43 protein-coding genes, 1 tRNA gene and 1 pseudogene (1 of these 45 cut by a window edge) are annotated in these 57,671 nt (G+C 41.2%); 25 read left to right on the plus strand and 20 right to left on the minus strand.

From position 1 onward, the window contains the following. Positions 1 to 34: 34 nt before the first annotated feature. Both B4U84_RS10025 and B4U84_RS10030 read right to left on the minus strand, forming a co-directional pair. Positions 35 to 1,663, minus strand: coding sequence for a DUF4335 domain-containing protein (locus tag B4U84_RS10025; protein ID WP_131117467.1), 1,629 nt, complete (start codon positions 1,661 to 1,663; stop codon positions 35 to 37). Further along, positions 1,660 to 2,292, minus strand: a complete 633-nt coding sequence (locus B4U84_RS10030) for a DUF3038 domain-containing protein (RefSeq protein WP_026082176.1) — start codon at positions 2,290 to 2,292, stop codon at positions 1,660 to 1,662. Before B4U84_RS10030 ends, B4U84_RS10025 begins: the two co-directional genes overlap by 4 nt. A 467-nt stretch (positions 2,293 to 2,759) precedes the next feature. On the opposite strand from B4U84_RS10030, the gene B4U84_RS10035 reads away from it, so the two are divergent. The 3 genes from B4U84_RS10035 to B4U84_RS10045 all read left to right on the plus strand — a co-directional run bounded on the left by B4U84_RS10035 (position 2,760) and on the right by B4U84_RS10045 (position 4,901). Further along, a complete protein-coding gene (locus B4U84_RS10035; protein ID WP_131117470.1) occupies positions 2,760 to 3,278 on the plus strand; it encodes an adenine phosphoribosyltransferase in 519 nt (172 codons plus the stop codon). A 128-nt stretch (positions 3,279 to 3,406) separates the two neighbouring features. Next, positions 3,407 to 4,453 (plus strand): ABC transporter permease, encoded by a 1,047-nt coding sequence (locus B4U84_RS10040; RefSeq protein WP_017313485.1) that lies wholly within the window; start codon positions 3,407 to 3,409, stop codon positions 4,451 to 4,453. A gap of 169 nt (positions 4,454 to 4,622) precedes the next feature. Further along, entirely contained in the window at positions 4,623 to 4,901 is a 279-nt protein-coding gene (locus B4U84_RS10045; protein ID WP_131117473.1) for a hypothetical protein, read from the plus strand. Between the two features lie 61 nt (positions 4,902 to 4,962). On the opposite strand, the gene B4U84_RS10050 is transcribed toward B4U84_RS10045, so the two are convergent. From B4U84_RS10050 to B4U84_RS10060, 3 genes are all read right to left on the minus strand, one after another. After that, positions 4,963 to 7,176: a beta-barrel domain-containing protein gene (locus tag B4U84_RS10050; RefSeq protein WP_131117476.1), complete on the minus strand. Its 2,214-nt coding sequence runs from the start codon at positions 7,174 to 7,176 to the stop codon at positions 4,963 to 4,965. A gap of 153 nt (positions 7,177 to 7,329) precedes the next feature. Beyond that, positions 7,330 to 10,269, minus strand: coding sequence for a peptidase domain-containing ABC transporter (locus tag B4U84_RS10055; RefSeq protein ID WP_131117479.1), 2,940 nt, complete (start codon positions 10,267 to 10,269; stop codon positions 7,330 to 7,332). 359 nt (positions 10,270 to 10,628) lie between these two features. Continuing rightward, entirely contained in the window at positions 10,629 to 11,381 is a 753-nt protein-coding gene (locus B4U84_RS10060; RefSeq protein WP_131117481.1) for a peptidylprolyl isomerase, read from the minus strand. An 848-nt stretch (positions 11,382 to 12,229) separates the two neighbouring features. Between B4U84_RS10060 and B4U84_RS10065 the strand changes: the two genes are divergently transcribed. The 3 genes from B4U84_RS10065 (at position 12,230) to B4U84_RS10075 (ending at position 17,178) form a co-directional block, all read left to right on the plus strand. Continuing rightward, entirely contained in the window at positions 12,230 to 14,140 is a 1,911-nt protein-coding gene (locus B4U84_RS10065; RefSeq protein ID WP_131117483.1) for a right-handed parallel beta-helix repeat-containing protein, read from the plus strand. A 205-nt stretch (positions 14,141 to 14,345) separates the two neighbouring features. Beyond that, a complete protein-coding gene (locus B4U84_RS10070; RefSeq protein ID WP_131117486.1) occupies positions 14,346 to 16,232 on the plus strand; it encodes a type I secretion C-terminal target domain-containing protein in 1,887 nt (628 codons plus the stop codon). A gap of 154 nt (positions 16,233 to 16,386) precedes the next feature. Next, positions 16,387 to 17,178, plus strand: a complete 792-nt coding sequence (locus B4U84_RS10075; RefSeq protein ID WP_131117490.1) for a CAP domain-containing protein — start codon at positions 16,387 to 16,389, stop codon at positions 17,176 to 17,178. A gap of 97 nt (positions 17,179 to 17,275) precedes the next feature. Here B4U84_RS10075 and B4U84_RS10080 read toward each other — a convergent pair whose 3' ends face one another. From B4U84_RS10080 to lpdA, 3 genes are all read right to left on the minus strand, one after another. Further along, on the minus strand, positions 17,276 to 17,527 hold the full coding sequence (locus B4U84_RS10080) for a DUF5340 domain-containing protein (RefSeq protein ID WP_017313476.1): 252 nt from the start codon (positions 17,525 to 17,527) through the stop codon (positions 17,276 to 17,278). 110 nt (positions 17,528 to 17,637) lie between these two features. Further along, positions 17,638 to 18,525: an indole-3-glycerol phosphate synthase TrpC gene (gene trpC / locus B4U84_RS10085; protein WP_131117492.1), complete on the minus strand. Its 888-nt coding sequence runs from the start codon at positions 18,523 to 18,525 to the stop codon at positions 17,638 to 17,640. Between the two features lie 201 nt (positions 18,526 to 18,726). Beyond that, positions 18,727 to 20,154, minus strand: a complete 1,428-nt coding sequence (lpdA, locus tag B4U84_RS10090; protein WP_131117495.1) for a dihydrolipoyl dehydrogenase — start codon at positions 20,152 to 20,154, stop codon at positions 18,727 to 18,729. 470 nt (positions 20,155 to 20,624) lie between these two features. On the opposite strand from lpdA, the gene B4U84_RS10095 reads away from it, so the two are divergent. The 5 genes from B4U84_RS10095 (at position 20,625) to lnt (ending at position 33,054) form a co-directional block, all read left to right on the plus strand. After that, positions 20,625 to 22,283 carry an alpha-amylase family glycosyl hydrolase gene (locus B4U84_RS10095; protein ID WP_044448292.1) on the plus strand — a complete coding sequence of 553 codons (1,659 nt, stop codon included), beginning with the start codon at positions 20,625 to 20,627 and terminating at the stop codon, positions 22,281 to 22,283. A 307-nt stretch (positions 22,284 to 22,590) separates the two neighbouring features. After that, on the plus strand, positions 22,591 to 23,451 hold the full coding sequence (locus B4U84_RS10100) for an HIT family protein (protein WP_131117498.1): 861 nt from the start codon (positions 22,591 to 22,593) through the stop codon (positions 23,449 to 23,451). Positions 23,452 to 24,005: 554 nt separating this feature from the next. Beyond that, positions 24,006 to 28,454: an ATP-binding protein gene (locus tag B4U84_RS10105; RefSeq protein ID WP_131117501.1), complete on the plus strand. Its 4,449-nt coding sequence runs from the start codon at positions 24,006 to 24,008 to the stop codon at positions 28,452 to 28,454. A 312-nt stretch (positions 28,455 to 28,766) separates the two neighbouring features. Continuing rightward, the gene (gyrA, locus tag B4U84_RS10110; RefSeq protein ID WP_131117504.1) at positions 28,767 to 31,364 is read left to right on the plus strand and encodes a DNA topoisomerase (ATP-hydrolyzing) subunit A; all 2,598 of its coding nucleotides are present in this window, start codon (positions 28,767 to 28,769) and stop codon (positions 31,362 to 31,364) included. Next, positions 31,345 to 33,054: an apolipoprotein N-acyltransferase gene (gene lnt, locus B4U84_RS10115; protein WP_131117507.1), complete on the plus strand. Its 1,710-nt coding sequence runs from the start codon at positions 31,345 to 31,347 to the stop codon at positions 33,052 to 33,054. Before gyrA ends, lnt begins: the two co-directional genes overlap by 20 nt. Here the strand turns inward: lnt and B4U84_RS10120 are convergent. The 9 genes from B4U84_RS10120 to B4U84_RS10160 all read right to left on the minus strand — a co-directional run bounded on the left by B4U84_RS10120 (position 33,008) and on the right by B4U84_RS10160 (position 43,021). Beyond that, positions 33,008 to 33,595, minus strand: a complete 588-nt coding sequence (locus B4U84_RS10120; RefSeq protein ID WP_131117510.1) for a hypothetical protein — start codon at positions 33,593 to 33,595, stop codon at positions 33,008 to 33,010. The genes lnt and B4U84_RS10120 overlap by 47 nt on opposite strands. A gap of 126 nt (positions 33,596 to 33,721) precedes the next feature. Next, positions 33,722 to 35,344, minus strand: coding sequence for a TrbI/VirB10 family protein (locus tag B4U84_RS10125; protein WP_131117514.1), 1,623 nt, complete (start codon positions 35,342 to 35,344; stop codon positions 33,722 to 33,724). Between the two features lie 25 nt (positions 35,345 to 35,369). Beyond that, entirely contained in the window at positions 35,370 to 36,047 is a 678-nt protein-coding gene (locus tag B4U84_RS10130; RefSeq protein ID WP_017313465.1) for a hypothetical protein, read from the minus strand. A 65-nt stretch (positions 36,048 to 36,112) separates the two neighbouring features. Beyond that, complete coding sequence (locus B4U84_RS10135; RefSeq protein ID WP_017313464.1) at positions 36,113 to 36,937, minus strand: hypothetical protein; 825 nt, start codon at positions 36,935 to 36,937, stop codon at positions 36,113 to 36,115. Beyond that, positions 36,937 to 38,001, minus strand: a complete 1,065-nt coding sequence (locus tag B4U84_RS10140; protein WP_131117517.1) for a hypothetical protein — start codon at positions 37,999 to 38,001, stop codon at positions 36,937 to 36,939. The genes B4U84_RS10135 and B4U84_RS10140 overlap by 1 nt, the downstream gene beginning before the upstream one ends. 210 nt (positions 38,002 to 38,211) lie before the next feature. Further along, positions 38,212 to 39,018, minus strand: a complete 807-nt coding sequence (locus tag B4U84_RS10145) for a hypothetical protein (protein WP_131117520.1) — start codon at positions 39,016 to 39,018, stop codon at positions 38,212 to 38,214. A gap of 258 nt (positions 39,019 to 39,276) precedes the next feature. After that, a complete protein-coding gene (locus B4U84_RS10150) occupies positions 39,277 to 42,021 on the minus strand; it encodes a putative type IV secretion/conjugal transfer ATPase (protein ID WP_131117523.1) in 2,745 nt (914 codons plus the stop codon). Further along, positions 41,975 to 42,346, minus strand: coding sequence for a hypothetical protein (locus B4U84_RS10155; RefSeq protein WP_131117526.1), 372 nt, complete (start codon positions 42,344 to 42,346; stop codon positions 41,975 to 41,977). The genes B4U84_RS10150 and B4U84_RS10155 overlap by 47 nt, the downstream gene beginning before the upstream one ends. A gap of 48 nt (positions 42,347 to 42,394) precedes the next feature. Next, a complete protein-coding gene (locus tag B4U84_RS10160; protein ID WP_131117529.1) occupies positions 42,395 to 43,021 on the minus strand; it encodes a hypothetical protein in 627 nt (208 codons plus the stop codon). A gap of 771 nt (positions 43,022 to 43,792) precedes the next feature. On the opposite strand from B4U84_RS10160, the gene B4U84_RS10165 reads away from it, so the two are divergent. The 9 genes from B4U84_RS10165 to B4U84_RS10205 all read left to right on the plus strand — a co-directional run bounded on the left by B4U84_RS10165 (position 43,793) and on the right by B4U84_RS10205 (position 52,164). Further along, positions 43,793 to 45,232, plus strand: a complete 1,440-nt coding sequence (locus B4U84_RS10165; protein WP_131117532.1) for an alkaline phosphatase PhoX — start codon at positions 43,793 to 43,795, stop codon at positions 45,230 to 45,232. 437 nt (positions 45,233 to 45,669) lie between these two features. Then, a complete protein-coding gene (locus tag B4U84_RS10170) occupies positions 45,670 to 46,539 on the plus strand; it encodes a carbohydrate ABC transporter permease (protein ID WP_131117535.1) in 870 nt (289 codons plus the stop codon). A gap of 346 nt (positions 46,540 to 46,885) precedes the next feature. Then, positions 46,886 to 47,971, plus strand: coding sequence for an ABC transporter ATP-binding protein (locus B4U84_RS10175; protein WP_131117538.1), 1,086 nt, complete (start codon positions 46,886 to 46,888; stop codon positions 47,969 to 47,971). Between the two features lie 92 nt (positions 47,972 to 48,063). Beyond that, positions 48,064 to 48,414, plus strand: coding sequence for a DUF952 domain-containing protein (locus tag B4U84_RS10180; protein ID WP_131117541.1), 351 nt, complete (start codon positions 48,064 to 48,066; stop codon positions 48,412 to 48,414). A gap of 3 nt (positions 48,415 to 48,417) precedes the next feature. Next, positions 48,418 to 48,630 (plus strand): DUF4089 domain-containing protein, encoded by a 213-nt coding sequence (locus tag B4U84_RS10185; protein ID WP_131117544.1) that lies wholly within the window; start codon positions 48,418 to 48,420, stop codon positions 48,628 to 48,630. Positions 48,631 to 48,732: 102 nt separating this feature from the next. Next, positions 48,733 to 49,227, plus strand: coding sequence for a hypothetical protein (locus B4U84_RS10190; protein ID WP_131117547.1), 495 nt, complete (start codon positions 48,733 to 48,735; stop codon positions 49,225 to 49,227). A gap of 8 nt (positions 49,228 to 49,235) precedes the next feature. Beyond that, complete coding sequence (locus B4U84_RS10195) at positions 49,236 to 49,613, plus strand: hypothetical protein (protein WP_131117550.1); 378 nt, start codon at positions 49,236 to 49,238, stop codon at positions 49,611 to 49,613. Positions 49,614 to 49,686: 73 nt separating this feature from the next. Then, positions 49,687 to 51,075, plus strand: a complete 1,389-nt coding sequence (locus tag B4U84_RS10200) for an AtzE family amidohydrolase (RefSeq protein ID WP_131117554.1) — start codon at positions 49,687 to 49,689, stop codon at positions 51,073 to 51,075. A 366-nt stretch (positions 51,076 to 51,441) separates the two neighbouring features. After that, entirely contained in the window at positions 51,442 to 52,164 is a 723-nt protein-coding gene (locus tag B4U84_RS10205; protein WP_017313451.1) for a hypothetical protein, read from the plus strand. 396 nt (positions 52,165 to 52,560) lie between these two features. Here B4U84_RS10205 and B4U84_RS10210 read toward each other — a convergent pair whose 3' ends face one another. Further along, positions 52,561 to 52,962, minus strand: coding sequence for an IS4/Tn5 family transposase DNA-binding protein (locus tag B4U84_RS10210; protein ID WP_207390949.1), 402 nt, complete (start codon positions 52,960 to 52,962; stop codon positions 52,561 to 52,563). A gap of 586 nt (positions 52,963 to 53,548) precedes the next feature. On the opposite strand from B4U84_RS10210, the gene B4U84_RS10215 reads away from it, so the two are divergent. The 3 genes from B4U84_RS10215 to B4U84_RS10225 all read left to right on the plus strand — a co-directional run bounded on the left by B4U84_RS10215 (position 53,549) and on the right by B4U84_RS10225 (position 55,962). Beyond that, entirely contained in the window at positions 53,549 to 53,797 is a 249-nt protein-coding gene (locus tag B4U84_RS10215; protein ID WP_017313448.1) for a hypothetical protein, read from the plus strand. A gap of 187 nt (positions 53,798 to 53,984) precedes the next feature. Further along, entirely contained in the window at positions 53,985 to 55,268 is a 1,284-nt protein-coding gene (locus tag B4U84_RS10220; RefSeq protein WP_017313446.1) for an LbetaH domain-containing protein, read from the plus strand. Between the two features lie 196 nt (positions 55,269 to 55,464). Then, on the plus strand, positions 55,465 to 55,962 hold the full coding sequence (locus tag B4U84_RS10225) for a hypothetical protein (protein ID WP_231295059.1): 498 nt from the start codon (positions 55,465 to 55,467) through the stop codon (positions 55,960 to 55,962). Positions 55,963 to 56,155: 193 nt separating this feature from the next. Here the strand turns inward: B4U84_RS10225 and B4U84_RS10230 are convergent. After that, positions 56,156 to 56,287, minus strand: a pseudogene (locus B4U84_RS10230) (IS630 family transposase); the annotation flags it as partial. A 279-nt stretch (positions 56,288 to 56,566) separates the two neighbouring features. Between B4U84_RS10230 and B4U84_RS10235 the strand changes: the two are divergent. Beyond that, complete coding sequence (locus tag B4U84_RS10235) at positions 56,567 to 56,944, plus strand: MerC domain-containing protein (RefSeq protein WP_278248324.1); 378 nt, start codon at positions 56,567 to 56,569, stop codon at positions 56,942 to 56,944. Positions 56,945 to 57,002: 58 nt separating this feature from the next. Here B4U84_RS10235 and B4U84_RS10240 read toward each other — a convergent pair. After that, a tRNA-Leu gene (locus tag B4U84_RS10240) sits at positions 57,003 to 57,084 on the minus strand. 267 nt (positions 57,085 to 57,351) lie between these two features. Between B4U84_RS10240 and B4U84_RS10245 the strand changes: the two genes are divergently transcribed. Next, on the plus strand, positions 57,352 to 57,671 hold the 5' portion of the coding sequence (locus tag B4U84_RS10245) for a DUF561 domain-containing protein (RefSeq protein WP_026082172.1). The gene runs 424 nt beyond the window's last position; only the first 320 of its 744 coding nucleotides appear in the window; it begins with the start codon at positions 57,352 to 57,354; the stop codon falls past the right edge of the window.

Here is a 57,671-nt window from a genome sequence, read left to right on the forward strand (position 1 = left end):
CCCGATCCCCAATCCCCGCTCCCCGATCCCCAATTCACTGATACCCTTGCCAAGGTGTAATTTCTAACTTGCCACTCGGCTGAAAGATGACTTGGAAATGAGCCAGGGGTTCTTTGTTAATTGGCACTGATAGATTTGAAGGGTTAGATGACTGGAACATTTGTGGCAGGGGTGTTTCTCGAAAATAATCAAATGCTACTTGGTTGAGTGGTTCATAATCAGTAATAACACCATCTTTGTTGACTGCCACACGATACTTTAAATCGATGCTGTAGCTGGGTTTACCATGCCAATTTTGGCGAATTCCATCATACAGTAGTTGGTTTAACTGTTTGACTTGATTGGCATCAGAAATTTTAGCTCCAATTACATCTGGTTTGGTGGTGTAACCACGCCAAGGACTAACTTGCAGTACGCCATTTCTAGTAAAGACGACTCGATATTGAGCGATTGGTTCGTTGGTAATTGGAGGGCGAACAGCAGGATTGTAAATTAAATTTGGTAGAGGAGTTTGATTTACTGCTTGATTTGCCTCTGGATTGACACTTTTGTAACCAACGATCGCGCCATCTGCTGCTACACCTACACGAAAGACTAAATCCTCCTTCAATCCTTGGCGATTTTTCCAGTTGGGGTGAATTTGGTTATAAACTTGCCGATTTAAGGCACGTAACTGGGACGCATCTGTGATTTCAGGAACACTAGTTAAAAGTGTTTCTAAATCTTGATTAACTACAGATGTTGAATTCGGTGTGGGGTTAGCAACACTTGTAGAAGTGGGTGTAGGGGTAAATTCGGGAGTTGCTGCAATCTGTTCATTAACAGTTGGAGTCGGGCTAAATGCAGGAGTTGCTGCTATTTGTGCATTAACAGTTGGAGTGGGAGTAAATTCGGGAGTTGCTGCTATTTGTGCATTGATACCGGGGGTGGGATTTGTCGCTATTAGTTGATTAACATCTGGTGAAGGAGTAGTAGTCGCTTCTGGATTAGCAGCTGGTGTTGTGGGAGTAACACTTGAGGTGGTTGAGCCAAGTTGTTGCTGTGTAGTTGGTTGTGGTGGAGGAGGAGGTGGTATCATAGCAAAAGCGATCGCCGCAGCTGCCAAACTAGTTACCCCGACACTAGCTGGTACTACCTGCTTAACCAAACCTTCACTACCAGAACCATAACGTCTAGGAACTGGTTGTAATTCTAGCGATAGCTCCGGTAGAGTTTGGGTATCAGCAAAAAATTGATCAACGGCTTCTACCAAATCAAATAACTGTACTGTATTTAAATCTATTTGAACTGGCTGCTTGCCATCATGAACATAATTAGGCTGTAATATTTGGCCATTAGGAATTTCTGAATGTACAATCAATCGATGTCGATTGTACTCAAGCTTCTGCATTTGCACTAATTCAGAATCAAAATTGTGCGCTTGGGGGTGAGAAACACTACTCAAAAATTCTTGAGCATAAGCACTAACAGCTCTCACCAAACTTTCAAAAAATTCCCTACCACCCGATAGTGGTTGACTATAACCTGATAAATAACATTCTGCATTTACCAATATAGATAGCGCTGGGCGCAATTCCTGAAATTGTGCAGCCCTTGTAGCATCACTTAAACCCTCTAGAACTAAGGTGCAATTTGGTAAACTATACTTACGTTGAATATTCATTCCACTTCACCGTCAAAAAGACTAATCCAGAAGCGCTGCATTCCAGCCGTACCTGTACAAAATAGTAATTTACCCAGCAAATCTATAGCCAATTCATCTAATTTTTCATCTGAATTTAATGCCATTACCCCAGAACGGCGTGGATTCATCCGACTTTTAAAATGTGCTCTAAACCGTTCTAGGTAATTAGACAATCGTAAATTTTGTTCGAGTGGAATCTGCTTTTCGTCCAGTTGCTGGTATATCATGAGCAACTGACGAATTACAACTGTCAAGCGCCGTGCTAAGTAGCTAGCAATTACCACTAAGGCTTTAGCTTCCGTAATTGTTAAAGAGCGGCGAATATGCGCTCTTCTGAGGGGATTAGTGCTACGCATTCGCCACAAATTCACCCTGTCTTTAATAATTCCTTTCAATTCCAACTCTTGTGCAAATGACAAAATAGCCTCTGAACTACCAAGTTCTAAAGCTTCAATGGCCAATAAAATCAAGTCTATTTGCACCCTAGTTTTCCGGGGGCAAGAAGAACCCTGTCCTTCAATAGCAGGATCAGGTAGAGTATCCAAAATCATCGGCGGTGACTGGGGAAGAGGGCTGTTATATGGCGTTAAACTAGCGGAGACATTCATTATAAATACCTTGTGCAGCTGCAACAGAGTCGGTAAAACTAATTTAAGATATATAGCCAAATTGGCATGTGTTTGGTTGTGAGTAGGGCATAGTAGCTCGATATATACATTAACTTACCCGTTCTATTTAAAGTTTTCCGCATACACAAAATGCAAGTTTTCCAAGCACAGTTTTTTCTTATAGTTTACTTAGTATCATTTCATTCTTGATAAAGTGTAGTTTTTGGTAATCGCCAATGGCTGGTGTTTGTGAATATTTCCAAGCGTACGACATAATAGTGTACGATTTTTCAGGTATCTGCCCTCACTGCCCGGATGTATTTCTGTCGGCAAAATTGGGGCAACTAGAACCGTAAGAGATAATGGGTAAGGAAAGGTAAATAAATTCCAAGTTCCTTTAACTCTTTACCTTTAACTTTTTCACTAAATTTTCACTCCACCTTCATCTACGCTATCTTTCTTCACTTATGGATCTAAAGTCTCTGATTCGTGATATTCCAGATTTTCCTAAACCCGGAATTATATTTCGGGATATCACCACACTACTGGGCGACCCCCAAGGACTGCGCCACACAATAGACTTGTTTACACAAAGAATTCTAGAAGCCGGACTGAAGGCGGATTACGTTATCGGAATGGAATCACGGGGTTTCATATTTGGCACACCTCTGGCTTATCAATTGGGAGCTGGTTTTATCCCTGTTCGTAAACCGGGCAAATTACCAGCAGCAGTACATTCGATTGAATATGAACTAGAATACGGTACAGATTGCTTGGAAGTACACCAAGATGCTTTGCACCCCCAAAGCCGAGTTTTGATTGTAGACGATTTGATTGCCACAGGTGGAACCGCAGCTGCAACTGCAAAATTAGTAGAAAAAATTGGCTGCGAACTGGTAGGATTTGGGTTTATTATCGAGCTACAAGATTTACAAGGACGTAAAAATCTGCCAAATGTGCCGATTGTCAGCCTTGTTGAATATTAATAAATAGTCAATTGTCATTCGTCAAAAGTCCATTGTCAATTGTTAAAAGTACAGATAATATCAAATTGACCATTGACCATTGACCATTGACCATTGACCATTGACCAATGACAAAGGACAATTGACAAATGACTACCACAAGAATTTCCCCAGAAGCATTTAGGGATGGGCTAGTAAGAATAGTTACTAACGAAACATTTCTTTATGTGATCAAAAGATTATTGCAGGCGCTATTAACTTTGTTTTTGGCGTCGGCTTTGTCGTTTTTTATTATTCAACTTGCTCCTGGGGATTTCTTATCAACGCTACAGCAAAATCCGAAAATCGATCCAGCGAGAATAGAGCAACTCAGGCGACAATTTGGTTTGGATAAGTCATGGCTAGAGCAATTCTTTCTTTGGTTGTGGCGCATTATTACTAGAGGAGATTTTGGCACGAGTTTTGTTTACCAACGTTCTGTAGCATCATTGATTTGGGAGCGAGTTCCAGCAACTTTATTGTTGGCTATTTCTTCTTTAATTGTGACTTGGGCGATCGCTATTCCTTTGGGTATCGTTGCTGCTGTGAAGCAAAATCGCTTTACAGACCGGATTTTACAAGTGGTTAGCTATGCTGGGCAAGGATTTCCCAGTTTCATCACAGCTTTGTTATTGTTAATTTTTGCTCAATTGACTACTCCCATATTTCCCGTGGGTGGAATGACTAGCATTAATCACACCGATTTGACATGGTTTGGTAGAATCCTCGATATCGGCTGGCACATGATTTTACCCACCATCGCCCTGAGTATCACTAGCTTTGCTGGATTACAGCGCATCACTCGTGGTGAATTGCTGGATGTATTACGCCAAGACTACATCCAAACAGCTCGCGCCAAAGGACTACCAGAAAATCGAGTCATTTACGTTCATGCTCTGCGGAACGCCATCAACCCCCTAATTACTTTATTAGGTTTTGAATTGGCGGGTTTGTTAAGTGGTGCATTTATTGCCGAATTTTTCTTTAATTGGCCTGGTTTAGGAAGATTGACTTTGCAAGCAGTGCAGAATCAAGATTTATATTTACTGATGGCAAGTTTAGTAATGGGTGCAGTGCTATTAATAGTTGGTAATTTAATAGCAGATTTATTACTTAAAGCAGCTGATCCTCGGATTCGTTTAGAAAATTTAAATTAATTTTTTGTTATTAGTCATTTGTCCTTTGCCATTTGTAATAAATAGTAACTATTAATCAATGAACAATGACCATTGTACAGACACGTAGACGATCGTAAGAGCGGCTTCAAGGTAAGAGTATCATCGTGTCTACTAATGACCAATAACCAATTACCAATGACGTTTAATTATGTTTTCCGAAATTTATTATTTGGTAAGGTCACAAACTGACGGTCGTTATTTGACAGCCCGTCCCAACCCAGAAGGTGTGAGTTATCTTTTGATGTTTCGCGAACACTCTGATGCTCTGAGCTATCTCAACACCCACGCTGGAGAATTAGCGAATCGTTTTGGTGTAGAATCTATTCCCGGATCGCAGCTCAAAGCTTTGCTCAAACGTTGGGGTTTTGGTGGTGTGGCTGTGGTTTCTGATCCGTTATTACCAAAAATTGAATTTTTACAAATATGAGGGCGAGAAGTTTGTAGTGAGCGCTTGAGCGCTCAAAGAGGACTAAAGTCCTCACTATAAACTAACGAGTATATTTCAAACTTTCTATCTTGCCTAAGAATTTTTCTGTGAAAATACTCATTACAGTCCGTTTACGGACATTAATATTGGCATTTAAAGACATCCCAGATTGGAGAGGTACTTCTTTACCGTTAACGTTGATCGATTGTTTTAATAAGCGAATTTCAGCCGGGAAACGATAGTATGGGGTGTTTTGATCCGGAGGTAAAGCATCAGAACCAACCCGAACTACCTCACCTCGAATATCGCTAAATTCCGTGTAGGGGAAAGAATCAATTCGCACATCAACGGGCATTCCATCTTTCACAAAACCAATATCATTGTTGGTGATAAAAACTTGGGCAACAAGATTTTCTGGTGGCACGATTTTGAGAATAGATTCGCTGGTGTTGTAGACGTAACCAGTACTACGAGGCTTGAGATCAAAAACAATTCCACTAGTTGTAGCTCGGATTTCTTGATATTTTAAAGTCGAAAAAATTTCGCTCATTTGACCGTTAAGTTCTTGGATGCGTTTTTTGTTTTCGACCATCACTTTGGTGAGTTGACTATCAATTTCAGCAATGCGCTTGTCGTTCTCGGCAATTTTGCTGAGTAAATCTTCTTTAGACAAAGCTATTGCATTTTCTAATTTCTTTTGTGATTGTGCGATCGCCAGCCGCAAACGTTGTTCTTCTTGCACAAGGCGGTTCACTTCGGCTCTACTAGCGTCTGCGGTTTGTTGCTTTTCTAGATAAGTTAAGCGAGCAAAGGCTCCTTTTTTCACCAAAGAGTTTAAATTACTGGCTATTTCTAAATTTGTTGCGAGACTACCCCTAGCACTTGTTAATTGGACTTGCACTTGAGTTAACTGCTTGGTTAATTGTTCTACGTCTAACCTTGCTGTTGCAATTCTAGAGTCTCTTTCTGTTTGTCTATTAATAAAACGTTCTCGTACCTCTGGACTCAGATTACGTATTGCTTTATCACCAAGCAATTCTGCACGATAAAGTTCATTTTCTCGTACCAAAGCTACACGGTTTTCTGTGAGTGATGCTAATTCTGGTGATATCTGGAATTCCCTTTTTGTAGAATTCGTTGTCGATGTTCGCATCTGGGTACGATAAAAAATGTTTTCTCGCACTAGGCTAGCTCGAACTTCTTGCAGAGAGTGTAATTTTGCTTGAGCAACTGTCGGGTCAAAACTGACCAAAAGATCGCCTTTTTCGACTCTTTGGCCTTCCTGGACATGAATTTTGTGGATTACTCCCCCCACTGGCGCTTGAATTTCTTTGACTAAACCTTTGGGTTCAAGTTTACCTTGTACGGGAACAGATTCGTCGATTCTCGCTGTACAAGCCCAGACAAACGCAAAACTAGTTACACCAATGATGCTCCAAACAATAGCATGTGACCAAATACGCGATTGTTTTAAAATGACGGGCTGATCAAAGTCATTTATTTCACGAGGTGTCTGGCGAGGTTTCTCACGAGGAATGGTAATTCCTGAACTGAAAATTGCCGAACTTCCTTGTAAAAGCAATTGCCATTGACGCTGAGATTTTGGCAAACGCTTCCAAATAAATACTAATCCCCCGGCTGTGATCAAAAACATGAAACCACCTAGAGGCAAGAAAATAGAGCCTCGACTTGGAGCAGCTTCTAAGTAATTTACATGGTAATTTGTGTTTTGGTTTGTGTTTTGAGTTGTGTTTTGGTTTGTATTTTGAGTTGTGTTTTGGTTTGTATTTTGAGTTGTGTTGTGGCGATCGCTCTGCTCGATAAAATCATCTTTAGAGCTAGTGTTAGTAGTAGTCGTAAACTTGGGTAGGGATGGTTGTAGCGCCTTCCAAGTGGCAGTATCAACAACACCCTCAGCAGCGTTTAATAGTTTCTCTTGCTGAAATTTGATTAGTGCTGCTTGGGTAAGTACACCAAATTTACCATCAATTGCGCCATGATAATATCCTAATTTTTGCAGCTGAGTTTGCAGTTGGAAAACAGCTGTGCCTTGACTACCAACGTTCAAGATCGATTGGTTGATTGACTGATTTGGTGAAAAAGCCACCTCAGTACCTTCAAGTTCACTAACACAATTACTCAAATCAGAGTTTGATTGAGTTGTTGTCTGCTCTTCAAGAATTTGCTCGCAATGATTACTAATTGTTTCAGGAGTATTAGGTGACACTTCCGAACAGTTTGTACAAGCTAGCAGCAACAAAGATGGATCAAGCATGGTTTTTTCTGTGTAAAGGAGGTGTAGAAAGTGGAGAGGTCAGAAGGGAGACAGGGAGGACAAGGGAGACAGGGAGGACAAGGGGGATAGGGAGGACAAGGGAGAATGGGGGACAAACAAAATAACTAATGACAAATGACAAATGACAAATGACTATTCTTCTTGCCCCTGTTGTTGATAGAGACAGTAATATCGTCCTTTCATGGCCATGAGTTCGGCATGAGTTCCTTGTTCAGCGATCGCACCCCGATCCATGATGATGATGATATCGGCGTTTTTGACGGTATTGAGACGGTGGGTGATGAAAAAGACGGTGCGTCCCTCAAAGACTTCCATCAGGTTGCGACAGACTTGTTGTTCTGATTGATAATCTAAAGCGCTGGTGGCTTCATCTAAAATCAGTAGTCGCGGGTTTTGCAAAACAGTACGGGCGATCGCGATTCTTTGGCGTTGTCCACCGGAAAGTGCCGAACCTCTTTCCCCCACAATCGTGTTGTAGCCGTTGGGTAGTGCCATGATGAAATCGTGAGCAGCAGCAGCTTTGGCAGCTGCAATAATTTCTTCGGTAGTTGCTTCTGGGCGAATTAGGGCAATGTTATCTTGAATTGTCCCTTCAAACAACAGGGTATCCTGTAATACCATCCCAATCTGACGACGCAGGGAATTCAACTCTACTTTTTTAATGTCATAACCATCTATCTGGATTTGTCCTGTTAAAGGTTCGTATAGTCTAGGTAACAATTTTGTCATCGTACTTTTACCGGAACCACTTTGTCCGACAATACCGACAAAAGTACCAGGAGCAATATCAAGATTGATATTGAGCAGTTGCAAAGCATCGTCAGGATTGAAACCAAAGGAAACACCTGTGTATTTGACTGAGCCTTCAATTTCTGGTAGTTGGATATTTTGGCGATCGCTTGGTAATACTTCCGGTGGAGTGTCTAAAACATCACCAAGACGTTCAATAGACAATGCTACTTCTTGAAAGTTTTGTGAAAGTTGAATCAGACGTAACAGAGGACTGGTAACATAACCAGCAATGATCCGGAAGGCGATTAATTGACCAAGGGTGAGTTGATTAGAAATAACTAAATGAGCGCCTACCCACAACAACACAAAACTAGAGAATTGATTTAAAAATCCACTGATGGAGTTGGCGGTGCTGGAAGTCTGTACATTCTTGAATCCAGCGCTGATGTAGCGGGTATAGCGATCGCGCCATTGCCAACGGGATTTTAATTCTATATTCTGAGCTTTGACTGTTTGAATGCCGGTGAGTACTTCAACTAAATAAGATTGAGTATCAGCATAGCGTTCGGCTTTTTTCCGTAATTGTCGCTGTACCAAGGGAACCACAAAAGTTGTGAGTAAGCCAAACAATGGTACACAAGCCAAAGCAACCAGTGTCAGCACCCAACTATAAAACAGCATGACAGCGATATAAATCACAGAAAACACCGCATCTAGCACCACAGTCAATGCTGTTCCTGTCAAGAAAGAACGAATATTTTCTAATTCATTAATTCGTCCTGCCAATTCTCCGACGCGGCGACGCTCAAAGTAACTCAAAGGTAATCGCAACAGATGTTCAATAACTTCTGAACCGAGGCGGATATCAATGCGATTGGTAGTATCAGCAAACAGATAGGTACGCAGACTCGTTAAGATTGCCTCAAATACTGCGATCACAAGCAAGAAAATCCCCAAAATATCGAGAGTATCGAGGCTTTTTTGCATCAATACATTATCAATGATGATTTGGGTAATAATTGGGTTGGCTAAACCAAATACTTGCACAAAAAACGAAGCAACCAGAACCTCAATCAATACTAAGCGATATTTGTAGATATAAGGCAAAAACCAACGCAGACTAAATTTTTCTGGACGTTCTTCTTCTGGTTTTTCGATCACCAAGACTTGTCCTGATTGCCCCCAGATGTTACCAAATTCTGCGATCGAATAGTGAGAAATCCCTTTTTCTGGGGCAGCTACAACAATTTCATGTTCTGTGATTTTGTAGAGTAAGGCTAAGTTTTCTTGCCAGTAAATTACTGCTGGCGCACTCAAACGGTTGATCACGTTAACAGGGACTTTGATTAACTGGGCCTGTAAGCCCATCATTTCGACAACAGCCCCTGCTACTTGCAGTGAAATCTGCTTATGAGATTTGAGTTGATTTGTTAAAACTTTACGAATTAAGTCACGGCGAAAAGAACCCCCTAAGATGCGATGTAGCATCTGGAAACATGCCAAGGGAGCATCAATAGTACCTTGCCCTGATACGAATATGGTGTCTGGTGGCGCTATATATTCGACAGCAGGATTAGGTGGGTATTCTGGGGCGGCGGAGATTGCTAGACTGGAAGTATTGTCATTGCGAAGTTTCTCTGTACTAGACTTCCAGGGAACACCAATTAAGCGTATTTCGGTTTCACTGTACCAAATTTTCTGCTGGTTGTGATCTAACTGTAATCGGCTACCAATGCTCATTCCATCGAACATCCCAGCGCTGATGAGCCAAAGGTAGTCATCATTTAATTGCTGCGAATTGAGTTTTCCTGGTGGTGCATTCACAACTGTTGTTTGTTGCCAAACTTGACGCACCAAGTCTTTTAAATCGGTAGTTGCATCTGCTTGTCGTTGGAGTTCTAAACTTAGGAGTTCAAACACTTCTATGATCTGAGGACGCGATCGCACTGTTTGTTTAAACTCTGGTTGTGTAGCCATCAATTCTAGAAATATTGATGCGTCTAGAGTAATAGCTATGACTTCGCTAGAGGCGATCGCTGCTTCGCAACTTACCCCACGTATTAATCCTAGCCAACCCAGGAACTCTCCTGGCTCTACCACTGTCAAACTAATTTGAGACCCTGTACGCTGGTCGTAGCCCAATAGCCGCGCTTGTCCTTGATAAATTACGATTACTTGCGCTGGCATTCTTTCTTTAACTAAAATCCACTGTCCAGTGCGATATTGCAACAGTTGGCATTTCGCTGCAATTGTTTCTAAGGTGGCAAGTGGTAGTTTGGTGAAAGGGGGGGTATCGGCTAAGAATTTTATGATGTCGGTTTGGGTAATAGCTGGCTTCATCTGAATTTCTCCTAGAAACTCCCACAAAACCTTGTGGCTTATCCACCAACTTTTAGACGTCGGTGGGGTTGGGGGAGAAAAAGTTTAATTTTTCTTGTCTCCTTTGCTCACAACCTCACTTACTGTCCCAAATTTCCACAAAGTCGGCTATCTGGGTTGCCCCTAAAACTGAGATAGTGTCATCCAATTTTGGATTTTGGATTACTCTACCTTGAAGCCGCCCAAGGGGCGTCTATGGATTTTGGATTTACCCCACGGACGGGTTCGAGGGCTTGAGGATTTTGGATGCGTGGATTTTCGATTTATTCCCAGGATTTATCCGCTTTCTTGTACCCTGCTCGGAATTATCGGTCAGTAGTTTATGCGGCAGCAGCGTCCACATTATGGTTGGAGGATTGTAGGCGCGTTTGCACTTGTTTTTGTATCCAGTTTTCAAAGAGTTCATCCAATAACTGCTGCTGCATAGGATCATCTAATTGTGCAGGCAGTAATTTTTCTAGGCGAATGATTACAAACCACTCGGCTATGGCCCGTGGTTTCCAAAGTTGACCAGGTTTACTCACAGATAAGATTTGTTGAATGACTGGATGGGGTTGAGACAAGGGAACTGGCCCTAAAATCCCTGCTGTTTGTGCTTCTGGACCTTGGGAATATTTCTCTGCGGCGCTAGCAAAAGGTTGTTCTCCTTCATAAATCCGAAAATACAATTCCTGGGCTAGTCCTTCGTCTTGGGTACGAATTAGAGAATAGACGACTTGATCTAAGTTTCCTTTGCGTTGCATAAAGTAAGACTCTAATTTATTGCCCCACATTGCAAGCTGAAATTTTTTGATCAACACCGGGCGAATAGCCAATTCTTGCATTGCTGCTTCTGTTAGCTGATGCTTTTGCAACCATGCTTGTTTTACCTCTGGTGAGGTAAGTTGGTAACGCTGGTAAAAGCTGTTAATTGCTGCTTGTTTCTCGAATTCTGTGCAATTGAAACAAGCGATCGCCTCATCTATAACTTTGGCGCGTAATACCTGCGGCAACAATTGATAACGATGTAGCAAAGACATTAACTGATCTGCCTGAAGTACTTCGTTACCCACTTGCAAGGTTTGTATCGTCATAATTTCTAGCTTGCGCGATCGGTTTTCTAATGTTTGAAAATCTATTTAAACATCTCACTGTCGTGAGAGGACACAAAAGTCAATCTACAAATAGATAGACCCTGTCTCTCATTGGATATACATCAAGTTCTGAGTTGTATCAGGAATTTTTTTTATAAGACTTTGTCAATTTTTTATCTAGGCGATCACTAAACTTCACCAAAACATTAGATTGTATACTGTTTTGCGATTTTTTTGACAAAGGCTAATTATTTTTTTTACAGTAAAAACTTTTTTGAAAAATTTTTTTTGGTTAACAAAAATACTTAAGCAAGTCATTTTCGTTGCACAAATGAACGAATAGATCAAAAGCAAAGCATAGCAATTTACTAAAAATGGCTAAATTATGTCAAATTTAAATATACTTTTGTATACTTAAAATACTTGTATAAAGTTTAATTTTAGTACTTTGTGACAGTCTTTCAACTGTCACAATAAAAGCCTGAAAAAAGCTACAGTAGCTTTTATTCTGAATGAGTGTGAATGAGTGAACGATTTCGTAGTCATCGCTTTTTGTCGTAGTCGCAACAATCTCGTGAGTTCAACCATCCTGCACCGAAACTGATTTTAGGCGTACATACCTTTTCTGGTTCAAGAATTGCTTCAAAAATTGCATTAGTCACTTGTTGTAAATACACCTGCGTAAATACAAATGACTAATCACAAAACAAATGGATTACCAGATTCTACGTAGTCAAAGCAACAGTAGTTGCTAAATATTCTCATTTCAATTCTGTTGATCTTTTTCGCGTAGGTATCCCAGGGAATCTACCATTTGGCGTTAATTAGGCGTGAATTAAAGGATTATTATGGCAAATACTCAAGACACAAACCTAAGTGGGGTTTATGACTGGTCTAGCCAATCATCATTTTTGGATCACTTCAAGACCGCTAGTGACTTGATACCTCAAAATTCCCAAATAGGGGAAAAACCACAAGGAATTCAACTCAATCTAGATGAAAAAGGCTGGGTCAAATCCATACCCAACTCAGGAGTAAGTGCTTGGCAGGATCAAGGCTTAGGTACGAAAGGTAACTGGTTAGATGCTAGTCAAGGAAACAACCAATTTTCTCAGACAGAAGATGGACAGTTCCTAAGCAACAATAGCAATCAAACCCTCAGTGGTGACAATCAAGACGTTCTAACTGGAATCAAAGACAACGGTGTAAAGGATTTCAGCAATTCTACTGGTCAATCCTTAATACAGCCTAATTCTGATACTCAATCAGAAACTACAACTTCAGATGTTCTAGGTACGAGTATTGACTTTAGCAAATCTACCCAAAAACCGACTGTTCTAGCAGCAACTACAGACTCTCAGAATGTCTACTACGTTGCACCTGATGGCAGTGATGATAATCCAGGCACAATTGATCAACCCTGGAAAACTGTGAACCGTGCGGTGAGTGAAAGTTCTCCTGTCAAAGGAGGTGACACCATTCTGGTTCAACCCGGAACCTACACAGAACTCATCACCCTTGGTAAATCTGGTGATAGTCAGTTAGGTGACATCACGCTTAAAGCGAATGGTGATGTGACTCTGCGTGACCCTGACCCCAATAATGGCTTTTTCCGGGAAGGAGTGATTCAGTCAGCAGGCAAAGGTAATTGGGTAATTGATGGCTTCCGAATTGAGAACACATCCTGGGCGGGAATTTCTTTGCGTGATGCCTACAACATGACCGTGCAGAATAACCACACTTACGAAACAGGTGCCTCTGGTATCATCGTCATGCCTGATACCTACTACAACGGTGGGGAAGCCGAGGTAACTAGTAAAAATATCAAGGTACTCAACAACACTGTTGAACGAGCTAGCTGGATTTGGAAGGGTAACGCTTCCAAGGAAGGCAATATCAACGATGGTTTTGACTTGACAACTGGAACACAGGAATCATTGAGTATCTGGGGTGTTGATGGTTTCGAGGTGGCTAATAACATTGTTAAAGAAGGCAACCGCGAAGGTATTGACGTCAAAACTGGTTCCCGCAATGGTTCTGTCCACCACAATACTGTGACTAATCAAGCCTTAGTTAGTGGTACACCCGATGGTTACACTGGTGGTCCTGGCCTCTATATTGAAGGCAACCGTGCTGATATGTTCAACATTGATGTTTACAACAATGTTGTTGCCAATAACACTGCTGGTGGACTTGTGATTACAGATGAAGTTCCCAATCAAGGGGATGTATCTGGTATCCGTGTCTACAACAACATTGTTTATGGCAATGGTAAGGACGGGGTAAATAGTGGTCAAGGAATTGGTGTCAGCAGTAATGTTAGTGATGTTCAAATCGTTAACAATACGGTTAATGGCAATGTTCAAGGTCTCTTGATAGATGGCTCTGATAACTATGGCGGTTATCGACCTCGTGACATTCTAGTTCGCAACAATATCTTCGCTGATAGTAGTTATCGTAATGGGTTCATTGAAGATATCGATAACGTGACCTTAGATAACAACTTATTCACGAATAAGTTTCCAAACATCTATGAAACCGGCAATGGAGTGAATAACTTGAAAGCTGAGAATAACACTCAGGCTGATTCGATTGGATTTGCTGATTTAAATGCCAAGAATTTCCAACTCACTGCAAATTCGCCAGCAATTGATACTGGTTCCGCAGCAATTGGTGAATACGCAAAGCTGGATTACGACGGTAAACAACGTGGTCAAGGTAAAGGTACTGATATAGGTGCTTATGAATTCCAGTCTTAGGTAATAGAGTCATAGGGGAATGGCACTAAGATAAGCGAAAACCTTGACGCTTGGGTAGGTGTAAGGGAAAGAACTAGGCTGGCAATCTGCTGTACAAGTAAAGTTTCGGTAGTAAGCTTCTCCCCTACACCCTCACACCCCTAAACCCAGTCACTGCACCCACATTCCAGGGAATCTACCATTTGGTGTTCATTAAAGGATAGTCATGGCGAATAATCTAGGCACAAACCTAAGTGGAGTTTCTTACTGGTCTAGCCAATTACCATTCTTGGATCACTTCAAAACGACTAGTAACTGGATGCCTCAAAATTTCAAAACAGGGGAAAAACCACAAGGAATTCAACTGAATCTAGATGAAAATGGCTGGGTAAAATCCTTACCGAAATCAGGAGAGAGTAATTATGACAGCGTTCAAACTCTCGTCAATCTCATCTCCCCCACACCAGGAGTCAAAGAAAATTATCCTAGTGGTAAATACGTTGTTTTGTACGACGGTGAAGGCAAGCTAGAGTATGGAGCAGATGCCAAACTAGATACAGCTGCTTCTAAACCTGGTCGTGATGTTATTGATGTCACACCTTCGAGCAAAGGTATGTCTATATGGCTGACCGAAACAGATCCTAAAGGTACAGGAAATTATCTTCGCAACATTAGTCTTGTACCGGAAGCCGAGGAAAAAAACTACAAGACTCAGGTATTTAATCCTACCTTTGTCAATAAAACTGACAATTTTTCTACCCTCCGGTTTATGGATTGGATGGGTACTAACAACTCTCAACAAGGTGATTGGAAAAATCGACCGACAGTTGATAGTTATAATTACATTTACCCTAATAAGGGTGTGCCTGTAGAAGTTATGGTTGATTTGGCTAATCGAACCGGGGCTAATCCTTGGTTCAATATGCCTCATCAAGCATCGGATGAGTACATTGCCAACTTTGCCAAAGTTGTCAAAGAAAAGCTCAACCCCAACTTAAAAGTTTATGTAGAATATTCCAACGAAGTGTGGAATGGTGCTTTTGGTCAATATCAATGGGCGCAAGAGCAAGGGCAAAAGCTGGGTGGTGACTGGACAGACTGGCACAGTCGCCGAACAGAAGAGATGGGTGATATTTGGGATAAAGCTTTTGGACAAGATAGCAATCGAGTAGTCACAGTACTGGGCGCTCAGAATGGTAACTTACAGTTGACTGATCAACTGATGCAGAAGGTCAAGTCTTATGATCCAAACTCTACAGTAGATGCGATCGCCATCGCTCCTTACCTGGGGATATTTGTGACTCCAGATAAACAAGATTGGACAACCGCAGAAGCAGAAGTAGAAAGCTGGACAAAAGAATCAGATGGAGGTTTGAACAAAACCTTTGACTACTTGAACAAAACAGTACTACCCAAACAGCTAGACAACATTAGCAAACACTCAGAACAGGCTAATAAATATGGTCTTGATTTAGTTGGCTATGAAGGTGGACAGCATCTTACAGGTCTTAACGGATCAGAAAATAATGACGCTATCACGGACTTATTCATCAAGGCTAACCGTGATCAACGCATGGGTCAGTTGTATAAAGAATATCTCCAAGGTTGGGATCAGCTAACTAACGGTAGTGAAATGGTGATTTACAATGACATCACCACACCGACGAAATGGGGTGCTTGGGGTGCGTTAGAACACGTCGATCAATCTACCTCTCCGAAATGGGAAGCCGAGCAAGACTTTATAAAGAGTAAAGCAGAAGTCAAGGGATATAGGCACGATCGCCTTGATAATGGTGATGGTATCGATATCCTGCTTGGTGATGCTGGAGGCGATCGCTTGATCTATGAAGATTTGCAAAATCAAGGTAATACCATTACCGATTTTGACACAAATCAAGATGCGATCGACTGGCGTCAAATTATGTCTGATTCAGCTTACACAAGCCCAAATCAATTTTCTGACTACCTAGAATTCAAACAAGTTGGTGCTGATACAGGCGTTCGCCTAGACATAGATGGAAATCAACAATCCGGCGGTTTCGAGAATTTCAACATGTTGTCAAACGTTGATGCATCAAGCTTAAAACCCAATAACTTTGCTCTCAGTTCGTAGAGATCTCCTTCAAAGCATAGTTTTCTTTGTGTCTTTGTGTCTTAGTGGTTAAATACAGATTCATTTTTCACCACAAAGACACCAAGACACCAAGTCGCATCATAAGTGGGGTCAATTCAAAAATCTATTTTGAAAACGCCGAGGACAGTCATAAATGGCTTCAAACAACACGACATTTGAACAACAGGTTGTTGAACTAACTAACCAAGAACGAGCGAAGAATAATCTTCCTCTTTTGAAAGAGAATGCTGAACTCAACTATGTTGCTGACGAATATGCTAAACAGATGTCAGAACGTCGTGTTTTAAGTCATACAGGAGCAGATGGTTCTCTACCATGGGAGCGAGCTGAGGCTATTGGTTATGAAGCGAAAACGATGGGAGAGAATATAGGCGCAGGCCAAACAACTCCTCAACAGGTGGTTCAAGATTGGATGAATAGTCCTGGACACCGGGAAAATATTCTCAATCCCAAATATACTGAAATTGGCACTGGTTTCCATAATAATTATTGGAGTCAGGAATTTGGTAGTGGTGATCTTAACCCGATTAGCAAGATCCCAAACCCTTCATCTTCTGAACCAACACTTGAAGTAAATACTAATGATAGTCTCATCGGTGATGCAGGAGAAGATAAGTTAGCTGCTGATGTTGTTGGCGATCGCTTGATGAATGGCAATTCACAAAATCAAGAAAATGTCAATACTTATTTTGCTCCCAATCAATATGGAAGCAACTTAGGTCAAATTTTAACTGACCAAGCTAATAGTAGTCCTAATCAATTCTCTGATTATCTCAAACCCCAAGAAATTGGTGCTGATCCGATTGGTCGTTTGGACGCATTGGATCATGTAAAACTTGCTGGGTTTGATCATTTTTCTTTTGTGATGCCAAATTTAGATGCTTCTGATTTAAATATTGGTAATTCTATTTCACCAAATTCTTGATACAAATCCTCTCCTTGTGCTTTTAGTGTCTTGGTAGTAAAATATAGCTTTTTAACACCAAGACGCCAAGACACTAAGACGCCAAGAAATTTTCAAGTCAATCAGGTGAAGATAGTTGCTCGGTATTAAGATGATTAAGTGACCAACGGTGATCAACATCTATAGATGAACACTGACAAATTTCTTCTAAATGTTTTTGTTGAACAGCAGCTTTGCGGAGAGTAATGATTAGCTGATTCACTTGATATCGCAGTTCTGGATTATTGTTTACTGCTAACATTGTTTGTCTTTCTAATAGTTGCAGTATGAGTTCGTAATGGATGGGCGAAGGTAGAGGAATTTGCTCCATGAAGTTTATTTTTGATTTTACCTTTTGATTTCAAATCCAAGACTGTGTTTTCATCAATGAATTTTACATAGATGATAAATGTTGGCTATAATCCTGGTTTTACTGGGTAATTAAGATTTGGTGAAAAGATTAGCGATCGCTATTTTTTGATCTGGTTGTTTGACTAATGATTCACCAATGAGTACGGCAGAAGCTCCTGCTTGTTCTACTACTTTTAGATCATCTGGGGTATGTAATCCTGACTCACTAACAACAAGAATGTTCCGTTCCTGTAAGTCTTTTTCTCTTGCTAATAAAAGTTGACAAGTGGTTTGTAAATCAACAGAAAAATCTTCAAGGTTGCGGTTATTAATTCCTATTAAAGAAATACCATCTAGAGCTAATACACGGTCAAGTTCTGCAAGAGTATGGACTTCAATTAATGCTGCCATGTTGAGGGTATTGGCAATCTTGACAAAGTATTGTAAATCTTGATCGCTGAGGATAGCTGTAATTAGTAAAACTGCATCTGCTCCAAAAATACGGGCTAGATACATTTGATAGGGATAAATAATAAATTCTTTACATAATAGAGGTAAATCGACAGCGGCGCGAATTTTAGCTAGATTATCAAAGCTACCTTGAAAAAACTTTTCATCAGTTAAAACTGAAATGCAACTAGCACCAGCTTGTTGATATTGTAAAGCGATCGCCACTGGATCAAAATCTTCTCTGATCACACCTTTGCTGGGAGAAGCTTTTTTGACTTCAGCAATCAAAGCTGGTTTAGTTCTACCATTTCGCAGTGCTGCTACAAAATCGCGAGTTGGGGGTGCAGTTAAAGCTTGTTTTTGCAACTCCTTTAGGGATTGCTTCTCGCGCATTTGGTCTACTTCTTCTTCTTTTTGCCAAACAATTTTTTCTAAGATGTTCATTGGTTCAGCATCATGAGTAGCAACCTGATATCTTAAATTCGACACTGCAACACTAGGATTTGGTGGACGGCGACGGATTTGCATAGTAGGGAAAGGGGATAAGGGATCGGGGAAAGGGGATCGGGGATTGGGGATCGGGGAAAGGGGATTGGGAAAGGGGAAAGGGGAAAGGGGAAAAGGGACTGGAAACTAGGGATTAAGGATTGAGGACTAGGAACTAGGAACTAGGAACTAGGAACTAAATTATTTCCCGATCCCTGATCCCTGATCCCTGATCCCCGATCCCTAGCTGGCTGCTCGTTTATAAGCTTCGTCTAGGACTTCTGAGAGTGTGGGGTGGGCGTGAACTAGATGGGCGAGGGTGTGGACAGATTGACGGCTGGCGATCGCGGCTGAGGCTTCGTGTATGAGGTCGGAGGCGTGCATTCCAAAAATATGGACTCCTAAAACTTCACCGTTGTCTTTACGATAAATTACTTTTGCCATACCATCGGCTTCACCTTCTGCCAAGGCTTTAGAATTACCTTTGAAGTAACTTTTTGCCACTGCAACTTCAAAACCTTCAGTGGTGGCTTTTTCCTTGGCTTGTACTTCGGTCATCCCGACATAGCTAACTTCTGGGTGAGTGAAAGCGGCTGCGGGGATACTTAGATAGTCTACCTCTTTATGTCTACCGCAGATATTTTCTACTGCTACAATACCCTGAGCTGAAGCAGCGTGAGCTAGCATCATTTTGCCGGTAGCGTCACCAATTGCCCACAAATGTGGAACTATTTCACCTCCACTTAACACAGCCATGGTGTCATTGACGGGAATAAAGTTTCTGCGGTCTAATTCTACACCGATTGATTCTAAACCGAGATTTTGGGTTGCTGGGATACGTCCAGTTGCCACTAAACAAGCATCAACTTCTAGCACATCTACATCTTCTTTGGTTTTGAAGTTGGCTAATTCAATTACCACTGGTGAACCTGGAATGACTCTTTTGGCGTATATTCCCACATAGGTTTCAATATCGCGGGGAGTGATTAGCACTCGTTCGGCAAGTTTGGCAATATCACGATCAAATCCTGGCATTAATTGCTCGAGTGCTTCGATCATGGTGATTTCGCAGCCTAAAGCCGAGTAAACGTCAGAAAATTCCAAGCCAATGTAACCACTACCAATAATTGCTACCCAATCTGGCAATGATTCTAATTTTACTCCTTGGTCACTGGTAAATACTGTTTTACCGTCTACTTCAATCCCAGGAGGAACGAAGGGAATTGAACCAGGAGAAAGAATAATATCTTTGGCAGTGATTGTTTTTTCACCACTGTCTGTAATTACACTTACTTTTTGAGTGCCTGCGATTTTGCCCCAACCTCGAATAATATCAACGCTCAAACGTTTGAGGCTGTTAGTTAAGTCGCCTTGAATTTTCGCGACGAGATTGTTAGCATGATCGGCGATCGCTTGCCGCTCAAATTGTACACCTGCGACTTGAATTCCTAGCGTTTTCAGATGATGGGCGTCTCTTAGTTCCCGTACACGTCCAGAGGCTGCTAGCAATGCCTTAGAAGGAATGCAGCCTCGGTTGACACAGGTTCCTCCCATATCAGCCGCTTCAATGATCGCTGTCTTCAAACCACAGCTAACGGCGTGCAAGGCAGCTCCATGTCCGCCTACTCCAGCGCCGATAATCACTAAATCATAATCAAATCCTTGACTCACGTTAGTTTCCCCGTGTGCATTGCCCTATATATTCTTAAACTGACCAAGCAATCAGTGCAAGTTTATTTCATTTTAGGTCGTTGGGGGGAAAGGGGATCGGGGAAAGGGGATTGGGGAACGGGGACTAGGGAGGGTGTTCTGTCCCATTAGTCCTGATGGATTGCAAGATCCCCGACTTTTCCAAAAAGTCGGGGATCTGACCACCTGTAATCCCTCAAAATTAATGGGACAGAGTACTAGGGGGAAACGCAAAATCACTAAAAAGCCTTACCAATGACAAATGACTATTGTACAGACGCGATTAATCACATCTTACTTAACTTAATTATTCTTTGATTATTTCTTAAATATTTATTCCTGAAGATAGAGTCATGATTATTTATTTATTTCTAGGGAAAGATTGGCTATTTGTTTTGAAAATCAGAGAATAATCATGCAAGGATTCACTAATCTAAATAAACTTAATTATTATGGCGAAGCCAATTGAATTTAATCTATTTGCCCCATATAACAAGGCAGCAGCTTTAATTGCTTCTTTTTCTGATTGGCAAGAAATTCCAATGGAAAAAGGTGAGGATGGTTATTTCCGTACCACAGTTGAATTAGAGGATGGAGATTACCAATATAAATTTCGTGTACAGTCAAAATCATGGTTTGTAGAAGAAGACCAATGGGTTGATGTTACAGATCCTTATGCAATAGATATAGATGAATTAAGTGGTCAAGATAACGGTATTGTACATATCAAAGATGGAGAAAGAATAGTTGATACTTATGTTTGGCAGCACGATGATAAACCTTTACCTGCTGATCATGAGTTAGTAATTTATGAATTGCATGTTGGTGATTTTTCTGGTGGTGAAGATGATCCTTATGCACGTGGAAAGTATAAGCATGTAGTTGAAAAACTAGATTATCTCTGTGAATTGGGTATTAATGCTATTGAATTAATGCCTGTGAAAGAATATCCAGGTGATCATAGCTGGGGTTACAATCCCCGCTATTTTTTTGCCACAGAATCAAGTTATGGTCCGACATCTGGGTTAAAAAATCTCATTGATGAGTGCCATGCTAGAGGAATTCGTGTGATTATGGACGGGATTTATAATCACTCAGAAGCATCTAGTCCATTAACTCAAATTGACCATGATTACTGGTATCATCATTCTCCACGTGATCCTGATAATAGCTGGGGACCTGAGTTTAATTACGAATTTTATGATGAAAATTTAGAGACTTATCCTGCACGAAGATTTATTGGTGATACAATCCGTTTTTGGATTGAAGAATATCATATTGATGGTATTCGCTATGATGCAGCGCGTCAAATTGCGAATTACGACTTCATGCACTGGATTGTACAGGAAGCTAAGAAAACTGCTGGCGCCAAACCTTTTTATAATGTTGCCGAATATATTCCTGAAACTACCAGTGTCACCAATGTTGATGGACCGATGGACGGTTGCTGGCATGATAGTTTTTATCACTGTATTAAGGAACATATTTGTGGTGAAACATTTGATATAGAACGACTCAAAGATGTCATTGATTGTAAACGTCAAGGCTTCATGGGCGCGACAAATGTTGTCAATTATGTCACAAATCATGATCATAACCATTTGATGGTTGATTTAGGCGATCGCAACATTTTTGATGAGGAAGCCTTCCGAAGAATTAAACTTGGTGTTGCCATTTTAATGACAGCTGTTGGTGTACCCTTAGTTTGGATGGGTGAAGAGTTTGGTGAGTACAAACCTAAAACTCCAGAATCAGCAAAAATTGACTGGACACTACTAGGTAATGATTTGAATCGCGGTTTATTTGATTACTACAAAGGTTTAATTAGCCTGCGGAAACAAAATCATGCTCTTTACACAGAAAATATTGACTTTATCCATGAAAATCCAGAGGCGAAAGTATTAGCTTATAGTCGCTGGAATGATGAAGGTTCCCGTGTGGTTGTAATCACTAATTTCTCGGAAAATTTCTTAGCTGGTTATCACGTTCCTAATTTTCCCAACGGTGGAACATGGCACGAATGGACAGGAAACTACGATGTCGAAGCTGGCGATGACGGCATTATGATTGATATTGGCCCTTACGAAGCAAAAGTGTTTGTTTGGCACTAAGAGATTGTTTGTTGTCAATTCCCCAGAACCGCGACTTCTTCGAGAAGTTGCGGTTCTTGTTTTTTATGACTGTAAGTTCGCTTTTTTGTGGACGTTCGTGCGATCGCTTCATAAAATTGATCAGAACATTTGATTACAATTAGCGATCGCTTCTTATACCAATTCTTCGTGAAGCTGCTCCCGAATTTTACCCCTCCCCTAACCCCTAAGTGCAAGCGCTTAGGGGTGGCGAAACTGGGGTGGGGTCTTTGTATGCGTCTTCATATTAAATTGGTCTTACAAGTCTTCCTAGAAGATTTATTTTTTCATGAAAAAGCACAAAAATCAATTTAGCCACCTTACAGCCATCGAAAGAGTTTATCTGTCAGTACCGACAAATTTTTTATTAAATAAAAATCTGCTTCAAGGTAAAGTTCTAGACTTTGGTTGTGGTTTTGGTAATGATGTTAAATTATTGCAAAAAAAAGGATTTGATATAAAAGGTTATGATCCTTATTATTTTCCCCAATATCCGACAGAGAAATTTGACACCATAATTTGCATTTATGTTTTAAATGTTTTATTTTCTGAAGAACAATCAAATGTGATTATGGAAATTTCACATCTTTTGAAGCCGGGAGGTAAAGCTTATTATGCAGTGAGAAGGGATATTAAAAGAGAAGGTTTTCGAGAACATTATGTCCACAAAAAACCTACATATCAATGTATGGTTAAACTTCCATTTCAATCACTTCAGTTAGATGAATATTATGAAATTTACGAATATAAACATTATAATATTCAGAGAAATTCTGCTAATAATTGCATATTTTGTAATCCTTACAAACACCTTACAGTGTTAACTGAATCAGCAACAGCCTATGCAATGTTTGATGGTTATCCTGTGAGTAAAGGTCATGTTTTAGTTATTCCAAAACGCCATGTGAGTAATTATTTTGAGCTACCATTGAAAGAGCAATCTGCTTGTTGGCTGATGGTTAATAAAGTACAAGCAATTATCAGCCAAGAATTTGCACCCGACGGTTTCAATGTTGGAATGAACATCAACCGAGATGCAGGTCAAAATATGATGCACGCCAGTATTCATCTGATTCCACGCTATAAAGGTGATACTGTTGGTGCTAAAGGTGGGATCAGAAATGTGATTCCGAGAAAAAACAGTTTGTAGTTTGCGATCGCTCTTATGCAATTGATTTCACAACTTTTCTGTATCTCACGGCAGATGCGACGCCTAGTGAATCACATGGTAAATATTGATATGAAAGACCAAATAAAATGACCAATCATTCCTTGATGTACAAAAAAGCGGATTGATCTGTGGGGTCAATCCAAAATCACGCCACGTGCTACAACGGGACGCCAGTCGCTACAACGGAGGGAACCTCCGCAACGCGCTGGCTCGGAAACCCCCGCAACGCAGTGGCTCCAAAATCCAAAATCCAAAATCTAAAATCGAATGACCTGTGCTTTAATGTCTGCAACATAATAATATTGAAGTTGGCAAAGTTGGTTCGTAAGACAGGAGTGCGGCTCGGACGCTCACAGGTTAAGCTAGCAGCTAAACTAGGAATTTGGTTCCAAAGATCAATCAATGGGAAAGTGGGCGAACAAAACTTTAGCACTTGCATTAAAACAGATGGCAGCAGCTATTGTACCAAATGGGCGATCGCGTCAGGAGAGATCTGCTAGGTAAATGCTTTTGAGGATGAGGAGCAGAGACTTGTGAGTGAAGAAGTAAGGACAACTACCACCGAAGATATTTTTGCTGGTGGTGGAGAAATGGGAACACTCATGCGATCGCTCAATTGGTCACAAACGCCTTTGGGTCACGTATCAGAATGGCCGCAGAGCCTAAAGACTTGTGTACGGATTATGTTAACCTCCCGCCAAGCCATGTTTGTTTGGTGGGGTGAAGAACTAATTAACCTTTACAATGATGCTTACAGAGCGATCGTCGGTGGTAAACATCCAGAAGTCCTTGGACAGCCAGCTTCCCATGTGTGGCGAGAAATTTGGGATCAGGTTGGGCCTCGTGCAGAATCAGCGATGCTCAAGAATGAAGGCACTTACGACGAAGCGCTGCTACTGATAATGGAGCGCAACGGCTATCCAGAGGAAACCTACTACACATTTTCATATAGCCCAGTTCCCAATGATCAAGGCGGTACAGGTGGTATCATCTGTGCCAACACAGACGACACACAAGGCATAATTAGCGAACGTCAACTGGTACTGTTGCGCGAACTAGCGGCCAAAACGGCAGACGCGCGGACATTTGAACAAGCCTGTACAGTGAGTGCGAGTTGTCTGGGAACCAACCCTTATGATCTACCCTTCGCGATGATTTATCTAGTTGATCCAGATAAACAGCGCGTTTTTCTAGCTGGGACATGCGGTATTAAACGGGGTCATGCGGCAGTTCCGGAAACCGTCGATATTGATTCTGATTCGGTTTGGCCCTTTGCAGAAGTTATCAGAACGCAGAATACAAGCCTAGTTTCTAATTTAGCAGCGTCTTTTGACAACCTACCAACAGGCGCTTGGCAGCAACCACCACATCAAGCTGTGGCTGTGCTAATTGCGCCATCTGGACAGACGGGAAAAGCTGGTATATTAATTGCTGGATTAAATCCATTTCGGTTATTCGACGACAACTATAAAAGATTTATTGATTTGATTTCGGCTCAAATCGCCGCCAGCATCGCCAATGCTCAAGCGTACGAAGAAGAACGTAAACGTGCTGAAGCCTTAGCAGAACTTGATAGAGCCAAAACCGTTTTCTTTAGTAACATCAGCCATGAGTTTCGTACACCACTCACCCTGATGCTTGGTCCTTTAGAGGAAACACTGGCAGCAGCAGGTCATGCTACACTTGCAACTCAACGGCAGCAATTGGAAATGGTGCATCGCAATAGTCTACGCTTGCTGAAGTTAGTTAACACTCTGCTGGACTTCTCCCGCATTGAAGCAGGGCGCGTTCAAGCAGCCTATGAGCCAACTGACTTGGCGATGTTAACTACAGACTTAGCAGCTGTGTTTCGGTCAGCCATTGAGCGAGCAGGAATGCGTCTTGTAGTAGATTGTTCCCCATTGCCTGAAAAAGTCTATGTTGACCGGGACATGTGGGAAAAGATTTTGCTAAATTTGCTCTCCAATGCCTTTAAGTTTACATTTGAGGGAGAAATAGTCGTTGCCTTGCGCTATTGTCGTGATCATGTTGAATTAGAGGTACGAGATACAGGTACAGGTATTCCTGCTGAGGAGATACCCCGTTTGTTTGAACGGTTTCATCGCGTGCAAGGAGTGCGAGGACGAACCTATGAGGGGTCGGGGATTGGTCTATCATTAGTCCAAGAACTGGTACGACTGCATGGCGGGACTATTGATGTTACCAGTATTATTAATCAAGGTACTAGCTTTACAGTATCAATTCCTACTGGTCATGCTCACTTGCCAAACGAATACCTTGACCAGGGCAAAGCCCAACACATCAAAGCTACCAGGTCATTAGCATCAACTACAATCGGCGCTGTTTCTTATGTCGAAGAAGCCTTGCGCTGGCTACCAGAAGAGGCAAGGGAGCAAGGGAGCAGGGGAGCAGGGGAGAGAACTCACACAGAGGTTTCCCCTCTGCCCCTCCACACCTCTGCCCCTCTGCCCAGTTCTGCCTATATTCTTTTGGCAGACGACAATGCTGACATGCGCGACTATGTGAAGCGTTTACTGTTAAGTCAAGGGTATGAAGTAGAGACAGTGGCGGATGGAGAGGCGGCTTTGGCTGCTGTTTCTCAACAGAAGCCCGATTTAGTCCTAACTGATATAATGATGCCGAAACTAGATGGTTTGGGTTTGTTGCAAGAGCTACGGGCTAACCCAAACACTAGACAAACACCGATTATTCTGCTTTCTGCCCGTGCTGGAGAAGAGTCTCGCATCGAAGGTTTGGAAACTGGAGCTGACGACTACCTAATCAAGCCATTCTCGGCCCGGGAGCTGGTGGCTCGCGTTGAGGCAAACTTGAAGATGGCTCAAATGCGTCAGGAGGCAGCACAGCGAGAGCAAGAATTACGGATTCAGACAGAGGCAGCCCGTAACCAAACCAGCAATATTCTAGAAAGTATTACTGATGCTTTTGTAGCTTTTGATGACCAATGGCGCTATACCTACGTAAATGAGCAAGCTACGAGGCTTTTGCATAAAACCCGCGAAGAATTACTTGGTAAGCAAGTGTGGGAGGAAGTATTTCCTGGGGAAGTAGGAAATCTGGCATACCACGAACTTCATCGTGCTGTCAGAGAGCAAGTTTCTGTTGTCTTTGAAGAATTTGGTCAGTCTATAGGTAAATGGCTGGAAATTCACGCCTACCCTTCCCCGGATGGTATTGCTGTTTATTTTCGAGACATCACTGATCGCAAGCGAGCAGAGGCTGAACGGGCGAGATTACTTGAGCGCGAGCAACAACAGACGCGCCGTTTACAAAAGTTGGCTGAGGCATCTGTGACGATTAACTCGACGCTATCTCTAAGTGAGAGATTACAATTAATTACAGATCAAGCCCGTAATATTATAGGAGCGCACCAATCTGTCACCAGCATGACGGTTGACAATTATTGGGCGCAGACGATTTATACAGTGTCCCTTTCAGAAAAATATGCCCAGTGGCAGGATTATAACGAGAAACCAAATGGTTCTGGTATTTATACACTAGTCTGCCGTACACAACGCCCGATAAGAATGACTCAGGCTGAACTAGAAGCCCATCCGGCTTGGCGTCAATTTGGTAAGGCAAGTGATACGCATCCTCCTATGCGCGGTTGGCTAGCGGCACCTCTGACGAGCCGTAACGGCAAAAACCTTGGCTTAATTCAACTTTCTGATAAATACGAGGGAGAGTTTAGCGCAGAAGACGAAGCCATTTTGGTACAACTAGCTCAAATGGCGTCAACGGCGATTGATAATGCTCAACTCTACGAGGAATCTCAACGAGCCAATCGCATTAAAGATGAATTTTTGGCGGTATTATCTCACGAGTTGCGATCGCCCCTCAACCCGATTTTAGGTTGGTCTAAGTTACTCCAGACTAACAAGGTTGATGTTGCAAAAACAGCCCAAGCCCTAAACATCATCGAACGCAATGCAAAATTACAAGCTGGACTGATTGATGATCTGCTGGATGTCTCTCGAATTTTACGGGGTAAAATTAGCCTTCAGATTTGTCCTGTCGATTTGCCATCAACGATTCAAGCAGCAATGGAAACAGTGCGATTGGCAGCCCAAGCCAAGTCAATCGATTTGCAATTTACGATATTAGATTTGGGATGGGAAGAAGCTGAACAAAACTCAAAGTTTGCTCTGGTGGGCAATCAACAACTTAAAAATCCCAAATTCCAAGTGATGGGTGACTCAAATCGATTACAGCAAGTGGTTTGGAATCTTCTCTCCAACGCTGTCAAGTTCACACCTGAAGGGGGACAAGTAAATATTCGACTAGAACGCTTTGGATCTCAAGCCCAGCTCGTCGTCAGCGATACGGGTAAAGGTATTCCCCCTGAATTTCTCCCTTATGTATTTGAACACTTCCGCCAAGCAGACGCCGCTACAACCAGAAAGTTTGGTGGATTAGGATTAGGGCTAGCGATTGTCCGTCATTTAGTCGAACTGCATGGTGGGACAGTTCAAGCTGTAAGTCCAGGGGAAAATCAGGGAGCAACTTTTACCGTCAGACTTCCGCTGATGCTGACTCAACCTCAGACGAATCAAGACATTCTACACTCAGAGCAATCCCTAGATTTAAACGGTGTCAAGATTTTAGTCGTGGATGATGATGCGGATACACGAGAATTTACCGCTTTCCTACTAGAGGAATATGGAGCAAATGTAACAGCATTTGCCTCAGCAGCCGAAGCACTGATTACTTTCACCCAGCTCCAGCCAGATATTTTGTTAAGCGATATTGGAATGCCAGATATTGATGGATACATGTTGATGCAGCAAGTGAGAAACCTACCCCCAGAAGAAGGAGGACAAATTCCGGCGATCGCTTTGACTGCTTATGCTGGAGAAATTGACTACCAACAAGCCCTAAGTGCGGGCTTTCAAAAGCATGTTTCTAAGCCAGTAGATCCAGTCAAACTGATTGAGGTAATTACTAGGTTGGTGGGTAAAAAATAATTTGACGGGGATTGGGGATCGGGGATCGGGGATTGGGGAAAGGGGAGCAGGGAGCAGGGAGTAGGGAGTAGGGAGCGGGGAGCGGGGAGACCACTGGGCGCGGAGAAAACACTAATCACCCATGCCAAATCCCCTTTTCCCGATCCCCGATCCCCGATCCCCAATCCCCCATTCCCTTTCCCCAAAGCCAAAAATGGACAATTTGTGCTAAAATTGTAACAAATTATGGCAATTATTCAAGCTTAGTTTGTAATAATTTTGCTTATTTGCGCTTTAATCGCTAAAACTAGCCATTATTGGAGTTTTTAGGCTATGACAACCTCTCAGGAGAGGATTATCCCTACAGATCTGCGAAACGAAATGTCCAGGTCTTACCTGGAGTATGCCATGAGCGTCATTGTTGGACGGGCGCTACCAGATGCCAGGGATGGTCTGAAACCTGTCCATCGGCGTATTCTCTACGCTATGCATGAGTTGGGGTTGACCTCAGACCGTCCTTTCCGTAAATGTGCGCGTGTTGTGGGGGAAGTTTTGGGTAAATATCACCCCCACGGTGACACAGCAGTGTATGATGCCTTGGTGCGGATGGCGCAGGATTTTTCCATGCGATCGCCTTTAATTGCAGGTCATGGTAATTTTGGCTCTGTAGATAACGACCCTCCGGCGGCGATGCGTTACACCGAATGCCGTTTACAAGCTTTGACTAGCGATGCTCTCTTGCAAGATATCGAATCGGAAACCGTAGATTTTGCCGACAACTTCGACGGTTCCCAGCAAGAACCGACTGTGTTACCCGCACGATTACCACAGTTGTTGTTGAATGGTTCTTCGGGGATCGCTGTCGGGATGGCTACCAACATCCCGCCCCATAATTTGGGTGAATTGATTGATGGGTTAGTAGCAGTGATTCATAACCCAGAAATAACTGATACTCAATTAATGCAGTATATCCACGGCCCTGACTTTCCGACAGGCGCTCAAATTCTTGGTACTGCGGCGATCAAAGAAGCTTACACCACTGGACGCGGTTCTATAACCATGCGTGGTGTAGCAAATATTGAAACCATCGAAATGCGGGGACGCCCAGAAAGGGAAGCGATTATCGTCACCGAGTTACCCTATCAAACCAACAAAGCAGCATTAATTGAGAAAATCGCCGAGTTAGTCAACGACAAGCGCATTGAGGGAATTGCTGACATCCGAGATGAAAGCGATCGCGATGGGATGCGAATTGTGATTGAACTCAAGCGCGACGCCTATCCCCGTGTGGTTCTCAACAACCTCTACAAGCAAACGCCCCTGCAAGCTAATTTTGGGGCGAATATGCTGGCGTTGGTCAACGGTGAACCCCAAATCTTGACGATCAAGCAGTTTCTACAAGTATTTCTGGATTTTCGTATCGAAGCGATCACCAGACGCACCCAGTACGAACTGCGGAAAGCCGAAGAACGTGACCATCTCTTGCAAGGGTTATTAATCGCCCTATCTCACCTCGATGAAATTATTGCTTTAATTCGCCACGCTGCTGATACACCAACAGCCAAAGGAGAATTAATCACAACTTACGGACTATCAGAAGTGCAAGCAGATGCAATTTTACAAATGCAACTGCGACGCTTAACAGCCCTAGAAGCAGATAAAATCCGCCAAGAACACGAAGCACTACAAGCCCAAATCGCCGACTTGCAAGATATCTTGGCAAAGCGAGAACGGATACTGCAAATTATCGAAACCGAAATCCAGTCTCTTAAAACTAAATTTGCTACACCTCGACGTACGGTAATTACGCACGGAGAAGGCGATTTAGAAGATATAGACCTGATCGCCAACGAAAAAGCGATCATTTTAATTACCGAACAAGGCTATATCAAACGGATGCCCGTCAACACCTTTGAAGCCCAAAACCGTGCCACCAGAGGTAAAGCGGCTGCCAAAGTCAAAGACGATGATGGCGTCGAGCATTTCTTAACCTGCTGTGATCACGATAGTCTATTATTCTTTAGCGATCGCGGTGTAGTTTACTGCCTCAAAGCCTACCAAATTCCCGTAAGTTCCCGTACCAGTCGCGGCACACCGATAGTGCAGATGTTGCCAATTCCCAAAGAAGAAAAAATTACCTCCATCGTACCCGTCAGTGAATTTACCAGCGATGAGTATTTGGTCATGCTCACCAAAGGTGGTAACATCAAGAAAACCGTATTGGAAGCGTTTAGTCATATTCGTGCCAACGGCTTAATTGCCATTTCCCTAGAAGAAGGCGATCAACTGCGCTGGGTACGACGAGCAAAAGTCGAAGACAGCGTGATCATTGGCTCTCGTCAAGGTATGGCGATTCACTTCCGTTGTAATCATGAACAACTCCGTCCTTTGGGTCGTGCGACTCGTGGTGTGAAATCCATGAAACTCAAAGCTAAAGATGAACTGGTAGGAATGGATATTCTACCCGCAGCCGTTCTAGATAATTTGACCCCAGTCTCAGAAACAGAAATCGAAGAAATCGAAACCGAAGACATCGAAACCGAAGCAATCGAAACCGAAGAAACCGCAGAAGTACCAGGTAACGGTAATGAAGGACCATGGGTACTAGTAATTACAATTGGAGGTTACGGTAAACGCGTACCGGTTGCTCAGTTCCGCTTGCAAAATCGGGCTGGTCAAGGTTTAATGGCAACCAAATTCAAAAACCGCAAAATCAAAGACCAACTAGCCAACCTACACATTGTCAACAACGACGATGAAATTATGATGGTTACAAGTCGCGGTATCATCATCAGACAGGCAGTGAATGCTATTTCCGTCCAATCCCGTTCTGCGACAGGAGTACGTGTACAACGTCTAGACGAAGATGATGTAATTACAGGAGTGGCGATCGTTCCCCCCGATACTGTTGATGCGACAGAACCAGAGTAACCAAGGACACAGGGAAATGGAGACACGGGGACGAGGGGAAACCTTTACTCTCCGTGTCAGCACCTCTTTGCTTCTGCGTTTCGCGATCGCCCTATTTAGTGGTATATTGATGGGGCTGACCGTCGCCCCCGTCAATGCATGGTTTTTAGGATGGTTCGCCCTAGCACCTTTATGGGCGTTAGTAATTAAAAATGAAAAATTAAAAATTAAAAATGGCTTGCAAAACCCTTCATCTTTAATCTTTAATTCTCAATTTTTCATTGGTTTAGCTTGGGGTATTGGTTATCACGGTCTAGCCCTATCTTGGATCACAGGAATTCACCCGATGACTTGGATGGGGGTTCCTTGGTTAGCAAGTTTAGGAATAGCTGCTTTTTGTTGCATATTTATCACTCTCTGGGGTGCTGCATCTGTGGCAATGTGGGCAACAGGGATGAGAATTATTTGTTATTCTATTCAACAACCCTACGCTCGTGTTCTGATTGGCACTGCCTTGTGGTGTGGTGTAGAGACTATCTTGAGTTGGGGAGCTTTGTTTTGGACTTCTCTTGGTTACACTCAGAGTCCGTATAATCTCGTAATTTTACATCTTGGTCAACTTTCTGGTCCCTATGCTGTAACAGCTGCGATCGTCGCCGTCAATGGACTGATTGCAGAAGCTTTTATCAACCGCAGAGGCGCAGAGAACGCAGAGAGAATTTCCTCTGTGTCCTCTGCGCCTCTGCGGTTCGTTAATAAATATCTCATCACCGCCACGAGTTTACTAATTACCCTACACCTAATAGGTTTTATCTTATACACTCGTCCCCTGGTACAATCACCAGCCGCAGCCCTGAAGGTTGGAATTATTCAAGGTAATATTCCTAACCAAATAAAACTTTATCCTGAAGGCTTACGTCGGGCTTTGGAAGGCTATACTACTGGTTATTTAAGCTTAGTAGATCAAGGAGTAGAGGCTGTATTGACACCAGAAGGAGCCTTACCTTTCTTTGAACAAAATATCATGGGTAGTTCCTTGGTGGCAGCAGTGCGATCGCAAGGGGTAGTAGCTTGGATTGGCGGTTTTGGACACAAGGGAAAAAGTTATACAAATAGCTTGCTAACTGTCACGGAAGATGGTAAGGTATTTAGTCGTTACGATAAGGCGAAGTTAGTACCCATTGGTGAGTATGTGCCGTTTGAAGAACTTTTAGGCGGAATTATTAGTCGCTTGTCACCACTAGATGAACACCAAGTTCCTGGTTCACCAAATCAAATTTTTAACACGCCTTTTGGTCGTGCGATCGCAAGTATTTGCTACGAATCTGCGTTTCCTGAAGTATTTCGCTATCAAGCGAAAGCAGGGGGACAGTTTATTCTCAGTTCATCAAATGATGCTCATTACAGTGCATCAATGCCAGCCCAGCATCATGCCCAGGATATCATGCGGGCAATTGAAACTGATAGATGGGCAGTACGGGCGACGAATACAGGATATTCAGCTTTTGTAGATCCTCACGGGAGAACAAAATGGATATCGGGACATAATACTTATGAGATTCACGCTGAAACTATTTATCGCCGTCAGACACAAACTTTATATGTGCGTTGGGGTGATTGGTTAACGCCGTTGTTATTAATATCATCTGGGGGAGTATGGCTGATTAATTTTTTGACTGTCCAACTCTCACGCAAGCAGGAGTTGAACTAGCAGTAGGAGGATCGGGGTAAATTGCTAAAGTATGATATTGGGGAGCGCCAGTATCATAGACAATTTCAAAGGTGTATAACTTGTTTTTACCGCTTTCTTCAGTAACTACTGTTAAAAGTGTTTTATCAGCGCTAGGTAGTCCAGGAATATTTATTTTCTTAATTCGTCTGAGTTGAATTACATGTGCTGCGGAGTTTTTACAATCTCCAGTGTTATTATTGCGGTCTGGACCAAACTGCATACACATTGGTCCATCAAAATCCATTGTCACCTGGGATGGATCATTTAACCACACTTTTTTAATTGTTTCTCCAGATGGAATAAAACTTAAATTTGTCCCTTGCTGAAACCAGACGTTGACAGTAGGTGTTGCTCCTCCCAAACCTTGTGCTTGACAAGAAAACATGGAACGGAGAACAGCATTATTAGCCAAAGCACGACCTGCTACCATGATGATTGCAGCGGAAAAAATTAGAGAAGCTAGATTTAAAAAATAAGAATTTTTTGGGAGTTGGAATTGTAGGTTAATGTGATGTTTCATATCATGTCCACTTGAACACTTATACTATCCATTGAGGTCGGTAATTGGTAAAATAACCAATAACAAATGACAAGTAACAAATGACAACCCTCGCCAGTAGTCTTAGTGTCCCGACCTATTTTATATTTAAAGTTGCATAGTTTGATTGATATATATTTCTATTTCTTTTCCTGCTGGTAAAAACCAAATGTTAGTGCGTTGCATTGCTTGAGAAATCGCCTGTTGATTACGCTGGGTAATTTGGGGAACTACTGTTTTCACTCCACCTTCTAAAATCCCAGCAAAGAGATTGCGTCGGGGATTGCTGTTGGTAACAACAGTACCTGTGGAAGTGGTAGTAACTTGCGATTCTGTACGATTAAATAACTCTGCGGCTTTACCAATACCTCCCAATACAAATTGTTGAGCATCTATCATGGTAGTGGATGTTCCTTTTTTATATTGGTTGGCAATTAGGGGTTGACCTGCTGAGGCACGAATTAGGATGGCGTTTTGTGGTATGCTTTGCTCTGTCAGGTTGCCATTGTTTTCCCTAACTATTTTGACTACATCTAACTGCACCAAACCTTGTTCAGAAATAGAACTAACTTGAGCCAACAACTCAGTTTTTTCTGGTAATACAATCTCACCATCTATTGATTTTAATGGTTCCTTTAAACGAACTACAAAAACATTTTGAGGGCTGTTATCTTTCTTATTATTGTTTGTCGCTCTACTAGTTTCTCCAAAGACACCAGTAGCTAATACAGCTTTCACACTAGTTCCTACTCTTACAGACTTCGGACTATTTGGTTGTGCTTGACTGATAAGAGAACTTGGTGGTTGTGGGGTATTATCCTGGGATTGAGAGTTGGCTGTTTGTGGCGGAATTTTAGTATTTTGTACAGGTGTAGGTACAGAAGTTGGGCGATTTGCATTAATATTATTCGGTGTAGCAACAGCTAAAACTTGACCATAACTACCCAATTTCGATAATCTTGACCATTCCTGCAATGGGTCTGGTGTAGGTTGGGGAGTGAATTGAGCTGTTGGTTGAGTTTCTGGTGTGGGAACTACAGGTAGCACTGGAGTAGATTTTGGTGGAGTTTGGGGTACTGTGACGATCCGCGTTACTACCCTTGGCGGCATGTAAACTGTTTTTGTAGGTGTAGGTGTTGTTTGTAAAGCAATTTTGGGTCTGTTATCTCTGGAATTTGCTAGCTGAGAAGTTGGTCGTGCTGGTGTGACTTTTGGAGTTCTGAGCTGTTGCTGCGCTAATTTCACAGCTTGCGCTTGTTCAGCTAAGGCTAATTTTGTTTTTAAAGTCTCTAGTTCTCCTTCTAGTTGTTGTAGACGCGTTTCAGTGCTTGTTTGTGGCGCTTTTGGTGAAACTATATTGGTTTTTCTGGGTTTTTGATTGTTAGCGCTCATCAGCTGTGATAAAAAAGCACCAGCCACTAAAACTAAAGCGAATGTCGTAGTCCCTACTAAAGCTAATTTCGCAAAAGGATTTGATGAGAACGATTGCTTGGTGGAAACTTCTGGTGGTGGAGAAGGTGAAGAGGAAGATGACTGTGGTAAGTTGACTTCATCTTCCTGTGCTTTTGCTTCCGTTTGTGTTTCAATCGTTGGAGACTCCTCCTCAAAACCAACCAGTTTTGCCATTTGCAGTTCCCAATCAGATAATTCTAGTTCCGGTTGGTAATTTTCATGAAGCGGAGTATCTATATTTTCTGGATGGGTTTGTGATGGAATAGAATATCGAGTCATAATAAAGCTTTAGTTTATAGTTGAATCAGGAGCAGTTTTTCTCTTTGATGTCGCATATATTGTAGATTTCTAGTCTAGCTTCACCGATGCGGTAAGCTGCTATATGCCAGGATAGTGGTAGATCCGGTAATGTTGCTTTTTGATTATCTATTGCTTGGATTAAGATTTGTTTATTGAATGCGATCGCTTTCCCTAATCTATCAGAATTGTTAAAGATTAATTGATTCCCTTGTAACTCTACTCTCCACTTGCCATTAGCAATTTTTACAGGTTGAGAAATTCTTTGAATAATAAAAACACTTTCAGCACCCCGATTTGCAAATTGATTAACTGTATTCGGATTAATAACTTCGGATTGGAATTTTTGCTTGAGGTCATTCGTTAAAAGTTCGGAACTAATTTCCCATATAATTTCCGGCGACTGCTGTGGAGACCAGGTTAGCATTAAGGTCATTGTTTCACCGACAAAACGCCGGATGGTGTCTGGATATCTTTCTAAATTTCCTGTGGGGTCTGCTGTGATAGCACGACCATCAGCAAGTTGTACTAAACTTCGAGGAGTTAATTGCTGACTCAGCTGCTGCAACATTGAACTGTGGAACATTAGTATGAGCAATGCAAAAATATTTAAACCAAAAGTTCCTACAGCAAATAATGGTAATATACTACTTTTTCTTTTATTTTCTTGTTTAAGTAACTGCATGATTTAACTCTAGAAAATGAAATTCCATATGGATGAAATACCAAGCAAAGTCTAATTTTATTTTCTTACCTCACAAAGCTATCTGATTGGGTTTCAATTCCACATTGCCTTAGTTGATCCTGACTTAAAGTGTTATATTGATCTAACAGACATAAATTACGGATCTCGTAAATTTCTAATTTTTCAGAACGCATACTATAAATTGCTTTTTGCAAAACGCTGGTAGTATCATCTAGCGGATAAGGAAAATAATCGACTGCTTGCACAAGCAAATCTTTATTGAAGGGAATAATTACTTTTCTCCCATCCGATTTTTTGGTTTGGATCAAGTCAGCTACTAAACCAACTCGCCACTTACCAGGTTTAATTTTTTGAGGAGGGTAAACCCGCTTAATAACTATTTGTGCGTTGATTGCTTGACTAGAATTATTAGCGAAAACTTCTGGTGGTGTCATCGCTGCTATTTCACTTAAAAAACCTTTGCGAAAATCTTCTGAAATTGCAAAGCTAGCAATCCAACTACTAGTACTAACTTTTTTGCTGTTACCTTCGGATGTTGGTATAAATATGCCTAAATCTGGTTTAGGTTTGGTTACTTCTTCAACATTTTGTGGTGGAAGTATACCAGACCAATTAAACATTGAGGTCATACTTTTACTCACAAATTGGCGGATTACTTCTGGATCTCTTTCCAAGTCATCAGTAACAGTTATTGCTTGACCATCTCTTAATTGTACAAAAGAGGCGGGTTTTCTCAAACTAAGTTGACGAATTTTTAAACCTTGAGATGCTAATAAAAATAAAGCCAATAACTGTAATCCAAAAGTTGCGATTGCAAATGTAGTCAAAAGACTAACTGTTCGCTGCTTTTTCTCCAACAGGCGTACCATTATATCCTCTCTTTTGCCAACGCAGCTGTATTACTAATTGCATTAAATACTGCAAATCCCCCCGCACCAGCCAAAAGCAAAGATACGATTGGTGCTAAAAGTCCTAAAAATATCATGAACCACATTAAATCCGGATCAGCAGTTGCATCTTCACCGGGACCATTCACAATCACTGTGGCAGTTAAAATTGCAATAATAGTGAAGGAAAGTTTGGCAATTCCCAACGATAAAAATCCAGTCATCCAAGCAAAAATTGGTTTACCAGCAACAGGTAACAAAGAACCTCCCACAGCTAATGGTCCCAAAGTCGCTACTAACAACATCGTAGCTTCAATTAAATTTTGAAAAGCATATTGCAAGGAAATCAGAAAGTTTTTGATACTAGTTTGGACTGTAGAACCTAACAAAGAATTAAATGTATTTTCTGATACGCTACTGCTGCTATATGCAATCTGATTAATCTTATTTTCTAATCTACTAATCCAAACTTTATCACCATATAAATCTCTATATGTCTGCCAAAGAATGTCAGTTTTTTCTTTGGCTCTCACAAAACATTGATTTTGTTGTTCACCGGTTAACGACTGACAAGGACGTAACAAAGACCCAGCTATTTCTTCCGCAACACCCATATTCAATGCTTGCTGGTAATTTTTATTCGCATCTGCTGTGGTGATTACTTGCTGATTCACTGTGTTGATAAAATTTCTGATTCCCAAAGTCAGATTAGATAGTACACTACCACTTCCTGTATTAGTTAGCAGTATTACCACTATAAAAGGCCAAATCAAAGCTGAAATCGGACGGGAATATTCACTGTAAATTACATCTCGAAGCCATTGTATCATGAAAAACAACAGAGTCCCGACGGCGAAAAATACACCCAGATTTGTCAATGCTCCGTATAAATTTTCGCTAGTATTATTTTGTAATAAATCCAACCATTGATTATCCCAACTTTCCGAAATCGTTCTCGCAGTCGTGAAACCACTATTGAGAATATCGGGAATATCAGGAATATTAGATTGGGCAAAATAAAGGTTAAAGAAAATAATAGAGTTCATTTTTTTTACGTTTAACTTATCTCTATATAGATGAAATCAAAATTTGGGAAACAATTTTGATTTAAATTAAGTAAGTCGGTGGTAATCAACTTAAACATCATGAAAACTCTTACGAATGACAAATGACCAATGACCAATGACCAATTGTACAGACGCGAGGAACATCGCGTCTCTAATGATCAATGACCAATGACAAATAACGCAACATAATTATTCTTCAAAAGCTCTTCCAAATAAATCTACTTGCGAAGTATTGCGTAAAAGTCTAGATGCTTCAGTGGAATTATCAACTCTGCGGGCGCGATTATTTTCTTCTACTTGCTGCGAGATATTAGTTAGGTTTAAATTAGAGTATTGTAGAAATTGGTTAGTTTGGATTGTTTGTGATAAATTTTCGCCTGATATTTTCACTTCCTCTTCTTGAATTTCGTTACTTTGCAGCAAAAAATTCAATTGACCAAGACCTAATAGTGAAGTAATATTAGCTATTGTATTTTGAACATCATTATTAGGTATGGTGTTTTTCAAATTATTGATTTGATTATTTATATCTTCTTTAAATTTTTCGTTTTCTTCATTAAATCCTGCAATTTTTTGTATTGATTGTTCAGTTTCTTCTAATTTTGTTTTTAATCTCAGTTGTCCATTTGTACCCATTAATCCAGATGCTGCACCACGGGTAATTAAGCGATTAATTTCATTGCTAACTAAATTCGCTCTCACAGTGGAATTATTATCAAATTTATCGCCGGAAGTATAATACCAAATTGTGCCATCACGGATGATTTCCCCGGCGGCGTTAGGGTTGGGTATGTTTAATTCTCCGATGGAACTATCAATAGCACTTTGAGCCTCAGATTCTATTGGTTGTAATGTTTCGCTGAGATTATTTCTGAGATAGTTTTGTAAATCTGTCGCGTAGGATTGAAAATCTGTCCAAACTTGACCTAAATTTGCTGTTGCTGGTAGGATAATTAAGAATGACAGAGGAATAGAAAAAAGAATTATTTTTTTCATAATTTCTACCTAAAATTTGTGTGTTTATTAAGAATTTTGAATCTGTCTAATAGAGTTTTTTCTTGATTACGAACACAGATGCACACTAATGAACACAGATGGATTTTCTGTTACACCCTTAAACCCCCACACCCATTTTCAAGTTAGCCCCTCACGGGAAAATCTCACAATCAAATATGAAAATAGAACTCCTCTTACACNACACCCTTAAACCCCCACACCCATTTTTAAGATAAACCTTGACTACAAACAACCTATTTAACCGCGTAGTGTTGCTACTAATTGACGTGCAAATACAGAAACTGCTTGATATTTGTCTTCGTGTGTTTGCATCGCTTTTTGACGTGCAGATTGTTCTTGGGGATTATTAGCTACTACTGCTAATTGTTCATAACCTGGATAGTAGCGACAGAATGTATAAATTCCGTTATCATCTAATAACCACTGGCTATAAATTCCTTCTTTGCGAGGGAAAAAGCTTTCTGTTGCATTGCGGGCAATCACTTCACGAGGATATTTGAGTATACTGGTGAAACTATCAACGGCTACTGGCTGAATCCGCCCAACTAATCGTGTAGTTAAGTTTTGTAAAATTTTTGATGACGCTTTAGATTTGGCGATGGTATCGGGGTCTTGGGCTGATAGGATGACTCTAATTCCAGCTTTAGCACCGTTGGCACAAATTCTTCCTACTAAGTCAGAAATTTGGTCGAATTCAAATAGAATTGGTGCTTCATCGATGAAGAATATAGAAGCAGGACTACTTAGAGCGCGGCGCAATGCTGCGGAATAGGCGCTTAAAGATAGGACTGCTGCGTCTTCATTATCTGCGAGATTTCGCAAAGCGAAAACTAAAAGTTGGGCGTCAGTGGGAAAACTAGAAGGTGCGGAAATAGCTTGTCCTACCCGACTAGAAAGCCAAAATCGCAAGCGCAACTGAATTTGATTTAAGGCGTCTTCAACTCTACCTGCAATTGATTCTAATTCTAAATGTTCTGGTGAACAAAAATAGAGAAAATCCCTTAAAGTTGGGGTTTTTTGCCAAGCTGAACTGCCAAATCCGCCAGCGATCGCTTCTTGATATCGTTCTTTAATACCTTCATCAGTAAAGAAGGCTCCTAAAGCTAAGTTTAAGAGCGATCGCACTGTTTGTGATAGTAGCTGACTTTCGGTAGATGATCCTAAAACCATTGTCATCAAAGCTGATTCGAGGAAAGCGATATAATCCAACATGCGATCGCGTTGTTGTTCGGGATTCAATAAGCGTAAATCTGGCTGTTCAAATAAGTTATTTGATTGTTTGGAAATATCAAAATACGCTCCATTCCTCTCCATAAAATGTGTATAGTCGGTGAATGTAGACGTACCATCAGGTTTGGGAAAATCTAATGCGACTACAGGAATTTTATAGGCTAATGCTTGAGTTAAAATTCCTGATACTAATACTGATTTCCCAGCACGAGTAGTTGCAAATAGTGCTAAATTTTTATGGTGGTTGAATAAATCCAGATGGACTGGTGTTCCACCTTCCTCGGCGATTAATTCAAAACCTTGGCGATCGCCTGCTTTAGTTAATACTAAAGGCATTAATCCTGGTACTTCATTGGTTAAATATAACTGACGTCGATTAAAAGGTCTTGCTAATAAACTTTCCCAAACAATCGGTAGAGTTTGCAACCAGATTTTCCAAGAGTATTCTGTTTCTCTAATTACCCGTGCTGGACGCTGAAAACAGTTTTCGATATATCTTGTCGCTTCATCTAATTTTTCTACACTGGGACGATGCACCAAGATAGCTATACCTGCATAAATCGGTACTGCTCCCTCATACAATTGTTCTTGGGCTGCTACTGATTTTCTTAACTTTAATTGGGCGCTAACATCAATAGTTCTACTTTTTTCTTGTGCTAACAAAGCCGTCATATTTGACTGCTTGAGTACTCGTTGTAGTGTAGTTTTGACTATCGCTGGATTCGCTGCACTCAACTGACAAAAAATCTCTGTGTCTATCACATTTTCTCTAGCTAGCAGTTCCCAAAGATAACGCAACTGAGCAGATTTACTCGGCCAACCACCAGGTTTTTCGAGAAAAGTCATGACGCCAATATATTTATTATTGACGTGAACCCAACGCCGATCCGCAGAAGGGACATCAGACTCAATTAGCAAAGTTGTACTGTGGATATTTTCTATGAGTAATTTAGTACTAGCTAAATCTGAATAAGCTTGTTCATGTAATCCGTTTTCATCTAAAGTTAATAATTGGGGAATTTCTATTGGTTGAGTGTCATTAAATCTTCTCCAGGCTTCTCCCCATAATTCTTCTGTATTCAGAGGCTTAATATCTAAGCCCATTTTGTTAGATAATAGTTGTTCCCAACGACAAAAACCATTTTTATAGGCATTAGTAATAATTGTTTCCAGGCGCTGATTTTCTACTTCTGCTAAATCACCTTTAAATTTCAACCACCAAGTTTCGCCCTTAGCTAATAATTTTTCGATCCAATCATCTGTATTTGTCGCATCTGGTTCAATCGTATAAGTTACGTAAATTCGCAAAAACTTTGGCTTGCGAATTCCAGAACGTGTCAGTTCTTGAATCCTTGCTCTTTCTGAGAGTAATAAATATTTGATATCCGGTGATGGAGTTTTTTTGACTAAAGATGCTAACTCTTGTTGTCGCTGTCTATCTGAGCTAAAAGACCCCAAATGCAAAGTCATTTTCTCGCCTTCAGGAATATCTTTTAACCCAGCTTCAATGTTATTAAGAATCGTATTGATTTGTTCTGGTCTTAACGTCGTATGAATTCCTTGACAGTCAAAACCAAAAACAAAACAGAACCGATCTTTTTGGTTTCCTTTCGTCAAAATGTAAGCACCAATATCACGTCCTTCAAGTGAGACACGTAGCATTGTTGCTAGATGTAAAGCGTCCTCAAAGGGCGTGAATCTTGCCTCACTTCCGCCGACGCCGATGCTTTGTTTTCCGATTTTTTGCTTCATGGTTAATTTCCAGTAAGCTTTGATAACGAGCAAAGCCTCTAGTCCAAGTGGGAACACCAATAAATTTACTTAAGAAGCGCCAACTCCTACCACCAGTTAAAATCCACCAAGTTGCCATTCCCCAACCGGTAATTAGTAACATCCACAACCATTTCTGAAACTCATCTTGAAAGAAGCCACCAAAAATTCCATTAATGATAAAGTAGGAAACTAAAGCTATTACCGTCCAAGGTAGAACTTGATCAGCAGGAATTGGACCTAGAGAAGGTTGAGCGCCTAAAATTTGATTTACTGGTCGAAATTCTTTATCTGGTTCTTGAGACATGACGAATTTCTCAGCAATTTTCCATCTTGATTTCAGATGAATTTATAATTATTGATTATTAGTATTGGAGTCACCAATAACGAAGCCCGTAAGGACATCAGCAATAGTAACCGCAACAACAACTAATAAAGGAGTTCTAGCAATACTTTGCCAGTCTTCATCTTTACGAACTGCATTCATCACACCAATCAGGGAAACAGCTATATATAGCAAGTAAAGAGCGCGTAGCACATTAAATACTAAACTAACTGCTGCTTGGGTATTATTACCTGTATCTGCACCTTGTGTGAGAGTATTTTTAAAGAAATCTTCTGCTTTTTTAAAAAATTGCGCTTGTGCTGGTTCTGCCAAATAATCTAACCAGAATAAACTGAAAATTAAAGCTACGCCTAATATTTGCAGCAAAATAAGGTATCGTTTTGGTAGATTAACCTCATGCCCAATTTTATGAATAACAACTGCCACTAAACTACCAAATACTAAACAAAAAAGTAAGATAGGACTTTTCAGACTTATAACGCTTAAAAATACAGCGCAAGCAATTAGAAATGGAACAGATTCTAATAATTTAATCCGCCATATTTCTAAAATATTACTAAGTTTATAGGGTATGATTGTTGTCTTTTTATCAAAAAGTCTCAAAAACTTTCTCTGATGAGAAATTTGCCTAGACATTCGTAAATTTCCTTTTTGTGCATTACAACTAAGTTTAAGTTGTTGTCTTCGATATCACAATTTAACATAAATAAACATTTAAGTTAAGAAAATTATGAAATTAAAGGTAAAGTATTATACATTTTAGTTGAATGTTGGGTTAAGAAACATAATTTATTGAATGAATTTTTGAAAATAGGCTCAGAATTATTATGGTTCTACAAAATATTTATCTAATTTAGTAATTAATCACTGAACTAAGCATTTGGGAAGTCTAACAGACTTTGTGCAGGAGTTAAGCAAAGAACAGAGTAAGGAAGAGTTTTTCCTTTATTTTTGCTGTATACCATGTCTGATTATCCAAAACTAGGGTGTTAAGTACATAAACAAAATGAATTACACACATATTCTTTTTGCTGTTCCCGGTTAAGAGTTCCCTAACCTCCATTTGTAGCTTTAATTTTGGCTAACTACTCAGCTTGGTATTTTACCCTTTGCAGAAACAGGACTTACGCAAAACATAACGCGCATTTGCGGTAATTCATGAATTACTGCTACGCAAGAATAAGGTTTTCGCTCACATCTTGCGTAAGTCCTGAGAAATTAAAATTGCCTTCTTGACATAAATAACCTGTAGTCTTCTTCTATTGTCGCTTATTAACATTTATTAAAATCATGTAAATTATCGAAATGTAAAAATAATTGCTTATTTAACGATCGCTTCACTTGAATTTAACCGACGGTTGATAAATTTCACCTCAAAAGAGTGAAATTGCAAGGATTTAAGAGCAAGTGTCTTTCTCACGACGTAAGTTTATATCTCTGGCTGGTGTGACTGCTGCTAGTGTAACAGTGGTTTCCCCCCTAGAAGCGTTCTATGCTAGAGTTGCCCGTGGTCAAACCAGAAGAGGTATTGGTTATGGTGCGCTAAGACCCAAGTTACCTGTGAACTACGAAGAATTAACCAGTACCGTCATTGGTGATCTCAGTCGGATTCCTCTGTTGGAACTTCCACCAGGATTTAATTACACCGCGATCTCAATAGTCGGTCAGACCATGAGTGATGGTAATCCTGTTCCAGGTGATCATGATGGTATGGCAACTTTTGTAGGCCCCAGAGGTACTACTATCCTGATTCGGAACCACGAACTAGACCCGAATGAAAATGAATTTGGTAATACTAGCGGAGTAATTGCACCACCTGAGAAGAAGTATGACCAGATTAATGCAGGTGGTACTACTACCCTTGTAGTTGGACCAGCGCGTCGATTGATTAAAGATTATGCTTCTTTAGCTGGGACAATTCGCAACTGTGCTGGAGGCCCAACACCTTGGGGAACTTGGATTAGTTGTGAAGAAACCTTCAACAGGGGTGATGTGGGTGTTGTGCGCCATGGTTACAACTTTGAAGTTCCTGCAAATGTGGAAATTGGTTTGGCAGATCCGATTCCCCTCAAAGCCATGGGACGCTTTAGTCATGAAGCTGTAGCTGTAGATCCAGCAACCGGATATATTTACGAAACAGAAGATCGTGGCGATAGCTGCTTTTATCGTTTTGTTCCGAGTGTAGGTAAAGTAAATGCACCTGGACAATTAGCCCAAGGTGGTAAACTTTATGCTTTAAAAGTTGTAGATCAGCCTACTCTCAACACTACAAATAATCCCAACAGTGGCGGTTCTATCGGTTTGGTTCCCGTTGGTGTGCCATTAAAAGTAGAGTGGGTTCCCATTGATAATCCTGATCCTGATGTGGAGAACAGAACCCAAGGATTAGGAGTCCGCTACGAAGCTCAGTCTAAAGGCGCGGCAATTTTCTACCGGGGCGAAGGTGCGTGGTATGCTAAGGGTCTAATCTATTTCACTGCAACTCAAGGCGGCCCGCCTGCTGTGGGTGATACCAGAGGTAACGGTCAAGTTTGGGCTTATGATCCTAAAGCAGAAACAATTACATTACTTATTGAGGCTGAACCCAGCGGTGAACTACTTGATGAGCCTGACAATATTACTGTAGCTCCCTTTGGGGATCTCTTCCTCTGCGAAGATGGTGGTGGTGAACAATTTGTTGTTGGCGTCGATACTAAGGGAGAACTTTATCAGTTTGCGCGTAATGCTTACAACGAAAGCGAGTTTGCTGGAGCTTGTTTTTCTCCTGATGGTCAAACATTGTTTGTCAACATCCAAAGTCCTGGTATAACATATTGCATTTGGGGACCTTGGTCACGTAAAGGTTAAATAGTTTATACAGCTATTCCCTTGTCAAAGTTTGGGCGATCGCATACTTAACTATTAGTAAAAAAAATACTAAGTCCTATAAGTAAGAAAAATTGCGATTTCAGACAGATTAGACTCTACCTTACAAGCCTCTACCTCGTTACTGAGAAAATCTATCGGTTTTCTCAGTTTTTCTATTTTGATACATGTTCTGGATTGGTGGCGATCGCATCATTTGTGATTTTGGATCAGGACTTACCCAAGATGTGACCGAAAATTTTATTCTTGCGTAGCGGTAATTCATGAATTACCGCAAATGCGCGTTATGTTTTGCGTAAGTCCTGTGGATTTCGGATTACTCTGTCGAGAAACCGAACCGAAGTGCGTCTATAGATTTTGGATGGGAAAATCTTGACTAAGATAAGTATTAACTCCTGACTCCTGAGTTTTTACCTTTTATGACAGCTATTCGTGAAGAAAAACACAAAGCTAAAGCAAATCATTCTGGAAAACGCATTTTACTTTGGATGGCGATCGCTTCAGTAATGATTTTCTGTTTAGCACCGATTATGTGGCAAGTTGTTACCTCTTTCAAGGTAAATCAGGATATTTCTCAGGTTCCTACTGTTTATTTTCCTACACGTTTAACACTGAATCATTACATTAATTTATTTACTCGTCGTCCATTTTGGCGTTACATATTAAACAGTGCTTTTGTATCTTTTGTTTCTACAGCTTTCGCTTTAGCCATTGGTGCGCCTGCTGCCTATGCCTTAGCACGGTTACGCCCTCGTGGTCATCAATTGATCTTAGCAACTATTTTAATTGTGACTTTATTTCCTGGTATTTTACTATTCCAGGGATTGTTAGAAATAGTACAAGGTTTGCATTTGGGTAATAATTATCTAGCACTAATTATTCCTTATACAGCAATTAATTTACCGTTAACTATTTTGGTATTACGTAGCTTTTTTTTACAATTGCCAAAAGATTTAGAAGATTCTGCCAAAATAGATGGATACAACACCTGGCAAATGCTCATCCAAATTTTATTACCGATGACCATTCCAGCTTTAGTGACAACTGGAATCCTGACTTTTATTTTTGCTTGGAATGAGTTTATCTTTGCTCTCACTTTCATCACTCGTGAAGACATGAAAACCATTCCTGTAGCAGCCGCCCAACTTAGCGGAGCATCAACATTTGAAATTCCTTACGGCCCAATTGCCGCTGCTACTGTGGTTGGTACATTACCCTTGGTGTTACTAGTTTTATTTTTCCAACGCAAAATTGTTCAAGGTTTAACGGCTGGTGCAGTCAAAGGTTAATGGGATCGGGAATCGGGGATCGGGGATCAGGGAAAAGGGAAACAAGGGAGACAAGGGAGACAAAGGAGACAAAGGAGACAAAGGAGACAAAGGAGAATAACCAATGCCCCATGCCCCATGCCCCATGCCCAATCCCCGTTACCCCTTCGCCCCTAATCCCCACTCCCTTGGGGGAGTGGGGACCGGTGAGTTCCCCAGAGGGGGCCCCACCTACCCCTTATCCCCAAAGGGGACCCCTACCTTCCCCAATCCCCAATGCCCGATCCCCGTACTCTATGAGAAGCCGCTGACGCGTCTACGCGAAGCGTCTCCTCTGGAGAATCCCCGATCCCCTATCCCTAAAACCATGGCAACACTGGAATTAAAAAATCTCAACAAGACCTATTCACCGAAAGTAGTTCCTGTTAAAGATATCAGTTTAACTGTAGATGACAATGAATTTCTCACTTTGCTGGGGCCTAGTGGCTGTGGTAAGTCCACAACTTTGAGAATGATCGCAGGATTGGAAGAAGTGACTCGCGGTAATATTATTCTTGGGGGAGAAGATATTACCTTAAAACGTCCAGGCGATCGCAATATGGCGATGGTATTTCAAAGCTATGCTCTTTATCCTCACATGACGGTGTACGAAAACCTCGCCTCTGGACTAAAACTCAAAAAAGTTCCCCGTGCTGAAATTAAGCAACGAGTCGCCGATGTCTCAGCAATTCTAGGCTTAGAAGAATTATTGCAGCGTAAACCTGGCCAATTATCTGGAGGACAAAGACAACGGGTTGCAGTCGGTCGAGCATTGGTACGTAACGCTCAGGTATATTTATTAGATGAACCCTTAAGTAACCTAGATGCACTGTTGAGGGAACGAGTCCGCGCCGATATTAAGCAAATATTTGCTGCTCAAAAAGTGCCAGTAGTCTATGTCACCCACGACCAAACAGAAGCGATGACGCTTTCAACTAAAGTTGCAGTCCTCAATAACGGCTACGTGCAGCAACTAGATCCACCCGCACGCATATATAATCATCCCGCAAATTTATTTGTAGCCGGTTTTGTGGGTAGTCCACAGATGAATTTGCTTACCCTACCCTGTCAAGAACGCCATGCAATGCTGGGTGAGTTTAAAATTTCCTTACCTGATATTCCCACAATTCCACCGCAAATAGTTTTGGGAATTCGTCCAGAACACGTTCACATTGCCCAAGAAGGAGATACAAACATTATTAAAGGTCGTGTATTTTTAGTCGAAAATCTGGGAATGCACAACTTGGTGAGTGTCAGCGTTGCTTCTCAAAAAGAATCTCTAACAGCACGTGCTTTGTTATCCCCAGATCAAAATATAAGTAACGAAGAGATAACATTAGCATTGCCAAATGAAAATATTCATTGGTTTGATGTAGAGTCGGGAGATACGTTGGTTAGGAGAGGTAAAGAGTGAGGGGACAAGGGTTATCAGTTATCAAATTAAACTGTTAACTGATTCATGACCAATGACAAATGACCATTGACAAATGACAAATGACCATGTGTATGAATATTATTCTTCACATTACCCAAGGTGAAAAATGGGAAGCAGCAAAGTTATCGGGAATATATCGCGCTGAAAGTCTCGACTCAGAGGGTTTTATTCATTGTTCTACACCAGAGCAAATTATTAAAGTTGCTGAGAGATTTTTTGCTGCTCAAACAGGATTAGTACTTTTATTAATTGATTCTGAACAAGTGAAATCTGAAATTCGTTATGAGATGGCTGAGGTAGACGAGTTATTCCCTCATATTTATGGTGCTTTGAATATTGATGCTGTTTGGCGAGTAGTGGATTTTGAGTCTGAGGAGGATGGTAAATTTAGATTGCCACAAGAGGTTAAGGATTTGATGTAACAGATGAATAATCAAGAGTTGAATGTGGGTGAGTATGTAGAGCAGATGGCTTTGTTGTTGGATTTACGGTTGAGGGATGAATATAGGGATGGAGTGATAGCAAATTTTGAAAGAATTCAAGCGATCGCTCAACTAGTAAATTCTTTCCCCCTACCAGAAGATATTGAAGTCGCAGAAAAAGTTGAAATGCTTTCTAGAACACAGCTTCAACACTAGGCAGCGTTCATTTATATTGACAACTAGCAGACAGTACGTATAATAGTACGTATAGACATAATCTATATTAATCAACTTGGCGTTTCTAAAAACGCAAAGCATATGACTCTCGCTATTGTAAGCAACATCTACTCAGATGAGCTAATTTCAGCTACTGAGTTGAACCGTCATCCTGGAAAAGTGTTAGACAAAGCTTTAGATCACCCAATTACGATTACTCGTAATGAACAATCCTTTGCTTTGCTGCGACGTGAAAAAGTAGATTCTCTCGCTAAAGCGGCACAACATGGTAGAGATGTTGTTGAGCTTTTAAGTGTTGCTTTTCGTTTACTATTAGGACAGAACATTGGAACTGAGCATCCACATGGATGGCTTAGAGTATTTGACCGAGACGATCTTCAAGAATTTATTGGTGAAATCAGTGAAGCCTATCGCTGTGCTAATTTTCGTGAACAGGCTTGGAATGAGCTAGAGGTAATTATTCACGAATGGCACGAGAGCGCTTTAGCAATCTCATCCCCTGAAATTGCAGCCGCCTTCAGTGACGAGTTTGATGAAGTACCATTGACTCAGCCAGTTACTGAGAGCGCTGATTAAATTCTGATATGTCAGAAAATCCATCAAACGATTCAACAATAGGAAATGTGGAGCCGCCAGAAGTAGAACTGACGGCTCCAATTCTATCGGATACAAAAATTACCTGGTTAGTAGTTGCCAAAAATTGCAGGGTCAACCGCGAATGGGAAGATTTAATGGAGCGTCATCCAGAAAACTGTTGTCGCTGCTACAAAGATTTATGCACTGCTCCTACCAATAGACAGCCCAGGCGCGTATTTCCTTTAAAAGGCAAGCCTTACAGAAGAGCATGGGAATATGAGGTAACGAGTGGGGACAGAGTTTTTTACGTTCCCCATCAAGAAGAATTAAAAGTAGTTGTTTACTATGCAGGAAAGCATCCAAAAACTGCGCCTACGCCTCCATAAAACTGTAGTTGGTGGATGGAGAAAATCGGTAATATATTATGGAGGAAATTGAAGCAGCGCCAATATTTAAACCATGAATCTAGACTCTGCGGATGCTGTATCTATTGCTGTAGCAGTGCGTGAAGGTGAAGTTAGCGCGGTGGAAGTAACGCAAGCTGCTTTACAAAGAATTGCAGCACGAGATCGGGAACTCAATTGTTTTACCACTGTGACTACTGATGCTGCTTTGGCTGATGCAGAAAGAATAGATCATGAAATTGCCCAGGGTAAAGATCCTGGTTTACTGGCTGGTGTACCTTTCGCTGTCAAAAATCTCTTTGATATTGCTGGGATTACAACTCTTGCAGGTGCAAAAATTAATGCTGAAAACCCGCCAGCGAAGCAAGATGCAACGGCGGTAGCGCGGTTGAAGCAAGCAGGTGCAATACTTGTAGGCGCGTTGAATATGGATGAATACGCCTACGGATTTGTGACAGAAAACTCTCATTACGGCGCGACTCATAACCCCCATGATTTACAACGGGTTGCGGGTGGTTCTTCGGGTGGATCAGCAGCAGCAGTTGCAGCTGGATTAGTTCCACTGACCTTAGGTTCTGATACGAATGGTTCAATTCGTGTACCTGCTGCTTTATGTGGTGTTTTTGGTTTGAAACCAACTTATGGCAGGTTATCGCGTGCTGGTGTAGCTTTATTTTCTAGCAGTTTTGATCATATCGGCCCTTTTGCCCGTTCAGTACAGGATATCGCTACAGCTTTTGATGTCTTGCAAGGGGAAGATGAACGCGATCCGGTTTGTACCAAACGTCCACCTGTAGAGACGCGAAATTTATTATTACAAAATATTGATGGGATTAAAATTGCGATCGCAGCTGATTATTTTTGCAAAGGGGCTAATCCTGAAGCTTTAGCAGCAGTGCAGAAAGTTACCGATGGTTTGGGTGTCAGTGAGTATGTAACTATACCCGAAGCCCATCGCGCCCGCGCCGCAGCCTTTGTAATTACTGCTTGCGAGGGAGCAAATTTACATTTGGAAAAGTTGCGTCAACGTCCTCAAGATTTTGATCCAGCCACACGCGATCGCTTTCTTGCAGGTGCATTAATTCCTAGTAGCTGGTATATACAAGCACAGCGCTTTAGAAAATGGTTTCGCGATCAAGTACGAGAAATATTTGAAAAAGTTGATATCATTATTGCCCCAACTACACCTATTGCTGCACCGTTAATTGGTCAACAAACAATGATTTTAGATGGAGAAGAAATTCTCGTTCGTCCCCATTTAGGATTATTTACTCAGCCATTATCATTTATTGGTTTACCTGTTTTATCAGTACCAATTCAACATCAAAATGCTTTACCTTTAGGAGTGCAATTAATCGCTGCACCTCATCAAGAAGCGTTAATTTTACAAGTCGCCTCGGTTTTAGAGACAAAAGGTATTATTTCTGCGTCCGTCGTTTCATAAAAAGTATTTCACAGGTAAATAATGTGATAATATTGGCTGAATGTTAGGGTGTAAGATGCCTCTTAACAATCACTCTCCAAAAATTCTGACTTTATCGATGAAGTTAGTCGCATCTACCTAAGTTTCAGCAAAATACAACAATCAAATTTTTCTGAACAAGCCTTCTATTGGTGTTTAATTTCAGAACGCCTCTTCATAATCTGAAGGTATGTAATTAGCATTGGGTGTATTAACCAAAAATTTCCTGAATAAAGTATTCATGACTTTTTCAGAACAGAGTTTTTCATCTGTTCCCCGTATTATTTAACACTCCAAGCACAAACTAAAATCTCACATCAATAATTTATTGAATAGGAAGATAGTTTCATGACCATTTTTAACAAGTTATCAATGATTACTGCTGGAGCCGTATTAACTGCTTTGGGAACAATCGCTACATCATCATCTGTTCATGCTGCTACAACTTTTTTTGGTCCCAGTTCTTACCAAAGTTTCAATGACAGCCCTTTTAAAGGAGGTGACTATTCTTACTTTTATCTGGAGGATTTTGAGGATGGGGCTTTGAATACACCAGGTGTTACATCTTCCAATGGACAAGTAAAAGGGCCTGAACCATTGAGAGATTCTGTTGATGCTGATGATGGTTTCATTGATGGTAATGGCGTAAATGGCTACAGCTATTATTTAGCTGATAATAGTGTAATTTTTACCTTTGATCAGAATGTTTTGGGTTCGCTTCCAACCGATGCAGGTATAACTTGGACAGATAGCTTTCCCGTTGGTGATGTCGTGTTTGAAGCTTTCAATGCTGACAATGTTTCTTTAGGGACAATTGTAGCCTCTTATCTTGGCGATGGTTCAGTTGCTGGAGGAACAGCAGAAGATCGCTTTTTTGGGGTGTTTAATACAGATGGTATTTCTGCGATTAAAATCAGTATGCCCAACAGCACTGACTGGGAAGTAGATCATTTGCAGTATGGTTTAAATAATTCTAAACCTGTACCCGAACCTGTGAGTATATTAGGTTCACTGGCTGCTGGTGCAATTGGTATATGTTTACGAAAACGGCAAATAAAGCTAACTCGTTAAGACCGTCATTTGTCATTAGTAATACCATTTCACGTTAATCACGATACACATAAATTTTGTCCCAGACGCGATATATCGCGTCTCTACACCATCTGTATTTGTATCAGGGTTTTAGTGAAATGGTATAAGCGTTTCAGCGATTTTATCTTTCTTAACATGAGAATCGCAAAGCACAGATCCCTGACTTCTGTAAGGATGCAGCTGGCCCAATACGGTTCGGTTAAGAATTTTTCCTCATAATTTTGGGCATGTAGAGACGTTGCAGTGCAACGTCTTTACAGGTTTAGATGTCAATCGATTTGTCTTATCCGAACCGTATTGGCAGCTAGACGCGATCGCACAATAAATTTTGTCTCGAAAAACCTATAAAATCCTTGAGGTGAGGGATTAGACCTATCATTTACCACCTGCATTCGTAATGTAAGTCGATACATTCGTAATGTAAGTCGATACATTCGTAATGTAAGTCGATACATTCGTAATGTAGGTCGATACATTCGTAATGTAGGTCGATACATTCGTAATGTAGGTCGATACATTCGTAATGTAGGTCAATAAGTTAGTATAAATCTGCTTAGAAGTCTGTTTAAAAGATGGTTGGGTCAATTTCTCAAAGGTTGTTTTGGGGTTAGAAAAGAATTCGTAACCACGTTTTAGGTCACTAGCGCTTTGAAATATTTGTGATAGAGGCTCACCATATTTTACTTTTAAAGCCTCCGCAATTAACACTGCTCTGTTAGTCAGACGTTTGTCACCAAAATCACAATTGCGGTACGGATTCGCTTCTAATAGTTTCATTTGCACCCCAAAATACTACACTACAAGCACCTTACATTAGAAGACGCAAATCATCTTAAGTTCAAAGAATTAGTTCGCGATAAAGCATCGCGAACCAATCCCCTTTTCCACATCCCGTGAAAAGTCAGGGGGAAAGCTGGTACTACTGCTCACATTGATGCTGTTATGTCTGTAATGAGACGTAGTATTTGGGATGAGATCCAAAAAGTCATTAATAGTCTTGATGATTGCTTGCTAGATATTAGTTCTGGCTCTGAGCAAGAATCAGAAGAACAAGAGGATTGAACCGCCCTTTTTCTTCGCGAGATAATATCGCGAAGAATGTGTTTTTTCCAAATTGGGATGCTCCCGTTTTAAACTCTATGATGCACTACATTTTTATTAGAAATATAAATTTTATTAATATCAAAATATCTAGCTTAAATTACTAAATAATATTAAGATAATATAAAAGTAAGCTGCTAATCGCTGCTTGTAACAATTGTACGTCATTAGCTCAGGTAAATTGAAAAGTTACCGCTTTTCCCTTACCTTTTCGGTTTACCCTGTCAAACAAACTTGGCAAACTATTAGGTATTAAATAATAATGTTAAAACGTCGCACAATACTAGCCAGTCTAGCTGCGCTTGGCTTTATTTTGGCTGTGAGTACACAGGTTTATGGAACAACGGCTACCGGGCCGGACGCTTGGGAGACTGTATACAATAATGCAGTTGCCCACGCAACGACGACAATCCCACAAGTATCGCTTCTTGGTATTATTACTGGTCTGATAGATGACTTGGTCACATTTCTCAACGTTTATAACTTGTTGAGCGGATTTTGGGCTGGTTAATTCTCTGTCTTATAAGCAAGTAAGAAAGAGTTGAAAAGGGGAATTATGGCAATATGATTTTTTGCTAATTCCTTCGTTTGGCCTGGAGTTTCGCTCACCATAGGCGACGCTAAATAGTATCTCTTCCTCGTTAACACAAATTATTCCGCAAATAAATACTCCATAGCTCGTGAGGAGCCTTCTTTTAATGTTCAAACCTCGCACAATTTTTAGTGCCTTTACTGCAATCATCCTTGCGTTTGTCCTAGTTATACAGGTAGATGCACAACCAGCCCTTGCAACCCTTGCTTCGTGTAGTCCAACTGCGGTTAACCGACCTATCTGTCCCAGTACAGCAGCCTCAACGGAAGCTAATTTTATTGACCCAGCTGCGATAATTACCAATCCCGCAAATATTACCTTGGAGGGAAAAGTCTACGTTGCACCATTTGCTCGGTTAAATGCTACTAATGGCCCCATCATTATCCGTGAAGGATCCAACGTCCAAGACCAAGTGAGCATTACACCTTCAGTAGCGGGGTCAACTATTGGTGAGCGAGTCATCCTGGCACACTTGGCCACTGTCAAAGGTACAGCCAAAATCGGTCTTACTGGCTCAACTGGGCCTTTTACTGACCCCGTGAGCGGTGTTCAGTTTAGCAACACTCAGCCAGAGACATTCATCGCCTTCAACGCTGAAGTAGACGGTGCAACTATAGAGTTCAACACCGTAGTCAATTTTCTCTCGCGGGTCGGCCCTGGTGTTACCTTACCCTCTGGTAAAGTTGTCCTCCCAGGTAAAAATGTTACTAGTAACATAGAAGCTACTAGTGGCAGTTTGGGGAAGGTGTCTAACCTGACACAAGCCGATGTTGCATTGATGCAGGGTGTGATTGCAGTTAATCAGTCATTGGCCCAAGGTTATACACAATTAGCCCTAGCCAATCCGTCAAATGTCACAGGGATAAATTTCAGTCCATCCACCCCTAATAACCCAACACCAAGTTTGCCAACCATAGGTGGGGTTACTACTCAAGATCCCAACTACCCTAACCGCATCATCGGCAATGTGATTCTGCAAGATTCTCTCGCAGCCTTAAACCAGAAATTAGGTAATAGAATTTCCATCCGTGCTGATGAGGGTCAACCTTTTAACATTGGGATACTTGCCGGTGTAGCAAACGATGTTGTCTTTCATGGTTTAGCGACAACTAATCTGACTATTGGTAATGGAAATGGTTATGGGCCTCGTGTTCTAGTTCATGGTGGTAGGCAGGTTGTCAATGGTGTTGATAGTGGCCCGGAAACTAAGCTAGGTGATGACGTAGGGTTAGCACCTGACGTTGTTATATTCCGTGCAGAAATTGGTAACAAATCAGCCGTGGGAAGAAAAAGCGGTGTCTTCAATTCCACACTACCTTCTAGAACGCATATCCGTTCAAGAACTATCTATGCCGATAACGGCAGCCTAATTTCAAAGGTAGAGTGGTAATCATACCAATTCGCAATTTGTAATTTAATGAGGCTTAGATGTGTAGCAGGATTGTTTTTTGCTGCATCTGATGCCTAATTTTGAAGAATCGGGTTAAGCATTTAAGTTTTGCATGACTATGAATTTTAAAATCCTCCCCCTAGTGCCTTCACGATGCCTACGATTGGTTGTGCTTCTCACTTTGATATTCGGACTGATGCTAGGTCTTGATGTCAGTTCATCTATAGCTGCACAACAGGTTGAGCAACCTGGATATATAGAATCTGTTAATTCTCAGTCGCCGCAAGTCGTACAACCTCCAGTTACCGGACTCGTTTCTACCTTGTCGGATGAGGTTAAGGAATCAACAACAAATTTGATTAACTGGTCAACCTACTGGAATCTTTGCTGGGAAGCTTATCCAGGGGCTAAAGAGTACGAACTGCAAAAGGTGCTGGTGGATGGTGAGTCTCCAGATTTACAACGTCAAAGCGATCGCTGTTTTCATCTCCAAGCTGCATCAAACGAAAACCTCAAATCACAAGGCTTACTCAACCGAGATTTAATCTTATTAGTACATAAAACTCAGCTTGCTTATCGAGTCCGAGCCGTTCTAGATGATAACCGCGTCAGTGAATGGTCTACAGTCATGGCAGTTGGTGCAACTACTGAACCTGAATCGAATGCTACTTCCATCAGTGTAAATCCTTCATAGTCAGGACTTAGGCACAGGTTTGGGAGTAAGGGTATAGGGGAAATGGTGTTCTAAATCCTTACACTTCTATACTCCTATACCCTTATAAATTAGCCCAGCCGTATTAAATATATTTTGGCTCAACCCAAAGATTTAGGCGCTTTCGCCTAAACGGCGAAAGCGACGGCTGGGCTAATTTATTCTTGGCAAGTGCCTTATCTCGCTCGTTCACAACTGGGACTGCTATTTCTTGGTCACTTTTTCCCCATACGTAACCACTTAAATCTCCCCACATTAAATGACACTCATCAATTAACAGTACTCTCAACTTTCCTGTTTCGATTTCCACGCTTGTGATGTGCCAGCAATGTTCTTGTTCAGAAATCAAATAGGAGTCCTATAGAGCGAAAATAATAGCAATTTGAAAAAAGAATGCTTGACTTTTAAGACAGTCGCTACATTATTATTTTTGTAAAAATATTTTGATTTTGTTCTGTTTTATGAGACTATGCTTATAGTCAAAATTGCGAAATTTTGGCTAATTTTGTGGTTCATTCAACAAATAAAGAATTAGCAATTAGTTTGTATATCAAGGTGTAATCTCGTGCGTAGCAGAAGAATGCAGATGGTTATGGATAAGGCTGCGATCGCGCTGTCAACTACATGTGCAATCCATTGTATGTTTTTACCAGTTTTGCTTGTCATGCTTCCTGCACTAGCAACGACCTCTCTTGGTAGCGAAAACTTCCACCGTCTGATACTATGGTTTGCCTTTCCTGTCAGTGTGTTAGCTCTAACACAGGGATGTCGTCGTCACAAAGATCGAATAGTGCTAACGGCTGGTATTTTAGGGTTGGTACTTCTCATTACAACCGCAGTTTTTGGACATACCCTACTTACAGAAGATGGTGAGCGCATTACTACGGTGTTAGGAGCAACAGCCTTAGCCTTTGGTCATATTCGTAACTATAGATTATGCGACAAAAATCAGTGCAAAACTTGAGACAAAATACAACTGACCGATAAACAATCGGCGGAGCTATTCTGAATTTCAATTAAAATGCGGATGAAAGGACTTGAACCTTCACACCTTTCGGTACTAGAACCTAAATCTAGCGCGTCTGCCAATTCCGCCACATCCGCATCAGTTTTTAATCGTAACATAACAAATCCTCAATAGCAATAAAGTTTTTGTTGGTGGCTACTGGCTAGTTTTCCAAATAACATTGACCAACCATTCCGAGCAGGGGTACAGAGCAAGCAGAAAAATCTGTGGAATCAAGCCACGCATCTAAAATCTAAAATTGTTTGACAATGTGCTATGGCTTCCTCTGAGAACTAAAACCTGTATCAGGAAGCCTTCAATTTGTGTAAAAATATTTCTACTTTTGATGATTTGCGAGAGAAACCATGACGATGCATCCGACTCTCCAACGTGCATTTGCGAACCGCTGCGCCCTCAAAGTTATCAGCGGTTTGAATAATTTTGATGCTGTCCGTGTGGCAGCTACTGTGAAAGCTGCACATCACGGTGGTGCGACTTTTGTTGATATTGCTGCTGATCCTACCTTAGTAGAATTAGCTAAGAGCTTGACTAATCTACCTATTTGTGTATCTGCGGTAGAACCAGAAAAATTATTGTCAGCAGTAACTGCTGGTGCGGATTTAATTGAAATTGGAAATTTTGATGCTTTCTACGCTCAAGGACGTAGATTTGAGGCTGAGGAAGT

It is taken from the genome of Westiellopsis prolifica IICB1, from assembly GCF_004323185.1.
Classification (GTDB): domain Bacteria; phylum Cyanobacteriota; class Cyanobacteriia; order Cyanobacteriales; family Nostocaceae; genus Pelatocladus; species Pelatocladus prolificus_A.

What these genes read in the sequence shown, in the direction of transcription:
- B4U84_RS10025 (WP_131117467.1), bottom strand. Translation starts at nt 1,663, where the DNA reads ATGAATATTCAACGTAAGTATAGTTTACCAAATTGCACCTTAGTTCTA.
- B4U84_RS10030 (WP_026082176.1), bottom strand. Translation starts at nt 2,292, where the DNA reads ATGAATGTCTCCGCTAGTTTAACGCCATATAACAGCCCTCTTCCCCAG.
- B4U84_RS10035 (WP_131117470.1), top strand. Translation starts at nt 2,760, where the DNA reads ATGGATCTAAAGTCTCTGATTCGTGATATTCCAGATTTTCCTAAACCC.
- B4U84_RS10040 (WP_017313485.1), top strand. Translation starts at nt 3,407, where the DNA reads ATGACTACCACAAGAATTTCCCCAGAAGCATTTAGGGATGGGCTAGTA.
- B4U84_RS10045 (WP_131117473.1), top strand. Translation starts at nt 4,623, where the DNA reads ATGTTTTCCGAAATTTATTATTTGGTAAGGTCACAAACTGACGGTCGT.
- B4U84_RS10050 (WP_131117476.1), bottom strand. Translation starts at nt 7,176, where the DNA reads ATGCTTGATCCATCTTTGTTGCTGCTAGCTTGTACAAACTGTTCGGAA.
- B4U84_RS10055 (WP_131117479.1), bottom strand. Translation starts at nt 10,269, where the DNA reads ATGAAGCCAGCTATTACCCAAACCGACATCATAAAATTCTTAGCCGAT.
- B4U84_RS10060 (WP_131117481.1), bottom strand. Translation starts at nt 11,381, where the DNA reads ATGACGATACAAACCTTGCAAGTGGGTAACGAAGTACTTCAGGCAGAT.
- B4U84_RS10065 (WP_131117483.1), top strand. Translation starts at nt 12,230, where the DNA reads ATGGCAAATACTCAAGACACAAACCTAAGTGGGGTTTATGACTGGTCT.
- B4U84_RS10070 (WP_131117486.1), top strand. Translation starts at nt 14,346, where the DNA reads ATGGCGAATAATCTAGGCACAAACCTAAGTGGAGTTTCTTACTGGTCT.
- B4U84_RS10075 (WP_131117490.1), top strand. Translation starts at nt 16,387, where the DNA reads ATGGCTTCAAACAACACGACATTTGAACAACAGGTTGTTGAACTAACT.
- B4U84_RS10080 (WP_017313476.1), bottom strand. Translation starts at nt 17,527, where the DNA reads ATGGAGCAAATTCCTCTACCTTCGCCCATCCATTACGAACTCATACTG.
- trpC (WP_131117492.1), bottom strand. Translation starts at nt 18,525, where the DNA reads ATGCAAATCCGTCGCCGTCCACCAAATCCTAGTGTTGCAGTGTCGAAT.
- B4U84_RS10095 (WP_044448292.1), top strand. Translation starts at nt 20,625, where the DNA reads ATGGCGAAGCCAATTGAATTTAATCTATTTGCCCCATATAACAAGGCA.
- B4U84_RS10100 (WP_131117498.1), top strand. Translation starts at nt 22,591, where the DNA reads ATGAAAAAGCACAAAAATCAATTTAGCCACCTTACAGCCATCGAAAGA.
- gyrA (WP_131117504.1), top strand. Translation starts at nt 28,767, where the DNA reads ATGACAACCTCTCAGGAGAGGATTATCCCTACAGATCTGCGAAACGAA.
- lnt (WP_131117507.1), top strand. Translation starts at nt 31,345, where the DNA reads ATGCGACAGAACCAGAGTAACCAAGGACACAGGGAAATGGAGACACGG.
- B4U84_RS10120 (WP_131117510.1), bottom strand. Translation starts at nt 33,595, where the DNA reads ATGAAACATCACATTAACCTACAATTCCAACTCCCAAAAAATTCTTAT.
- B4U84_RS10125 (WP_131117514.1), bottom strand. Translation starts at nt 35,344, where the DNA reads ATGACTCGATATTCTATTCCATCACAAACCCATCCAGAAAATATAGAT.
- B4U84_RS10130 (WP_017313465.1), bottom strand. Translation starts at nt 36,047, where the DNA reads ATGCAGTTACTTAAACAAGAAAATAAAAGAAAAAGTAGTATATTACCA.
- B4U84_RS10135 (WP_017313464.1), bottom strand. Translation starts at nt 36,937, where the DNA reads ATGGTACGCCTGTTGGAGAAAAAGCAGCGAACAGTTAGTCTTTTGACT.
- B4U84_RS10140 (WP_131117517.1), bottom strand. Translation starts at nt 38,001, where the DNA reads ATGAACTCTATTATTTTCTTTAACCTTTATTTTGCCCAATCTAATATT.
- B4U84_RS10145 (WP_131117520.1), bottom strand. Translation starts at nt 39,018, where the DNA reads ATGAAAAAAATAATTCTTTTTTCTATTCCTCTGTCATTCTTAATTATC.
- B4U84_RS10150 (WP_131117523.1), bottom strand. Translation starts at nt 42,021, where the DNA reads ATGAAGCAAAAAATCGGAAAACAAAGCATCGGCGTCGGCGGAAGTGAG.
- B4U84_RS10155 (WP_131117526.1), bottom strand. Translation starts at nt 42,346, where the DNA reads ATGTCTCAAGAACCAGATAAAGAATTTCGACCAGTAAATCAAATTTTA.
- B4U84_RS10160 (WP_131117529.1), bottom strand. Translation starts at nt 43,021, where the DNA reads ATGTCTAGGCAAATTTCTCATCAGAGAAAGTTTTTGAGACTTTTTGAT.
- B4U84_RS10170 (WP_131117535.1), top strand. Translation starts at nt 45,670, where the DNA reads ATGACAGCTATTCGTGAAGAAAAACACAAAGCTAAAGCAAATCATTCT.
- B4U84_RS10175 (WP_131117538.1), top strand. Translation starts at nt 46,886, where the DNA reads ATGGCAACACTGGAATTAAAAAATCTCAACAAGACCTATTCACCGAAA.
- B4U84_RS10180 (WP_131117541.1), top strand. Translation starts at nt 48,064, where the DNA reads ATGAATATTATTCTTCACATTACCCAAGGTGAAAAATGGGAAGCAGCA.
- B4U84_RS10185 (WP_131117544.1), top strand. Translation starts at nt 48,418, where the DNA reads ATGAATAATCAAGAGTTGAATGTGGGTGAGTATGTAGAGCAGATGGCT.
- B4U84_RS10190 (WP_131117547.1), top strand. Translation starts at nt 48,733, where the DNA reads ATGACTCTCGCTATTGTAAGCAACATCTACTCAGATGAGCTAATTTCA.
- B4U84_RS10195 (WP_131117550.1), top strand. Translation starts at nt 49,236, where the DNA reads ATGTCAGAAAATCCATCAAACGATTCAACAATAGGAAATGTGGAGCCG.
- B4U84_RS10200 (WP_131117554.1), top strand. Translation starts at nt 49,687, where the DNA reads ATGAATCTAGACTCTGCGGATGCTGTATCTATTGCTGTAGCAGTGCGT.
- B4U84_RS10205 (WP_017313451.1), top strand. Translation starts at nt 51,442, where the DNA reads ATGACCATTTTTAACAAGTTATCAATGATTACTGCTGGAGCCGTATTA.
- B4U84_RS10210 (WP_207390949.1), bottom strand. Translation starts at nt 52,962, where the DNA reads ATGAAACTATTAGAAGCGAATCCGTACCGCAATTGTGATTTTGGTGAC.
- B4U84_RS10215 (WP_017313448.1), top strand. Translation starts at nt 53,549, where the DNA reads ATGTTAAAACGTCGCACAATACTAGCCAGTCTAGCTGCGCTTGGCTTT.
- B4U84_RS10220 (WP_017313446.1), top strand. Translation starts at nt 53,985, where the DNA reads ATGTTCAAACCTCGCACAATTTTTAGTGCCTTTACTGCAATCATCCTT.
- B4U84_RS10225 (WP_231295059.1), top strand. Translation starts at nt 55,465, where the DNA reads ATGCTAGGTCTTGATGTCAGTTCATCTATAGCTGCACAACAGGTTGAG.
- B4U84_RS10235 (WP_278248324.1), top strand. Translation starts at nt 56,567, where the DNA reads ATGGTTATGGATAAGGCTGCGATCGCGCTGTCAACTACATGTGCAATC.